The sequence below is a fragment of the Sphingopyxis sp. Root1497 genome, from assembly GCF_001427085.1.
Classification (GTDB): domain Bacteria; phylum Pseudomonadota; class Alphaproteobacteria; order Sphingomonadales; family Sphingomonadaceae; genus Sphingopyxis.
The window spans coordinates 536,202-591,137 of the sequence record NZ_LMGF01000003.1; the positions used below are offsets into that span (position 1 = coordinate 536,202).

Consider the following 54,936-nt stretch of genomic DNA (forward strand, 5'->3'; position numbering starts at 1 on the left):
CGCCAAGGCGTGGAGCGGCGCGACGACCGGACATACCGCGAGCGCCACGACCAGCGGCGGCACCGCCAATGCCAGCTTCGCGTCGACCGCGCCGACCGCGACCAATGGCAGCTATGTCAACGTCCGCGCCGGCGATGTCGTCACCCTGCCCGCCGAAAGCTACGGCGGCGGCGCGGTCGCCGCGCTCTACAACGCCAGCGTCGAATGCACCGGCGGCAGCCCGCTCGCCAGCGGCGCCGCCGGTCGCACGCTGACGATCCAGGGCAGCACGACCGCGACCACCTGCACCTACACCAACGCCTATGTCCTGCCGCTGACGCTCGCCAAGACGTCCGTCGCCTACAGCGATCCGCAGAACGGCACGACCAATGCCAAGCTCATCCCCGGCGGCTTCGCGACCTACAGCCTCACCGTCACCGCGCCCGCGGGGACGCAGGCGAGCAGCAACAGCGTCATCGTCACCGACGCGCTGCCCGCCAACCTCGCCTTGTTCGTCGGCATCTATGCCCCCGGCCCCGGCCCGATCGCCTTCGCTGCGGGATCGAGCGGCCTGACCTACAGCTTCACCAGCCTCGCCAGCACGTCCGACGACGTCAGCTTCTCGAACAACAATGGCGTCAGCTTCACCTACACGCCGGTCGCCGATGCCAATGGCGTCGACACCAATGTCACGCACATCCGCATCAATCCCAAGGGCGGCATGGCGCCCGGATCGAGCTTCACGATCAACCTCCGCGCGATGGTGAAATAGGGGGTCGCGCAGGGGCATTCAGCCCCGATTGCATTCTATACCGAATAGTCTAGATGGCGCGACATGAGCACGCGCACCGCCTCGGACAGCAACGATCCCATCGTCGAAAACCGCGACCAGCTCGCGGCCCCCATGATCAAGGGCGAGAAGCCCAGGGATCGCTGGCGCATCGGCACCGAGCACGAAAAATTCGTCTATCGCACCTCCGATCACCGCGCCCCCTCCTATGACGAGCCCGGCGGCATCCGTGACTTGCTGATGGCGCTCACCCGTTATGGCTGGGAACCGGTCTATGAGGGCGGAAACGTCATCGCCCTGTCGGGCAGCGACGGCGCGGTCAGCCTCGAACCCGCGGGCCAGCTCGAACTGTCGGGCGCGCCGCTCGAAAACCTCCACCAGACCTGCGCCGAAACCGGCCGCCACCTGAAGCAGGTGAAAGAGGTCGGCGCCGAACTCGGCCTCGGCTTCCTTGGGCTGGGCATGTGGCCCGACAAGACCCGCGCCGAACTGCCGATCATGCCCAAGGGCCGCTACAAGATCATGCTCGACCATATGCCGCGCGTCGGCACCATGGGGCTCGACATGATGCTGCGCACCTGCACCATCCAGACCAACCTCGATTATGCGAGCGAGGCCGACATGGTGCAGAAATTCCGGGTGAGCCTCGCGCTGCAACCGCTCGCGACCGCGCTCTTCGCCGCTTCGCCCTTCACCGAAGGCAAGCCCAACGGCTTTATGTCGTACCGCAGCCATATCTGGACCGACACCGACCCCGCGCGCACCGGCATGCTGCCCTTCGTGTTCGAGGACGGCTTCGGCTATGAGCGCTATGTCGACTATATGCTCGACGTGCCGATGTATTTCGTCTTCCGCGACGGCAAATATATCGACGCCGCGGGACTCAGCTTCCGCGACTTCATGAAGGGCGAGCTCGCGGTCCTCCCCGGCGAACTGCCGCGCCTTTCCGACTGGAACGACCATCTCTCGACCGCCTTCCCCGAGGTGCGGCTGAAAAGCTTCCTCGAAATGCGCGGCGCCGACGGCGGCCCGTGGAACCGCATCTGCGCGCTTCCCGCGCTGTGGGTCGGGCTGCTCTACGACCAGGGCGCACTCGACGCCGCGTGGGATCTCGTCAAAAACTGGAGCATCGCGGAGCAACAGGCGCTGCGCGACGCCGTCCCCAGCGAAGGCCTCGACGCCCCCGCGCCCGGCGGCGGCACCGTCGGCGAATTGGCGCACCGCGTCCTCGACATCGCCGCCGCCGGCCTCGCCGCACGCGGTGAGGTCAATTCGATGGGCGACAACGAGGTCGGCTTCCTCGAACCGCTGCGCCGCATCGCCAAGAGCGGCAAGTCGCCCGCGCACGATCTGCTCGACCGCTACGAAGGCTCCTGGGGCCACGACCTGTCGAAGATCTACGACGAACTCAGCTTTTAATGCCGCGCGGACAGCCATTTGGCGTCCGCCACCTTTCATGATAGCATCGCCCTCCGATCTCGATCGAAGGAGAGTGACGATGGTTCATGGTAAGCTTATCCTCGCGGCGGCGATCCTCGCCACCGGCACCACCGCCGCGTCGGCGACCGACATCAACTCGGCCGCCGCCATCGGCTCCAACGCCATGGCCGCACACGTCAGCGCCTTTCCCGCCAGCCGCAACTACGATCCCGATCAGGTGCTCAAACAGCTGAACCGCGTCTGCGCCAGCGACACCGCCTTTGATCGCAAGCGCTGCGCCAGGGCCTGGCGCATCATCGACGACGCCCACGCCAAGCTCCAGGCCAAACGCGCCGCCGAAGCCGCGGCGGCCGGCACGCCCGACTGATCCGCCGCGTCGCCGGGAGCGGCAAGCGCTCGCCGGCTTCGGGGGATTCAAGCCCCTCCTCTATTTCCGTTCGTGTCGAGCGAAGTCGAGACACCCATCGGCAGCGCATGCCTTCGGGGTGTCTCGACTTCGNGGGCTTTTGGTGTGCTTTCGTCCGTCACCGCCCGCAATCGGACGCCAACCTGCTTCCCACCCATTCTGCCTCGCCGACAAAATAGGATCGCCCCCTTGCAAAAAACGCTTTCCTAAATTGTACCAATATGGTTCGTTCAGTCAGTTTCACTGGCCAAAAGGACGAATCACATGACCGACGACAGCGAAAACGACATCCCCGCCCCCGCCAGCTACCACTGGACCCCGGCGCTCCAGCGCGCCTTCCTCGATCATCTCGCGGCCACCGGGTCGGTGCGCATCGCCGCGGGCCGCGTCGCGATGTCGCCCGGCGCCGCCTACCAGCTCAAGCAGCGCCCCGAGGGCGCGGCGTTCCGGCTCGGCTGGAGCGCGGCGCTGCTCATCGCGCGCGACCGCCTCGCCGACGAGCTGCTCGACCGCGCCATCTACGGCATAGAGGAAGTCACCGAGCGCTTCACCGAGGAGGAAAAGCTCAAGAGCCTGACCAAGCGCCGCCGCCACGTCCCCAGCCTCGGCCTCGCGATGCTCGCGCGACTCGACCGCGCGGTCGAAACCCGCGCCCGGGCCGGCGAGGCGATGCTGGCGCAGATCATCGCGGGCGACTGGGCGGGCTTCCTCGCGCTCTTCGACCTCGCGCTGCCCGATGGCGACGAAAGCCGCCGCGGCGCCGCGCTCGCCTGCTGGCTCGCGGGCCGCGACAACCGTACCAACCCGCTCGCGATGCTGTGGAAAGACACGGCGATCGCGAATGAAGTTGCGCAGTTTTCCGCCGATTCCGACCTCGAGCCCGAACCCGACCTGACCCCCGAGGAAGAGGCCGCCACGCTCTCGGTCTGGCACGACGACGGTGAATGGCGCACCAATTTCCCGCCGCCCGAAGACTTCCTCGGCATCGAGGAAGGGGTGTTCGGCGACGAGGAGTATGAACGCACCCTCGAACCCGACGAGGAAGCGGCCGCGGAGGCCGCCCACAACGCCACCATCGCCCCGCTACGCCGCGCCGCCGAAGCCGCGCGGCGCGCCTGGTTCGGTCTGCCAAATCCGGCGAACGACCCCGCCAGCGATGCAAAACCCCGCCACGCCAGCGGCTGACCGATCCTCCCTGTCGCGAAGCGATGGGGAGGGGGACCGCCCGAAGGGTGGTGGAGGGGCCGAAAGCTCGCACGACGCCTGACGGCGTCGGCCCCTCCGTCTGCCCGGAGGGCTGCCACCTCCCCATGCCTGCGGCACAGGGAGGATCGGAACCCGCCCACCCCCGTCCCGACTGTCACAAACTGCAGCAATTGCGCAACACTGCTGACACGAACGTCAGCGGCACGCGCTTCGGCGATTGATCGCGGGCGCATCGAAAGCCAAAGAGCGATGGTTTTCCGCCTCTCCCATCGTCACTCTGTTTCAGGAAGCTTGCCATGCGCCACTTTCCTTCCGCCACCGCTATAGCTCTCGTACTCGTTGCCGCCGCCGGCTTCGCCGCCCCCGCCGCCGCGCAGGACACGGCCCCCGTCGCCGACGAAGGCGGCCTCACCGACATCGTCGTCACCGCGCAGCGCCGCGAGGAAAGCCTGCAGGACGTGCCGGTTGCCGTCTCGGTGCTGTCGGGCGACACGCTCGGCGCGATCACCTCGACCGGTTCGGACGTCCGCGCGCTCGCCGGCCGCGTCCCCAGCCTCAACATCGAAAGCTCGTTCGGCCGCACCTTCCCGCGCTTCTACATCCGCGGCCTCGGCAACACCGACTTCGATCTCAACGCCTCGCAGCCGGTCAGCGTCGTCTACGACGACGTCGTCCTCGAAAACCCGATCCTCAAGGGCTTCCCGATCTTCGACCTCGACCGCGTCGAAGTGCTACGCGGGCCGCAGGGCACCTTGTTCGGCCGCAACACCCCGGCGGGCATCGTCAAGTTCGACACCGTCAAGCCGGGCAAGACCGGCGGCTATGCGCGCGTCAGCTATGGCCGCTATGGCACCAGCCAGGTCGAGGTCGCGGCGGGCGCCGCCGACGACAATGGCTTCTCGGTCCGCCTGTCGACTTTGTTCCAGCACCGCGACGACTGGGTCGACAATGTCGCCACCACCGCGAAGAAGGACCTCGGCGGCTACGACGACATCGCCGCGCGCCTCCAGCTGCAATATGAAAGCGGCCCGTTCACCGCGCGCGCGATCGGCCAGGTCCGCATCTATGACGGTTCGGCGATCATCTTCCGCGCCAACACCCAGCTTCCCGGCAGCAACAAGCTCGTCGGCCTCGGCGGCGCGGGCACCGAATTCGAGCGCGACAAGGTCTATCAGGACGGGCTGAACTTCCAGAAGCTCAACACCTATAATGCCGGGCTCAACCTCGAATATGATTTCGGGCCGGTGACGCTCTATTCGATCACCTCCTATTGGAACGCCAATTTCCGCAGCCGCGGCGACATCGACGGCGGCTTCGGCGCGGTGTTCCTGCCGGTGTCGGGTCCGGGCCTGATCCCCTTCCAGGCGCAGAGCCAGGACAATGTCCCCAGCCTCGACCAGTTCACCCAGGAAGTCCGCGTCGCGTCGAACAATTCGACCGGCCTCGGCTATCAGTTCGGTGCCTTCTACTTCGACGAAAAGCTCGACATCTCCAGCTTCGAATTCGGCGGCCCGACCGATGCGATGCCCTCGGCGATCGCGGTGCAGCGTCAGGACAGCGAGGCCTACGGCATCTTCGGCTCGGTCAACTACGCCTTCGACAACGGCCTGAAGCTTCAGGCCGGCGCGCGCTACAACCATGACACGCGCGATTTCGTCGCGTCGCGTCCGGTCGAGACGCGCCCGATCTTCGTCGTCAATCCCAACACCCCGGTTCCGCCGCAGGCGGCGAGCGTCAAGGGCAAGCTGCTGACCTGGGACGCCAGCGCGACCTATGAGGCGTCGGACGATATCACCGTCTATGCCCGCGTCGCGCGCGGCTATCGCGCCCCGTCGGTGCAGGGCCGCCTGACCTTCTCGCGCACCATCTCGACCGCCGACCAGGAAGAGACGATGTCCTATGAAGCGGGCATCAAGACCTCGTTCCTCGACAACCGCGTCCGCTTCAACCTGACCGGCTATTATTTCGATACCAAGGACCTCCAGCTCACCGCCGTCGGCGGCACCGCCAATGTCGCGAGCCTGCTCAACGTCGATGCCAAGGGTCACGGCATCGAGGCCGAGCTGCAGGCGGCGCCGGCGAAGGGCCTGACCTTCTCGGTCGGCGGCGCCTGGAACGTCGCCGAGATCGACGACGCCAACGCCTTCGTCGCCGGCTGCGGTTCGGCGACCCCGTGCACCGTCCTCGACCCGGTCCGTCCGGGCAGCCCGGGCATCTTCTCGATCGACGGCAACCAGCTGCCGCAGTCGCCGAAGTGGACCGCGAACTGGACCGCTGGGTATGAAATCCCGGTCGGCGACGGCGCCATCTATGCCTTCACCGACTGGTATTACCGCTCGAAGGTGCAGTTCTTCCTCTATCAGTCGGTCGAATTCTCGGACGACAAGATGCTCGAAGGGGGCCTGCGCGTCGGCTATCGCACAGACCGCTTCGACGTCGCGGGCTTCGTGCGCAACATCACCGGCGACAAGTCGGCGACCGGCGGCATCGATTTCAACAACCTCACCAGCTACGTCAACGAACCCCGCATCTGGGGCGTCGAGGCGGGCGTGAAGTTCTAGGACCGGTTCGATCCTCCCTGCGGCGACGCCGCGGGGAGGAGACCGGTTCGGGGTGGGAAGCGCGCCTTGCCAATCCTCCCTGTCGCGAAGCGATGGGGAGGGGGACCGCCGCCGCAGGCGGTGGTGGAGGGGCCGCACCGTCGCGCCATAGCCCCTCCGTCAGCCCTGCGGGCTGCCACCTCCCCATCGCTCCGCGACAGGGAGGATTTGAAGAAACCCGAAACCCGGCGCCCCCGCCGGCGAAACCATCGACCCGCCCGAAAAACCGCTTTCCTAATTTGTACCCATATGGCTCACTGTTCCCGAATCGACGATCCGGAACGGGAATCCGATGCCAGGCTTATGCCACCGGCCCGATACGCTCATCGGGCTCCAGCCGGATCAACGGACGCTTGCGCCCCGACAGCCGCGCGAACAGCCGCGGCACGACCGCATTCTCCTGCGCCCAGGTCCAATACGCCTGATACGCCGGGTCGGCGAGCAAATGCTTTTCCTCGGTCTTGGCGCGCCAGTAATAGACGCTGCTCACGAGACCCAGCAGGACCGTGTTGCGCAGCCCCTCGGTCCAGCCGCCATCGGTGACGAGGAAGGGCAGCGCACCGACCCACCAGCTGAGGTTCTTCGACAGATAGGCCGGGTGGCGCGTATATTTATACGGCCCGTGGGTCATCACGCCGCGATGCGTCAGGTTCGAAAAGCGGATGCCGAACGCCATCGTCGCCCAGCTGTAGATCGCGGTCAGCCCGACGAGCACGATCCCCCAGACGATCATCACATTGTCGTGACCCTCGAGCCAATAGCCCCAGTCGGATCCGTTCACCTGATAATCGAGCGGGCCGCCGTTCATCAGGATGAAGGGCGGGTAGCAGATCAGCGCCGCGACCCACGCCATGCCATAGGGGTTCGCGGTGCGGATATGCGAATCGAGCGGCCGCGCGGTCAGGATATAGCCGACCGTCGCGATATGGACGTCGACCAGATAGAGCAGGTTGATCGCCCACAGCCCGGTAATATACGGGTTGCGCAGAACCTCGCCCATGTCGACGGTGACGAGGCTCGAAAAATTGCCCGGCACGATCGACAGCATGAAGGCGGTGAAAAACCCCTTCACCCCCCATGCGCGGAAATGATGGCCGATCGCGCGGCCATCGACCGGTTGCCCCGGCGCAACCAACCAGCGGCCGAACTGGTAACAGCCGTCGCGCGGCTCGACCAGCCGGCGGTCGAGCCACAGCATGTACGGTACCGAAATCAGCAGCAGCCAGGGCGCGACCCGCTCGAGCAGCTCCATCGAGAATTCATACTGACCTTCCCAATAATAGCGCATCGTCGCATAGGTCAGCGCGATCAGGCCCCAGGTCGCCCACAGCCCGGCGAGCTTGGTCAGGCTGATGTCGACCGTCTCGCGCCAGGGGCGCCGCTGCGCCCAGTCGATCCCGGTCGACGGATTGCGGTGGACCTTGTCGACGAACACCGACCACAGCACCATCGGGATGGCGCAGGCGAGGACGCTGGCGATCGCCGAGTTCGGCCCGCTCATCGGCCCGCGATTGCCCCAGTCGATGCCAAGGAAGGCGGCGATCTCGGGCGTGTAGCGCGCGATCAGCAGATAGGACATCAGGCCGATCAGGCCGACGATTCCGACCCCCGCGCTGACCGCCGAACGCGGCCTTGCGGTACGCTTAGCGGCGGTTTCCGGCGCCGTGTCGGCGCCCGCGGGCAGGGTCATTTCGGGCAAATGGGTCACGCGCTCGGGCCTAGCCGAAAATGGTAAGCAAGCCGTCAATGATGGCCGACGATTCGGCGCTATTTCCTGCCAGAATGGCAGCGTTGCCGCCATTTGACACCGTTCACCGCATCCCGCTTTCGACTCGGCGCGAGTCGTCCCCGCCGGATTCGCGAGTCGCGACAACTGCTGTTAAGGCGCCCGTCATTCGGGGCGGAGGGCTCCACATAATAACAAGATGGGGTCGCCACTTGTCATCGAAATCGACGGGCCTGCGCCATTGGCGCCAGCGCTTCAACGCGCTGTTTCAGGACCATGAAATCTTCGTTCGAACGCACGGCCATGTGCGTTTTCTTCGGATCAGCGCCACCTGGCAAAAGCGAGTCGCGCTGATTGCCGCCGCCGTGCTGCTCGCCTGGGCCGGCGTCACGCTCGCCATCCTCGTCAACCAGCTGCTCGGCGCCGACGAGCGTGCCGCGATCGCCCAGCAACAGGCCGCCGCCAGCGCCGCCGAGCAACGCATCGCCCGCTACCGCGACCGCGTCGCCGAAACCGCCGCCGACCTCGAAGAGCGCCAGGTGCAGCTCGAGGAATGGTCGAAGGAAAGCTTCGGCGCCGAACCCGCCGCGGTCACCGACGAAGCCGGTGCCGAAGCCGCGCCCGCCGCCGCCGCGCCGCTCAAGACCAGCGCGATCGACCCGAACCTGCCCCCCGAGGCGCAGGCGCTGGCTCGGCTCGAAGCGCGGCAGGAGGCCTTTGCCAGCCGCCTGCTCGCCGCGGTCAACGACCGCGCCGCCAAGGCCGAAACCGCCGTCGCCGCGCTCGGGCTCGACCCCAGGGGCCTCGTCCGCAACGCCGCGGCCGGCCGTGGTGGTCCGTTCATCCCCTATCGCGGCAAGATGGGCAAAGCCAAGGCGCTCGGCGCGTCGTTCGCCGCCTTGGAAGGCGCGCTGTTCCGCATGGAAGTGCTCGAACGCACCCTCGTCGCGGTGCCGTCGGGCAACCCCGCCAATGTGCTGATGATGTCGTCGGGCTTCGGCTATCGCAGCGACCCCTTCACCGGCGGCGGCGCGATGCACGCGGGCCTCGATTTCCGCGGCCCCATCGGCACCCCGATCCTCGCCGCGGCCCCCGGCCGCGTCAGCTTCGTCGGTCAGAAGTCGGGTTATGGCAATGTCGTCGAGGTCGACCATGGTCAGGGTATCTTAACCCGCTATGCCCACTTGTCGGGCTTCACCGCGACGGTGGGCCAACAGGTCACGGCGGGGGAACAGATCGCCAGGATGGGTTCGACCGGCCGTTCGACCGGCAGCCACCTGCATTTTGAAGTTCGTTTGAACGGCGTGGCGGTCAACCCGCGCCGCTTCCTGGAGGCCAAAGCCGATGTTCTCGAAGTCAAAGCCGACGCCCGACAGCGCGTCGGTTCCGTCGCCCGCGGTGCCCGCTAAGATGGCGACCGGCGCCCGTCATACGACCTTCTCGATCCTCGGATCGGACGTCGTCGTCACCGGCAATGTCGCGGCCAGCGTCGACCTGCACGTCGACGGCAAGATCGACGGCGACCTCAAATGCGCCAACCTCGTCCAGGGCGAGGCGAGCGAGATCAAGGGCGCGGTCGTCGCCGAAACCGCGAAGATCGCGGGGCTGGTCGATGGCTCGATCGAGGCCAAGACGCTGATCGTCCACGCGACCGCGCGGATCACCGGGGACGTCGTCTACGAAACGATCACGATCGAGAATGGCGGCAAGGTCGACGGCAAGCTCAGCCACCGCCGCCACGGGGCGGCTGCAGCCAAGCCGCCGCTCGAGGTGGTCGAGAACAAGTCGGCGTCGCTCGGCATCTGACCGGAAAAGCGACAGCCTGCGGTCAGCGCGACAGCATCGCTTCGCGGCTCGATCGATCGTCGGAGGGACCGGCGCCGTCGCTGCGGCGCTGGACGACCACCCGGTCGCGTCCGCCGCGCTTCGCATCATAAAGCGCTTCGTCGGCGAGCCGGTAGAGTTGCTGGAAATCGCTCGCGGGGCGGACTTCGGCGACCCCGACGCTGGCGGTGACCGTTCGCGCGCCGATCGCCGCGCGGTGGTCGCACGCCGCGATCCCCAGCCGGACGCTTTCGGCGAAGCGGCTGAGAACGATGCCATCCATGCCCACCGTCAGCAGGCCGAACTCCTCGCCGCCAAGCCGCGCGACGGTACACATCGGCCCTTCCCAGCGCGCGATCCGCCGGGCGACTTCGCACAGGACCGCGTCGCCGGCATCATGACCGTGAACGTCGTTGATCGACTTGAACCGGTCGATATCGACGAGCAGCAATGCCGCCGGCAGGTCGTCGGCGCGGGCGCGTTCGAGCAGCGGCGTCACGCTGTCGACGAAGCCGCGCCGGTTGGGCAGCCCGGTCAGCGGATCGCGCCGCGCCAGTTGCTGGGCCAGCGCCTCCGACGCCCGCGCGCTGTCGCGCTCGATACGCAGTCGGGCGAGCCGGCGCGTCGCCGACGCCGACAGCCACAAAGCCTGCCAGGTCGCCGCCGCCAGCACGAGCAACTGCGAGCCGCCGCCCCACACACGGTCGTCGACATCAACGATATGAATGAAGGCGAGCACCGCCATCGGCAAGCACCAGGCGGCCAGGAAGTCGCGCGCCTCGACCGATCCCCGGCGCCACGCCCAGCCGAGATAGGCGGCGACCGCCAGCAGGTCGGCAACGATGACGAGCCCCAGCAGGTCGGCCCATTGCGTCAGGCTTCCGCTGCGGATCAGCGCCAGCGGAACCCCGACGACCCCGACGATGGTGCCGAGCGCCAGCGCGGTGCCGCGAAGCCGCGCCGACACGGCGCCGCGATCGACCGCCAGCACCGCGCTGAACGTCGCGATCGCGACCGCCAGGCAGGCGAGGAAGGTCGCGATCTGCGCCGACACGGTACCGGCCAGACCGGGGACTATCCCAAGATGAGCCTGCGACCAGATAAAGCCCCACAGCAGCATGGTCGCCGACCAGCCCGCCTGCCAGGCGAGATATTGGCGGCGCACTGCGAAGGCGAGCGACAGGCTGTAGATGCCGCTGACCAGCAGCAGCGTCAGCGCGGCGCCGATCGCCACCGCCATGCCGGTCGACTGCACCACCGCATCGGCTTTCGGCAACAGCCGCGCCCGGATCAGGCCGGCGCTCGCCAGCCGGTCGAAGCGCATCGTCACCGATGCCAGCGGCACCCCGCGCTCGGGCGCCTCGAACAAGATTTGCCCTCCCGCCCGCCAGTGCGATCCATAATCGCCCTGGCGCACCCGTTGCCAGCGGGTGACACCGTCGGCGTAAGTGAAGGCGACCGCGAGCCGGTCGAACCGGCTTTGGTGAACCATGAGCGCGAGGTCGCTGCGCGCGAGGTGTATCCGCGCGGGATCGGTCTGCAGCCAGAGACTGGCGCGATGATAGCCCGTCGGCAGTCCGCCGCACGAAAAGCGGCGCGCCGCAAGGGCGGCGTCGGACGTGTCCAACCCGCTCGCCGCGTGACAAAGCCCATGCTCGACCGTCAGCGCCTCGGCGCTTGCCGGCGTCGGCGAGAAGGTGAAAGCGAGCAGGGTCAGAGCCAGCGCGAGCCTGCCATACAGCTTCATCAAGGGGTTGCCCGCCGCCGTCATGACCGCCGTATCGCACCAATGTGTTCGAAAATCTTTACCATGACCTCAGCCCTGGCCGGGCCGCCCGACGCGCATTGCCACACGCACCCGGTCGCCAAGCCCGATCGCCTCGGCTCTTTGGACCGCAACCTTGACCGGCAGCAGATAGGTACCGGCGCGCGGAAACAGCGACGTCGCGAATTCGGTGGCGCCGATCTTTGCGACCACCGGCACGACTCCCCAGCCATAGCTTTCCGACAGCGCCGCATAACGTATGTCGCCGACAAGGGTCTCGGGAATGACCGCGAACAAATAGGGCGGCGGCCCGCGCCACTCGATGATCTCGGCGTCGAACCGCATATCCGGCATCAGCTGCGCGGCGCCTGCCGCCGATAGCTCAGCGCTTCGGCAAGGTGGATGCGGCCGATGCTTTCGGCTCCCCCCAGATCGGCGATCGTCCGCGCCACCCGCAAGATCCGCGTATAGCCGCGCGCCGACAGCCGCATCGCCTCGGCCGCCTGCGCGAGCAACTTGCGCCCCGGCTCGTCGGGAGTCGCGACCGCTTCGAGCAAGGTGCCGTCGATCTCGGCATTGGTGCGCGTCTTGTGGTCGGCATAGCGGCGCGTCTGCACCCCGCGCGCCGCGGCGACCCGCGCCGCGACCTCGGCGCTGCCTTCGGCCGGCGGCGGCAGCACGAGATCGGCGGCGCTCACCGCCTGCACCTCGACATGCAGGTCGATGCGGTCGAGCAGCGGCCCCGACACCTTCGCCTGATAGTCGGCGGCGCAGCGCGGCGCGCGGCTGCACGCCAGCGCCGGGTCGCCGAGATGGCCGCAGCGGCACGGGTTCATCGCCGCGACCATCTGCACCCGCGCCGGAAAGGTGACATGGGCGTTGGCGCGCGCGACACTGACCTCGCCGGTTTCGAGCGGCTGGCGCAGGCTGTCGAGGACCGTTCGCTGGAATTCGGGCAGTTCGTCGAGGAACAGCACGCCGAGATGCGCGAGGCTGACCTCGCCCGGACGGACGCGCAAGCCCCCGCCGACGAGCGCCGGCATCGATGCACTGTGGTGCGGGCTGCGGAACGGCCGCGCGCGGACGAGGCGCCCGCCTTCGAGCTGCCCGGCCACCGACGCGATCATCGACACTTCGAGCGCTTCGCCCGGATCGAGATCGGGAAGGATGCCGGGCAGGCACGCCGCCATCAGCGACTTGCCCGCCCCCGGCGGCCCGACCATCAGCAAATTATGGCCCCCCGCCGCCGCGATTTCGAGCGCGCGCTTGGCGACCTCCTGCCCCTTCACCTGCGCGAGGTCGGCCATGCGGCGCGGCTCCTCGACTTCGCCGGGGCGCGGCGGGGCGAGCAGCGCGCTGCCCCGGAAATGATTGAGCAGCGCGAGCAGATCGGGCGCCGCGAGCACCTCGACATTGCCCGCCCATGCCGCCTCGGGGCCCTGCGCCACGGGGCAGACGAGACCACGCTCCTGGCTGCCCGCATGGAGCGCCGCGAGCAGCACCCCCGGCGAAGCGGCGACGCGGCCGTCGAGGCCGAGTTCGCCGACGACGACATAGGCACTCAGCGTCTCGGCATCGATGACGCCCATCGCGCCGAGCAGCGCGAGTGCGATCGGCAGATCATAATGCGAGCCTTCCTTCGGCAGGTCGGCGGGCGACAGGTTGACGGTGATGACCTTGGGCGGGAGCGAGAGGCCAATCGCGGCGATCGCGGCGCGGACGCGCTCGCGGCTTTCGCCGACCGCCTTGTCGGGCAGGCCGACGACGACGAAGCGCGGGACACCGGGGGTGATCTGGCACTGCACCTCGACCCCGCGCGCTTCGAGCCCGAGATAGGCGACGGTGGATACGATCGCGACCATGGACGCCCCCCCCCCCCCAAACAATATGTGCTTGCTTTGTTCTCATATTCGTGGCAGGAAAGTGCCGCGCGGTCGAGTCTTTTCGAACAGGCGCGCCGCACACGAACGCCGCGGAAACTCCGCAGGGCGACCTTGTTTTTTACACAGGGCTGGCGGGGATATCGCACCCAGAGCCCACGCGGCGAATCCCACCATGACCGGGCGACAAGATCGAAGGGTCTTTTGGCGGCGCTTGACAACATACCAACTGGTCGGTATGTTGATTCGCATGACGAGCAACCAACCCCCTTCCGGCCCCGCCCCATCGCCGCGTGCACCGCGCGGCAGCGCCCGTGCGGCGCTGATCGCGGCAGCGCACAGCACGGTACGCAAGCAGGGCTATGCCGCGACCAGCGTCGACGAAATCTGCGCGGCGGCGGGGGTCACCAAAGGCGCCTTCTTCCACCATTTCGCGTCGAAGGAAGCGCTGGGGGTCGCCGCCGCCGAGGGCTGGACCGAGCGCGCGCGGCCGATGTTCGAGATGGCGCCGCACAACCGGCTGGACGACCCGCTCGACCGGCTGCTCGGCCATATCGATTTCCGGCTGGCGATGCTCGACGGTCCGACCGAGGATTATACCTGCTTCGTCGGCACGATGGTGCAGGAAGCCTATGCGACGAGCGACCGCATCCGCGCCGCGTGCGAGGCGAGCATCAACGCCTATTGCCAGGCGCTCGCCCCCGACATCCAGGCCGCGATCGACCTGTACGGCGCCCCCGACGACGTCACCGCGATCGGACTCGCCCAGCATGTCCAGTCGGTGCTGCAAGGCGCCTTCGTCCTGGCGAAAACCACGAACGACCCGGCGATTGCCCGCGGCACCGTCACCCATTTGAAGCGTTATGTCCGGATGCTGTTCGCTCCGGACTGAAGCGAGAGGAACCCCCGATGTCCGATGCACCGAAGATGATTTTCGTGAACCTGCCTGTCGCTGACCTCGCAAAGTCGAAAGCCTTTTACGAGGCGCTGGGCTTCACCAACGAACCGCGCTTCTCCGACGATACCGGCGCCGCGATGGTGTGGTCGGAAACGATTTTCGTGATGATCCTCTCCCACGAAAAATGGAAGGGCTTCACCGACCGGCCGATCGCCCCGGCGACCTCGAGCGAGGTGTCGCTGGCGCTGGCGCTCGGCAGCCGCGAGGCGGTCGATGCGATGGTCGAAGCGGCCGCCGCCGCGGGTGGTACCGCCGACATCAACCCGGTGCAGGATCATGGCTTCATGTACGGCCGCGACATCCTCGACCCCGACGGCCATGTCTGGGGTCCGTTCTGGATGGACCCCGCCGTCGCCAATGGCGAGGCGCCTGTCCCCGAAACCAGCCTCTGAAAATAGTCCCACATCCCCAAGGAGAGAGAAAATGCCCCAGATGATTTTTGTGAACCTGCCAGTCACCGACCTCGACAAGTCGAAGGCCTTTTACGAAGCGGTCGGCGCGACGAACAACCCCGCGTTCACCGACGACACCGCCGCGTGCATGGTGATCGAGGAAGGGGCGATCCACGTGATGCTGCTCACCCACGCAAAATGGGCGACCTTCACCGGGAAGACGATCCCCGACGCGCATACGACCGCGCAGGTCCTGCTCTGCGTCTCGGCCGACAGCCGCGAGGCGGTCGATGGACAGGTCGACAAGGCGGTCGGCGCGGGCGGCAAGGCCGATCCGACCCCGACGCAGGATTTCGGCTTCATGTACGGCCGCAGCTTCGAGGATCCCGACGGCCATATCTGGGAAGTGATGTGGATGGACCCCACCGCGATCCCCGCCGGCGAACCCGCCGAAGCATCGGCCTGACCAGCGTTTCGGGAGGAGGAAGTGATGACCGATGCAGTCCCCAAGGGTCAGTCGATCGCCGGCCGCGTTTTGAGCGGCTTGGTGATCCTCTTCCTCCTCTTCGACGCCGGCTTGAAGCTGGTCTCACCGGAGACCGCGATCAAATATAGCCCGCCCGACCTCGGCTGGCCGCTCGACGTCCCGACGATGACCATGCTCGGCACGCTGCTGCTGATCCCGACCCTGCTCTATATCTGGCCGCGCACCGCGATCCTCGGCGCGATCCTGATCACCGCTTATCTCGGCGGCGCGGTCGCCACCCATGTTCGGATCGGCAGCCCGTTGTTCAGCCACATATTGTTCGGCGTGTACCTCGGCGTGATGCTGTGGGGCGGCCTCTGGCTTCGCGATTCCCGCCTCCGCGCCATGATCCCCTTTCGGGCCGGAGCGAGCGCATGAGCTTTCAAGCCTATATCGACAATGTCGAGGCCAAGACCGGAAAGTCGGCCGACGCGTTGAAAGCCATCGCGATCGACAAGGGTCTTGCCGACGCAGACGGCCTCGCTCCGGGCGTCAAGGCCGGACAGATCATAGACTGGCTGAAAGCCGATTACGGCCTGGGCCACGGCCACGCGATGTCGATCGTCGCCTGGATCAAAGGCAAACGATCCTAGCCTCCGTCTTTGGAACAAGAGGAATAGTTCGATGACAAATTTATCCTCCCCCCGAAACCTCTTGTCCGCGTTCGCGCTGCTTGCTGCCGCGAGTGCCGCCGCATCCCTGCCGCAGCCTGCGCATGCCGCGCCGCCCGCAGCCGCCGAGGCTGCAACATCGGCAACAGCCAGGAATGGCGACGCCGATGTGAACGGCACGCGCATCCATTATCAGCTGTACGGCGATCCCGCGCCCGGCAAGGCCCCGCTGCTGATACTCCACGGCGCCTTCATGTCGGGCGACGCGATGAAGACGCTGATCGATCCCCTAGCGGCCACGCGCCAGGTGATCGCGATCGACGCGCGCGGCCACGGTCGCTCGGGCGGGGTCGACGGCAAGCTCAGCTATGATCTGATGGCCGACGATGCCGCCGCGGTGCTCGCGAAGCTGGGCGTGAAACGGGTCGATGTGCTCGGCTATTCGATGGGCGCGTCGACGGCGATTGCGCTGGCGGTCCGCCACCCCGGACAGGTCGGCAAACAGGTCATCCTGTCGGGGACGTCGCGGCTAGACGGCTGGTATCCCCAAGTGCTCGCCGGCATCGCGCAGTTGACCCCGGAGGTCTTCGCCGGAAGCCCCATCGAAACAGGATATAAAAGCCTGTCGCCGACGCCGGAGAAATTTCCGAAACTGGTCGAGAATATCAAGACGCTCGACGCCACGCCCTTTGCCTATTCCGACGAACAGGTCCGCGCGATCCCCGGCAAGACGATGGTGATCATTGGCGACGCCGACGGCGTCACGCTCGATCATGCGATCACGCTGTTCAAGCTGCGCGGCGGCGGCGATATCGCCGCGGCAACGCAGGGCTTCATGACCGAAGCGCCAAGGGCGCGGCTCGCGATCCTGCCCGCCACATCGCACATCGGCATCATGGGCGAGGTGCCGGCGATCGTCGCGATGGTCGTGCCCTTTCTCGACGACGCCAAGCCGCCGATGCCGACTTTTTAGACAAGCCCCATCATCGCCATCCCGGCGGCGACCGGAATCTCGACGGTGAAGAAAGAACGCGAGGATGAGGTCCCGGCTTTCGTCGGGATGACAAAAGAAACGGAGAGGAACCATCATGTCCGTCAACCAGAACGCGAAGCTCGAGATTACCGCCTTCGACTGGGTGCCCGATTTCGCCCGCGGTTACGTCCGCGACCTGCGCCCGCGCTGGGCGTGCGAGGAAATCGGACTCGACTATGCCGAGCATCTGATCAGCGCGATCAACCGCCCGACCGATCATTTCCTGTTCCAGCCGTGGGGGCAGGTGCCGGTGCTCAACGACGGCGGCATCCGCCTGTTCGAAAGCGGCGCGATCCTGCTCCACCTCGCCGAAAAGGATGCGCGGCTGATGCCTCGCGACGCGCAGGCTCGCGCCAATACGCTCGCCTGGCTGTTCGCCGCCTATAACAGTGTCGAGCCGATGCTGTTCGAACTCGGCAATGTCGATATTTTCTCGACCGACGAGGAATGGGCGAAGCTGCGCCGTCCAAGCCTGATCGAATTCATCCAGGGCCGGCTCGGGCGTCTCAACGACGCGATCGGCGACAAAGACTATCTGACCGGCGAATTCACCGTCGCCGACATCGCGATGGCGACGGTGCTGCGCGAAGCCGTCGAGGCCGGACTGATCGCCGAGCAGCCGCGGTTGCAGGCCTATCTCGACCGCTGCCTCGCCCGCCCCGCCTTCCAGCGCGCGATGGATGCGCAGCTGGCAGCATTCAGCGAAGAAGCGGGTCCACCCGCCGCCTGAAGCCCCCTCCCACCCCCAAGGAGAGACAAGATGACCTATGTAGAAGGATTTGTGGTCGCGGTGCCGACCGCCAACAAGGAAGCCTATCGCAAGCATGCCGCCGACGCCGCGCCCTTGTTCAAGGAGTTCGGCGTCGCGCGCATGGTCGAGTGCTGGGGCGACGATGTGCCCGACGGCAAGGTCAACGACTTCAAGGGCGCGGTCCAGGCGAAGGACGACGAAACCGTCGTGTTCAGCTGGTTCGAATATCCCGACAAGGCGACGCGCGACGCTGCGACCGAAAAGATGATGAACGACCCCCGCATGGCGGCGATGGGCGGCGACATGCCGTTCGACGGCAAGCGCATGATCGTCGCCGGCTTCGACTCGCTGCTCGACGACAGCGCCGAAGGCGGCTTCGGTTACGCCGACGGCTATATCGTTCCGGTCCCCGACGCGAACAAGGAAGCCTATCGCGCGATGGCAGAGAAGGCATCGTCCGTGTTCCGCGACCATGGCGCAACGCGCGTCGTCGAGGCGTGGGGCGACGATGTGTCCGACGGCAAGGTCACCGACTTCAACCGCGCCGCGCACAGGCAGGACGGCGAGAGCGTCGTATTCAGCTGGGTCGAATGGCCCGACAAGGCAACGCGCATGGCGGGCTGGGACAAGGTGATGAAGGATGAGCGGATGCAGCATGATCCGAACGACCAGACCTTCGACGGCAAGCGCATGATCTACGGCGGCTTCGCGCCGATCGTCGAGGCGTGATCGATTTCCTCCCTGTGGCGAAGCCATGGGGAGGTGGCAGCCCGAAGGGCTGACGGAGGGGCAAGGACGCACCGTTGCTGCCCCACCACCACCGCTTCGCGGCGGTCCCCCGCCCCATCGCTTCGCGACAGGGTGGATGAAGAGGAGACACCCGATGGCCGGCACGCAAGAGAAAGAAACGCGCATCGCGTCATGCCCCTGCGGCGCGGTGACACTGGAGCTGGCGGGCAAGCCGATCGTCGCGGCGACCTGCTATTGCCAGAGCTGCCAGCAAGCCGGGCAGGCATTCGGCGCCCTGCCCGGCGCACCCGGCGTGGTCGATGCCGATGGCGGCACCCCCTATCTGCTGGTGCGCAAGGACCGCATCGCGTGGATATCAGGAACCGGTCAACTCGACGCGCACCGACTGAAAGCCGATTCGCCGACCCGGCGCTTCGTCGCGCGATGCTGCAACGCGCCGATCGCGTTGGAATTCACCAAGGGCCATTGGCTGAGCGTCTATGCGGGGCGCATCGCCGGGGAGGAGCGGCCGCCGCCCGCGATGCGAACGATGACCAAGGACCGGCCCGACGGCGTCGAATTCACCGACGCCATACCGAGTTACGCGACGCATTCGGGTAAGTTCATGTGGAAACTGCTGTCGGCCTGGGCGGCGATGGGATTTCGCGCGCCGCCGGTCGAAAAGACGCGGGGCTGGGTCCGGTAGCAGGGGATGGAGGAGAGCGACATGCACCACATCAGCTATCCCAACGAGAGCGCCGATTACCGGACCGCGCGCAACGCGCTGCTCGATGCCGAGATCGCGCTGCGGCGGCAGATCGAGGCGGTCGCGGCCCAGCGGCGTGCGCTGCCGCCCGGCGGCGCAATCGCCGAGGACTATGTGTTCGAGCGGATCGGCGCCTATCAGCGGCCCGAGACGGTGAGGCTGTCCGAGCTGTTCGGCGATAAACCGACAATCATCCTCTACAGCTTCATGTGGAATGCCGAGCGCGACAAGCCCTGCCCCGGCTGCACCCATATGCTCGATTCGGTCGATGGCGGCGCGCGCTATATCGACGACCGCGCCCCGCTCTATATCGTCGCCAAGTCGCCGATCGCCCGGCTGACCCAATGGGCGCGCATGCGCGGCTGGCCGCACTTCACCTTCCTGTCCGACGTCACCACCCGCTATTCGGCCGATTATTTCGGCGACACCCGCAAATTCCCGGCCGCGATGCGCGACGAGCGAAAATTGAAGCCCGGCGAGGAATGGGACGAGACGATCTTCAACGTCTTTCGCAGGGACGGCGACACCGTCCGCCACCACTGGGGCAGCGAGATGGCGTTCGCACCGTCCGACCCCGGACAGCACCACCGCGCCGGCGACCTCGTCGATTCGCTGTGGGGCCTGCTCGACATGACCCCCGAAGGTCGCGGGGATTATTTTCCAACCGTCGAAGGAGCCAAAAGATGACCGATGCCTCCAACTTCATCTGGTACGAACTGATGACCCCCGATCCTGAAGCCGCGAAAGCCTTTTACGACCAGGTCGTCGGCTGGACGCTGTCGACCGGGCACGGCGACAACAGCGATTACGGCTTCATCACGCGCAGTGACGGCGGAATGAATGGCGGGGTGCTGCGGCTGTCGTCCGACATGGCGGCGCACGGCGCGCATCCCTGCTGGCTGGGCTATCTTCACGCCGCCGACGTCGATGCCGAAATCGAAGCGATCAAGGCGTCGGGCGGCACGCTGTTGATGCCCGCGCGCGACGTCGAGATGGCGGGCCGCATCGCCATGCTCGCCGATCCGCAAGGCGCACCCTTCTATATCATGGCGCCGACCCCGCCGCCGGGGATGGAGGGCATGGAGAGCGACGTTTTTTCGGTCACCGAGGCGCAGCATGTGCGGTGGAACGAACTGGCGACGAACGATCCCGACGGCGCGATCGCCTTTTACACCCGCCACTTCGGCTGGGGGCAGGAGGGCGAAATGGATATGGGCGAGATGGGGGCCTATCGCTTCATCCAGCGCCGCGACGTCGGGCTGGGCGCCGTGATGCCGCTGATGCCCGGCATGCCGGCACCGATGTGGACCTATTATATCGGGGTCGACGATATCGACCGGGCGCTGGCCGCGGTAAAAACCCATGGCGGCACGGTGACCAACGAACCGATGGAAATCCCGGGCGGCGAATATGCGATGAACGCAATCGACCCGCAGGGTGCCGCCTTTGGACTGGTCGGACCGCGCAAATCATAAACGGCCTCCCCTGAAGGGGAGCAAGCAAGAGGAAGAGGAGAGAGGTGATGACGAATCCCGACCAGAGCCCCACCAGCGGGCTGACCCCGCATATCGCGATCGCCGACAAGCGTGCGAGCGAAGCGATCGATTTCTATGCGAAGGCGTTCGGCGCGACCGAGCGGATGCGCATGCCGGCACAGGATGGCGTGCGATTGATGCACGCGCACCTGCTGGTCAACGGCGCGTCGCTGATGATGCACGACGATTTCCCCGAATATAGCGGCGGGCCGATGGCCCCGCCCACGGGGGTGACGATGCACCTGCACGTCGACGACACCGACACCTGGTACCATCGCGCGATCGCGGCGGGCGCGACGTCGCAACTCGAACCGCATGATGCTTTCTGGGGGGACCGTTATGCCCAGGTGAAGGATCCGTTCGGACACCTGTGGTCGATTGGGGCACCCATCAAAGGAGAGAAATGATGTCCAATAAAGCAACCCTGTGCCTGTGGTACGACAAGGATGCCGAGGAGGCGGCGACTTTCTATGCCGCGACCTTCCCCGACAGCAAGGTCGGCGGCGTCCACCGTGCGCCTACCGACAACCCGAGCAGCAAGGCAGGCGATGTGTTGACGGTCGACTTCACCGTGCTCGGTTTCCCGTGCATCGGGCTCAACGGCGGCTCCACCTTCAAGCATAGCGAGGCCTTTTCCTTCCAGGTCCATACCGACACGCAGGAGGAGACCGACCGGCTGTGGAACACGATCGTCGGCAATGGCGGCGCCGAAAGCATGTGCGGCTGGTGCAAGGACAAATGGGGGCTCAACTGGCAGATCACCCCGCGCGTTTTGACCGATGTGATGACGAGCGGCGACACCGCGGCCGCCAAGCGCGCGTTCGAGGCGATGATGACAATGAAGAAGATCGACGTCGCCACCATCGAAGCCGCGATAAAAGGCGAAGCGGTTGGCGCGGCGTAGCCCCGCGCTCTTCGCCTGGCTGCTCTGCGGGACGCTCGACATCGTCTATGCGGCGGCGTCGAGCGTGGTGCAGGGCGGCACCGTCTCGTCGATGCTGCACGCCGTCGCCAGCGGGCCGTTCGGTGACGGCGCGCGCGCATGGGGGATCGGCGGCGATATCGCGGGACTTGCGACCCATTACGCAATCATGGCGGCAATGGTCGCGACATGGTTCTTCGTCGCGCGGCGTTGGACGGCGCTGACGACATCGCCGTGGTGGCTCACCGGCACGATCTATGGCCTGATCCTCTACGTCATCATGAACGGAATCGTGCTGCCGCTGCGCTTCGGATCGCCCTTCCCGCCGAACGACCTCGTCAAGGGCGCGATCGCGCTCTTCCCGCATATTTTCTTCGTTGGCTGGCCGCTCGCCTGGCTGACCCGCCAGGATGCTCGCTGATGCTCATTTTCTATGGCCACCCTTTCTCCTCCTACAGCTGGAAGGCGCAGATCGCTCTGTATGAGAAGGGCATCGATTTCGACTATCGCTCGGTCGATCCCGAATTTCCCGAGCATGGCCCGGAACTGCGGGCCTATTGGCCGATCGGCAAATTCCCGCTGATCGTCCACGATGGCCGGCCCATATTCGAGGCGTCGATCATCATCGAATATCTCGACCATCTGGTGCCCGAACCCCGGCTGATCCCTGCGGATTTCGAAGCCGCGCTGAAGGTCCGGCTGCTCGACCGCATCTTCGACAACCATGTCATGGGCCAGATGCAGGAGGTGGTGAACGACGCGATCCGTGGCCCCGACGGCCATGTGCCATCGATCGTCGATGCCGCGAAGGCGAAACTCGACACCATCTATGCCTGGCTCGACAAGGAACTGGCGGGCGGCGGCTGGGCGACACCCGATGGCTTCACCCTCGCCGATTGCGCCGCGGCGCCGTCGCTCTTCTACGCCGACTGGGTGCATCCGATCCCCGCGGCCTATGAGAATCTGCGCGCCTATCGCGCCCGCCTGCTCGCGCACCCCTCGGTCGCGCGCGCGGTCGATGGCGGGCGGCCCTATCGTCATTATTTCCCGCTCGGCGCGCCCGACCGCGATTAACCTCTCGCGGCGTACCGTCCCGAAACGGTACGGCAAGGCCTATAGGGTTAACGGGGCGCTGACATTGCCGCTTTGCCTTTTGGCAAGCGCCCGCGCGCGAAAGCTGTGGCATGGTTTCGGCCTCCGCCCTGCTCCGCACGCTGATCGTCGCCTGCCTCGCGGCGGTGCTGGCGTTCGCGCCGGCGCAGGCCCAGCAGGTCGTGACCACCACGACGGTCACCTGGACCTATGCGACGAGCGACGATGACGGGGATGTCCTCGACGAGGATGCCGCACTGCTCGGCGACGAGGCCGTCGCGAGCGATGCGGATCTGGGCGCGACGCGGCGTTATGCCCCATCGAGCCAGCTCGCGACGCTCGGCCGGGCGAAGGCGGTCTATGGCCCCTTTTCGGTGATCGACGCGACCACCGTCCGCATGGCGGGCGATGTCGACGGCGCGACGCCGCGGCAGTTCGCAGCAATGCTTGCGGCCTATCCGATGCTCAAGCGGATCGAGATGGTCGATTGCCCCGGCAGCCTCGACGAGGCCGCGAACCTGATCCTCGCCCGCGCGATCCGCCGCGCCGGCATGGAGACGGTGGTGCCCGCGGGCGGATCGGTGCGATCGGGCGCGGTCGAATTGTGGATGGCGGGGGTCCGGCGCAGCGCCGCCCCCGATGCCGAATTCGGGGTGCACAGCTGGGCCGACGAATATGGCCGCGAGGCGCGCGACTATCCCGCCAGCGACCCGGTGCACGCCGAATATCTGGGTTATTATCGCGAAATGGGACTCGAAGACGCCAAGGCGCACGCCTTTTACGCGATGACCAACGCGACGCCGTTCGACGATGTGACCTACCTGACGCGCGACGACATGGCGCGCTACGTCACCCTCAACTGATCTAGCCTTGTAACACGCTGGCGGCTACCCCACATCGCGGGGCATGGCAAAGCGCAGCCTTTACCAGCGATTGCGGTCGACCGCGCAGGTGCGCCTCGCCCTGTTCCTGCTCGGCTGCCTGCTGATGCTGCTCGCGCCTTTGCTCGGCCCGCTGCCCGGGCCCGGCTTCATCATCCTCTTCCCGCTCGGCCTCGCGCTCGCGCTGCAGAACAGCGCCTGGGCGAAACGCCTCTATGTGCGGTTCAAGCGGCGGCACCCGCGCTATGCCGGCTGGACCGATCGCATCATGCGGCGGGCGAGCGCGGCGCGGCGGCGCGAGCGCGGGATGCTTTCGGGAAGCATCGACGCCAATGCTGCCGATCGCCGCTCCAATGGCGATTGATCGGCAAATGCGTTCGGGGACAATTGACTTTCGCCCGAATCCTGCTTATTCGCGCCCCCATCAGTGGCCGCCCACGTTTGGCGGCCCTTTTCTGTTAAAGCCTTTGACGAGAATTAGGGACAACCGCGATGAAGCGTACCTTTCAACCGAGCAACCTCGTGCGCGCCCGTCGCCACGGTTTCCGCGCCCGCAAGGCGACGGTTGGCGGCCGCAAGATTCTCGCCAACCGCCGTGCCCAGGGCCGCAAGAAGCTGTCGGCCTAATCGCCGACGCTGCGCCAGCTACGCTGGTGCGAACCTTAAGTAAACGCAGCGAATTCCTGGCCGCCAACCGCGGCCTTCGCTTTCCTATGCCCGGATTCGTCCTGCTCGTGCTTCCGCGCGGCGACGAAGATGCTGGCATCGGAATCGGCTATACCGTCAGCAAGAAGGTCGGCAACGCCGTCACCCGCAACCGGATGAAGCGCCGGCTGCGGGCGCTGTGCCGCGCCGCACTGCCCGAATCGGGAATCGCGGGGGCCAATCATGTGCTGATCGGCCGGCCCGGCGGCAACGACATCGTCTTTGCCGATCTGGACGAGCAACTGACGACCGCACTGGGCCGCGCCGCGAAGAAGCTGGCGAAATGAAGCCTTCGGCGTCCGTTCGTCCCTGTCGTGACCCCGGACTTGATCCGGGGTCCCGCTTTTCGACGCTGCTGAGCGGGGCCCCGGATCAAGTCCGGGGTCACGAAGAGGAAAAAGCGCGATTTGCGAATGAAGTTGCGCAGTTTTCCGGGCTTTCCGCATGATCGCCAAACTGCTCATCCTGATCGCGCGCGGCTGGCAACTCGGCCCGTCGCGAATCCTGCCCCCAACCTGCCGCTATGCCCCGTCGTGCAGCGCCTATGCGATCGATGCGCTGCAGAAATATGGCGCGATCAAGGGTGGCTGGATCGCGACAAAGCGGCTATTGCGCTGCCATCCTTGGGGCGGCCACGGCTATGACCCCGTACCATAATCCCTGATTAGACACGAAGAGAGACCAACCGGCGTGGACGACAAGCGTAACTGGATCACGGCATTGTTGCTGTCGGCAGCCATCCTGCTGGGGTGGAACTTCGTCTCCGAGAAATTCTTTCCGACCCCCGACAAGCCCGATGTGACCAAGACGGTCGCCGGGACGACGGCCGCAGTCGGCCCCGCGACGGCGGACCCCGCGCTGCCGGGCCAGCCTGCTACCGCTCCGGGCGTCCCGGCCGCGCCCGCGATGCAGGTGCTGCGCCCGATCGAAACGGTGCTGGCCGAAGGTCAACGCATTCCGATCGAAACGCCGAAGCTGGCGGGGTCGATCAACCTGGTCGGCGCGCGCATCGACGACATCACGCTGACCAAATATCGCCAGACGATCAAGAAGGATTCGCCGCCGGTCCGCCTGTTTGCGCCCGGCGGCACCAAGGCCGCCTATTTCGCCAGCATCGGCTGGTCAGCGCAAGGCGTCGCGGTTCCGGGTCCGACCACTGTCTGGACCGCGAGCGGTACCAGATTGACCCCGACGACGCCCGTCACACTGAGCTGGAACAACGGCGCCGGGCAGAATTTCCGTATCGAATACAGCGTCGACAAAGATTATCTGATCACCGCCAAACAGACCATCGCAAACACCGGCGCGGCGCCGGTGACGGCCAGCAGCTTTGCGCTGATCGATCGCCTCGGCAAGCCGACCGACCCGCATGAGCAGACGAGCTGGACCAATCACATCGGCCCGACTGGTTTCGTCGACGACAAGTCGGAATTCGACGTCGACTACAAGGATATCGATAAGGGCGAAGCGTTTAAATATGGGTCGGCCGCGTGGCTGGGCTTTACCGACAAATATTGGCTCGCCGCAGTCATTCCAGCCAAGGGCGAACGTGTCACCGCGTCACTTGCCGCGACCGCCGCGGACAATTACCGGGCCCTTTTTGCACGCCCCTATACGCAGATCGCTCCCGGCAAGCAGAGCAGCACGACCAGCCGGATCTTCGCCGGTGCGAAGGAAGTGAGCGTGCTCGAGAATTACACCGACAACGAGGGGATTACCCGCCTGTCGCATGCGATCGACTGGGGCTGGTTCGACTTCTTCGAAATCCCGATCTTCAAACTGCTCGACTGGCTGTTCAAGCAGGTTGGCAATTTCGGCGTCGCGATCATGGCGCTGACGCTGATCATCCGCTTGCTGATGTTCCCGATCGCACAGCGGCAATTCCATTCGATGGCGCAGATGCGCCTCGTCCAGCCGAAGATGAAGGCGCTGCAAGAAAAACATAAGGACGACAAGCAGAAGCAGCAGCAGGAGCTGATGAAGCTCTATAAGGACGAAAAGATCAATCCGCTCGCGGGCTGCCTGCCGATCGTCATCCAGATCCCGATCTTCTACGCACTGTACAAGGTGCTGATGCTGACGATCGAAATGCGTCACCAGCCCTTTGTGCTGTGGATCAAGGATCTGTCGGCCCCCGATCCAGCGCATATCCTGAACCTGTTCGGCCTGTTGCCCTTCACCCCGCCGTCGCTGCTGAGCATCGGCGTGCTGGCGGTGATCCTGGGCATCACAATGTGGCTGCAGTTCCGCCTGAACCCCGCCCCGGCCGACCCGGTACAGGCGCAGGTGTTCAAGATCATGCCGTGGATGTTCATGTTCATCATGGCGCCCTTCGCGGCGGGCCTGTTGGTCTACTGGATCACCAACAACATCCTGTCGATCGCGCAGCAGCAATATATGTACAGCAAGTTCCCGGCGCTGAGGACGGCGGTCGCGAAGTGAGCGACGAGCAACCCGCACCCGGGACGGATCCCGAACGCCCCGAACGCGCGCGCAAGCTGTTTTCGGGGCCGATCGCCTTTTTGAAATCGGCGCCGGCGCTCGAACATCTGCCCGCGCCGTCGATGCCCGAGATCGCCTTTGCCGGCCGCTCGAACGTCGGCAAATCGTCGCTGCTCAACGCGCTGACCAACCGCAACAATCTGGCGCGCACCTCGGTAACGCCGGGGCGGACGCAGGAGCTCAATTATTTCGACGTCGGCGAGCCGCTGATTTTCCGGCTGGTCGATATGCCCGGCTATGGCTTTGCCAAGGCGCCGAAGGATGTCGTCAGGAAATGGCGCTTCCTGATCAACGACTATCTTCGCGGGCGCGCAGTGCTGAAACGCACGCTGGTGCTGATCGACAGCCGCCACGGGATTAAGGAGGTCGACCGCGACGTGCTCGAGATGCTCGACACCGCAGCGGTGAGCTACCGGATCGTGCTGACCAAGGCCGACAAGGTGAAGGCGACCGAACTCGCTGCGGTGCTGGCGGCGACCGAGGTTGAAGCGCGCAAGCACCCGGCGGCGCACCCGCAAGTGATCGTGACGAGCAGCGAAAAGGGCATGGGCATCGCCGAGCTGCGCACCGCGGTGCTGGAGGCGGTGGAGGTTTGACTTTCGCTCCGCTCCCCTTGAGGGAGAGGAAAAGAGGGAGACCCCATGAAACTGTTCATCGGCAATAAGGCCTATTCGAGCTGGAGCCTTCGCGGCTGGCTGGCGGCCAAGCATAGCGGGCTGCCGTTCGAAGAAGTCACCGTCCCGCTGTACGACGAGGACTGGTCGAACCGGCGCGAGGGCGACGAGTTCGCGCCGTCGGGAGGCAAGGTGCCGATCCTGTGGGACGGCGAGGATATCGTCGTCTGGGACAGCCTGGCGATCGTCGATTATCTCGACGAAAAGACCGGCGGCGAACGCGGCTATTGGCCGACCGATATCGCGGCGCGCGCGATGGCGCGGTCGATGGCGGCCGAGATGCATTCGAGCTTCGCCGCGCTGCGCCGCAACCACAGCATGAATATCCGCCGTATCTATCCGGCGGGTGACCTGCTGCCCGAGGTGCAGGCCGACGTGGTCCGCATCATCCAGATCTGGGCTGAAGCGCGCGCGCGTTTCGGCGGCGAAGGGGACTTTCTTTTCGGCGGCTGGTCGGCGGCGGACATGATGTTCGCGCCGGTGGTGACGCGCTTCATCACTTATTCGATTCCCTTGCCACGCTTTGCCCTCCCCTATTGCCAGGCAGTGATCAGCCATCCGCACATGCAGGAATGGATCGGCGGCGCGCAGGCCGAGGATTGGGTGATCGAGAAGTTCGAAGGGCCGGCGGAGGGCTGAGGTTTCAACACGATGAACGCGAGGTTCAGCGCAGGGTGCCGGACATACGCTAGAACTCTGTCCATGAAACGCACGCTTATCGCTTCCGTCCTTGCGCTCAGCGCGGCCGTTGTCACCGCCGCCGCCCCCACTGCATCGGAGTGGGAAATCGGCCCGATCATTCGCGGGAAAAACTATTCGGTTGGCATGCCCCTGGCGCCGAAACCCGAGCGCGACGGCTGGTCGTTCGACTTCCCCGTCGGGAGCAAGGCGGCCGGGCATGTCCATTATGTGACCTTCCGCCCCGGATCGCTGGTGGGCAAATCGCGGATCGTCGTGCGTTACCGCATCGACGCGAAGCCCGGCACGCGCTTCGTACCGCAGGCGAACCCCGACCGCGTGGGGACGGTGTCGCTCTATCTCCAGCGGCGGGGCGACAATTGGAACGCCAAGGGGCATTATCAATATTATCGCTGGTACGCGCCATCGGCGACGGTGCGCGAGCTGACGCCGGGGGTGGGTGAAATCAGCGTAGCGCTCGACGATCCGCAATGGATTTCGGTGCTGGGGCAGCCGTCGGCGAACAATCCGGGCGCGATGCAGGACGCGCTCGCCGACATCGAGCGGATCGGGCTGGTGTTCGGGTCGTCGAATGCGCGCGGACACGGCGTTTATGCGACCGCGCCGTCGACCTTCGTGATGACGGGGTTCCGGGTCGACTAGGGAATCCGCTTGGCCGGATAGGGCGTGCCGTCCTTGTGGAAATAACCGTCGGGACCGAACAGCATGTCGATATCCGAATAGCCCCCGCCGGTATCATATTTCTTGCCGCCGCCGAGCGCGACGAGGATGCAGTCGCTTTCGCTCTCGTTGACGAGATGATGGCCGTTGGTGCTGCCCTTGGGCCAGACCGCGATGTCGCCGGGGCGCATCGGCCAGCGGCCGTCGTCCTCGACGAGTATCGCTTCGCCCGCGATCATGATGACCATCTCGTCCTCGCCGTCGTGCCAGTGGCGCTGCGACGACATCGCGCCGGGCTTGAGCACGACATGGCTGGCGGCGAAATCGTCGATTCCGGTGACGGGCGCGAGGCGGCGGTACCAGCGGCCCTGCACCGCCGCATCATAGGGCGCGGGATAGCCGGTCGCGTTGGTTTGCGGGATGGCGTCGAGATCAAGCTTGGGCATGGGTCCTCCGCTTCCCTTCTGCCGTTGGCATCGAGCGAAGTCGAGATGCGCCCGCGCCAACGTGTCTCGACTTCGCTCGACACGAACGGGTAAGGGAGCGCCATGACCCATAGCATCGACCCCGTGGACCTCGCCCAGGCGCTGATCGCCGCCCCTTCCGTCACCCCGGCCACTGGCACGGTGTTCGATGTGCTCGAGGCGGCGCTCACCCCGCTGGGGTTCGCGGTCGAGCGCTTCATCGACGGGATCGAGCCCGACGGGCCGGTCGAGAATCTGCTGGCGGTGCGCAAAGGCAAGGGGCCGCGGCATTTCGGCTTTGCCGGGCATCTCGACGTCGTGCCGCCGGGGGTGGGCTGGACCGGCGATGCGTTCGCGCCCGAGGTGCGCGGCGAACTGCTCTACGGGCGCGGCGCGGTCGACATGAAGGGATCGATCGCGGCCTTCGTAGCAGCGGCGGCGGCGACGCCGGTCGAGGCGGGGACGATCAGCCTGATCATCACCGGCGACGAGGAAGGCCCCGCGATCTTCGGCACCCGCGCGCTGATGGAGCATATGGCGGGACGCGGGGTGACGCCCGACATGATCGTCGTCGGCGAGCCGACCTCGGTCAACAAGCTGGGCGACATGGTGAAGATCGGGCGGCGCGGGTCGGTCAATATCTGGATCGACGTGCCGGGGACGCAGGGGCACGTCGCTTACCCGCACCTCGCCGACAATCCGATCCCCAAGCTGGTCCGGATCATGGCGGCGATCGACGCCGTGGTGCTCGACGAGGGCAATGACTGGTTCCAGCCGTCGAACATCGAGTTCACCGACGTCGAGGTCGGCAATGGCGCCACCAATGTCATCCCGGCGTCGGCGCGGGCGCGGCTGTCGATCCGCTTCAACGACGCGCACAAGGGCGCCGAACTGATCGCGATGATCGAGCGGATCGCACGGGGCGTCGAACCGAAGGCGAAGGTGCTGGGGAAGGTGTCGGGCGAGGCGTTCCTGACCCCGCCGGGCGATTTGTCGGGGCTGGTCGCCGAAGCGATCCATGCCGAGACCGACATCGTGCCCGAAATGTCGACGACGGGGGGCACGTCCGACGCGCGCTTCCTGCACGCGCTGTGCCCGGTGGTCGAATTCGGGCTGACCAATGCGACGATGCATAAACTCGACGAGGCGGTCGCGGTGGCGGACCTGCATGCACTCACCGCCATCTATCGCGGGATATTGATGCGCGCCTTTGCCTAGTCGTCGCGGCTGCGGCGCAGGATGACATAGACCGCGCCCGCCCCGCCGTGGCTGATATGCGCGGGACGCAGCGCTACGATCTGGTCGGCATGAGACGAGTAGGCGAGCCAGTCGGGGAGCGAGGCGCGGATCGCACCGCGCGGGCGCGGGTCGCCGTGCATCTGCGGCAGGCGGTCGGCGCCGGGGCGGAGGCGGCCCGCGACGACGAGCAGCACGCGCGCGCCGCGAATCAGCGCGCGGTGGATGCTGTCGTCGAGCAGCGCCTGCGCCGACGCCAGCGTATGCCCGTGGAGGTCGATGCTGATGTCGGGCCGGACAAGCCCCTTGCGCAGGCGCCGGTCCCAATGGCCGTCTAGCGTGGCGGCGCTGTGGGTGCGATGCGGCGGTGGGAGCGGCGCGGGTGGACGCGCGGCGGGGGGTGCGACGGTGCGTGGCGGCGTCTTGGGCGGCTTGACCGTCGGCGGGGCGGCGGCGGCAAGCGGGACGGACTGTCTGGCAATCGGCGTGACCGTCGCTGCCACCCTTTTCCAGAGCGCCGACTCGTCGGGGGCGAGCCGGCGAGCCATCGTCAGCGCCGGATGAGGCGCGCGATGCTGGTGCGCGGCAGGAGGAGCAGCGCCGAGCCTCGTCCCGCCATGCCGCCGGCGATCGCACGCGCGTCGTTGCCGGCGCCCCAGAAGCTGTCGAAACGGTTCGCGCCCCTGATCGCGCCGCCGGTGTCCTGTGCGATCCACAGGCCGTTCGGTTCGGCGCGGTCGAGCGACAGGAAGACAGGGGCGCCGAGCGGCGTATATTTGGGATCGGCGGCGACACTGCTGCGTCCCGTTACCGGCACGCCGAGCGCACCGAGGGGCCCGGGACCGACGATCTCGCGGAAAAAGACCCAGCTGGGATTCTCGTTCATTACCGCGGCGCCGCGCACCGGGTCGGCGCGCAGATAGTCGAGGATGCCCTGCATCGAGGTCTGGCCCGACTTGAGTTCACCGCGATCGGCGAGTAGCTTGCCGATGCCAACATAGTCGCGGCCGTTCTGCGTGTCGTAGCCGATGCGCATGACCTCGCCGTCAGGAAGGCGCAGGCGGCCCGAGCCCTGGATCTGCAGGAAGAAAAATTCGGCGGCGTCCGCAGCCCAGGCGATTTCGAGTCCGCGGCCTTCGAGGGCGCCGCGCTCGATCGCCCCGCGGTCGTAATAGCGCACGAAATTGCTGCCCTCGACCCGGCCGCGAATCTTCTTGCCCTTGAGGTCGTCCGAGAATTGGCCGAGATCGACATCGATCAGGTCGGCGGGGCGGCGATAGATGGGGATGTCGTAGCCCGCGCGCTTGGTGCGCGATCCGGCGATTTCGGGCTCGTAATAGCCGGTGACGAAGGCGGTGCCGGCGCCGACCTGCACGGTGCCGAAATAGCGGGTGAAAAAGGCCGCAGCGTCGCTGTCGCGCCAGTCTTTCGCGGCGTTACAGCTGTCATTCCAGTCGGCGTTCTGAGTCAGGCCGCTGACGTCGGCGCGGCGCATGACCGAGGGGCAACTGAGGCGGAAAGCCGCGAGCGCCGCACTCGCCTGCGCCGCCGAGATGCCGAGATCGGCATATTCGGGACCGGCGATCACCCCGGCTTCGGCGGCGGTGGTCGCGCTCGCGGGCACGGGCGGCGCGGCAAGCGTGGCCCGGGGCGTCGCGGGAATCGGTTTCGCCGCGACCGTGCCGCTTTCCGAAGGGCGCGGGGTGTAGGGGCGTGTGGAACCCGTCGGCGTGGGCGCAGGCGACGGGATTGGCGCAGGCGCGGGGCGCGGCGTGGTTTCGACGCGGCCGCCGCCCGCATCGGGAATCACCGACGAACAGGCCGACAGAGCGGGCGCGATGGCGAGAAGGGCGAATCCCAGCGCCCGGATGGTGACGGGGCCGGGCATCGCGATCAGACGGTTTCGGCTTCGTCGAGCAGCCAGTTGGGATCGTTGCTGCCGATCGCGCGGCGGAAGGTCCAATGGTCGTTGGTCTCGCGCGCATCGATCATCGAGCCGGCGATCATATTGCCCTCGGCATCGCGGGTGATCGCGCTGATGTCGGCGCGATAGTGGACGGTGACGCGCGCTTCGCCGCCCGACAGTTCGACCGCCGTGATCTTTGCCGAATCGATACCGACGAGGCGGTTGTCGAGCCGTTCGCCGCGCGCCTCGCGCGCCGCGATCGCCTCGACGAAGCCTTCGTAGCTGTCCTGATCGCACAGGTCACGCAGCGTGTCGCGATCGCCGGTCCAGAAAGCCTCGAGGATCATGCGATAGGCCGCCTCGGCTCCCTCCATGAAACGGCCGGCGTCGAAGCTGCGGTCGGTCGCGAGCAAGGCACGCAGCCCGGCTTCGGCGGCAGGTTCGTAGACAAGGCCAGCGGTGTCGGCGGCGCCCTGCGGCGCCGGGGGCGCATCGGGATCGTCGAGGCGCACCGGTGCGGGAGCGGCACGGTCGTCGCGGCGCGGCAGCACGGGTTCCTGTTCGTGGCCCGTACGCTTGCCGAGCACCGAATAGAGCCGCATGCCGAGAAAGGCGGCAATCATGGCGAGCAGGACGATCGAAATGGCTGTCACGGGCTGAAGTCCAATATGAATATCAAAAAGTCGAACCGTTACATAGGCTATCGGCGGCCATGTTTCAAATGTCCATGGCCGCCGCCATGCGGGAGGTCAACGCCTGCCACGCCGAAGCGGTTGCGGGGCACGCCCCCCGGGGCTCCCCCTATGGGCGCCCATTGTGCTGGCGGTCCGCCACTGCTAAGCGGCGCCGCAATCGCCCGTGCCGCCGGATCGACCGATTATGGCGCCGCGGGAGCCAGATGAAGACGACAGGGAAAGCAAGACCGACATGGCCGACGACACCACGCCCGAATTCACCCCCGAAACCCTTTCGAACGGCGAAGACAATTTGCCGGCGATCGGCCTGATCTCGCAATATGTGAAGGATCTGTCGTTCGAGAATCCGAATGCGCCCGCGATCTATCAGGTGCAGGACGCGCCTCAGGTCGACGTCCAGTTCAACATCGGTGCCGACAATGTCGGCGACAATCTGTTCGAAGTGTCGCTGAAGATCGATATCACCTCGAAGAATGCCGAGCTGGTCGGCTTCGTCGTCGAGCTGAAATATGCGGGGCTGTTCGGCGTGCGCAACGTGCCCGACGACCAACTCCAGCCTTTCTTCCTTGCCGAAGCGCCGCGCATCCTGTTCCCCTTCGCACGCCGGGTCGTCGCGGACGTCGTGCGCGACGGCGGCTTCCCCCCGCTGCTTCTCGAACCCATCGATTTCCACGGCCTGTTCCAGCAGCAGGCGCAGCAGATCGCGGCCGAACAGGCCGGCGAAGCGCCGGTCGGGCAGGCCTGATCGCGCTGAACAACCATCGTCATTGCGAGGGCCGACGGCCCGCGGCAATCCAGTGCGGCCCAAAACCGCTCTGGATTGCTTCGCTTCGCTCGCAATGACGCAGTCTATGGATCGCAGATCCACGCTCGCCGGGCGCGCCGCATGAGCAGCCTGGTCAAGAGCGTCGGGACGATCGGCGGGCTGACGATGGTCAGCCGGTTGTTCGGCTTCGCGCGCGACATGCTGCTCGCGCGGGTGCTCGGGGCTGGACTCGCGGCCGACGCCTTCCAGCTCGCCTTCACCCTGCCCAATACCTTTCGCCGGCTGTTCGCCGAGGGCGCCTTTTCGGTCGCCTTCGTGCCGATGTACAGCCGCGCGCTGCACGGAGAGGGCGGCGAGGAAGCGGCGGCGAAATTTGCCGACGATGTGCTCGCGCTGTTCCTGTGGGTGCTGCTGATCTTCTCCGCCGTCGCGATGATCGTGATGCCGGGGATCGTCTGGCTGCTCGCGCGCGAATATCAGACGGTGCCCGGCAAGTTCGAACTCGCCGTCTTCCTGAGCCGCATCACGTTTCCCTATCTCGGGCTGATCAGCCTCGTCGCGATGCTATCGGGGCTGCTCAACGCGCGTTCACGCTTCGCACCCGGCGCGGCGGCGCCGGTGCTGCTCAACATCGTCTTGATCGCAGGGATTTTGATCGGTGCCGAGTTCCGCGGACCGGGCGGCGACGACCGTATCGTCGCGCTCGCGCTCGCGATATCGGTCGCACTCGCGGGGATCGCCCAGCTCGCCTATCTCTGGTGGTCGGTGCGGCGCGCGGGGTTGAAACTCCACATCCGCCTGCCCAGGGTCACCCCTGAGGTAAAGAAGCTGGGCATGCTGATCCTACCCGCGACCTTTGGCGCCGGAATCTACCAGATCAGTCAGTTCGTCGACACCTTCTTCGCGACCAGCCTGCCGCAGGGGTCGCTGACCCTGCTCAAGCTCGCCGACCGGCTGAACCAGCTGCCGCTCGGCATCGTCGGCATCGCGCTGGGCACCGCCATCCTGCCGATGCTCGCGCGCCATATCCACAGCGACGACGGCGCCGAGGCGCAGCGGTTGCAGGCCAATGCGTTCGAGATCGCGACGCTGCTGACCCTGCCCGCCGCCGCCGCGCTCGCGATCTGCGCCCCCGCCTTTACCGCCGCCTTTTTCGTCGGGGGGAAGTTCACCGCCGCCGATGGCGCGCTGATGGCGAATATCGTCGTCGCGCTGGTCGCGGGCCTGCCCGCCTATGTCATCGTCAAGATTCTGAACCCCGGCTTCTTCGCGCGCGAGGATACGCGCACCCCGGTTTGGACGGCCCTCGCCTCGCTGATCGTCAATATCGCGATCAACCTCTATGTCGTCGAACGCTATGGGATCGTCGGCCTCGCCGGGGCGACCGCGGTGTCGGCCTCCATCAACTGCCTGTTACTCTATATCATCCTGCACCGACGCGGCTGGTTCCACTTCACCGCACGGCTGGGCGGGCGCATCCTGCGCCAGCTGGTCGCGGTCGCGGGGATGGCGGCGGCGCTGTGGTGGCTGATGCCGCAGCTTCAGGCCTATTATGCCGGGTCGGTAATCGAGCGGATCGGGTCGCTCGGTGCGCTGTGCGCGGTCGGTGGCGTGACCTTCTTTGCCGCCGCTTTCCTGGTCGGCGCGCTTGACAAGGATCTGATCGCCATGCTGACGCGGCGGCGCGCCAAACCGGCGCTTACAGAGGAATAGATCATGCGGACCTTGTCGGGCATCCAGCCCACCGGAAATTTGCACCTGGGCAATTATCTGGGTGCGATCCGCAACTGGGTGCGCATGCAGGACGAGATGGAAGGCGAGAAGCTCTATTTCCTCGCCGACCTGCACGCGATCACCGTCTATAACGACCCCGCAGCGCTGACCGCGAACACGCGCGAGATGGCAGCGGCGCTGATCGCGGCGGGGATCGACCCCGCCAAGGCCATCCTGTTCAACCAGGCGCGCGTGCCCGCGCATGCCGAGCTCGGCTGGCTGCTGTTCTGCACCGCGCGGATCGGCTGGCTGAACCGGATGACCCAGTTCAAGGAAAAGTCGGGCAAGAACCGCGAGGGCGCGAGCGTCGGCCTTTACGCCTATCCGGTGCTGCAGGCCGCCGACGTGCTGCTGTACCAGACCACGCACGTCCCCGTCGGCGACGACCAGAAGCAGCATCTGGAACTCGCGCGCGACGTCGCGACCAAGTTCAACCTCGACACCGGGACCGAGACCTTCACCTTGCCCGATGCGACGATCCCGCCAGCGGCAGCGCGGATCATGAGCCTGCGCGACGGGTCGGCGAAGATGTCGAAGTCGGATCCGAGCGACGCGAGCCGGATCAACCTGGTCGACGATGCCGAGACGATCATGGCGAAGATCCGCAAGGCGAAAACCGATGCCGAGCCGCTGCCGTCAGAGGCGGCGGGGCTGGACGGACGACCCGAGGCGAAAAACCTCGTGTCGATCTATGCCGCAATGGCCGACGAGAGCGTCGATTCGGTGCTGGCGCGTTTTGGCGGGCAGGGTTTCGGCGCGTTCAAGCCGGCGCTCGGCGAGCTGCTGGTCGAAACGCTGACCCCGATCGCGACGCGGCTGAACGCGCTGAAAGCCGACACGGCGGCGATCGATGCGGCGCTGGAGGATGGCGCGACAAGGGCGAAAGCGCTGGCACAGCCGACGCTCGACGCGGCCTATGCCGCACTGGGGCTGTGCCGCTGAGCTTTGATGCCCGGTCCCGCTTGACGTCCGCGATGTGCCTGCCAATAGGGAGGGCGGGAGCGACAGGGGGACGGGGTTTGCAATCATATTATTGGGCAAGGCGATCAATGGCGGCCGGCGTGTTGCTGCTCGCCGCCATACCGGGATCGGCCGCGGCGCAAGCCTGGATCGGATTGATGGTCGGCGACATGATGTCGCGCCAGCAGGCGGCGTTGCAGGAACGGGCGTGCATGTCGGGCACGCCGATGCCCGAAGCCGAAATCGCCGAGGCGCGGCAACCGGCAACCCGGGTGATGCAAGCCTATTGGGCCACCGTGGCGGCGGGGGAACCCGCCAATGTCGGCGTGCAGTTTCATCTCGACAAGAAGAGCCGCTGGACCGCCGCCGGCCAAGCCCCGCGCGGAATGGCCGAGCTGTCCGCTCTTCGCGACCCGTTCGCGGGGCCAGACCGCCGCCTCGAAGACATATCGTTCGTTCGCGCTGGCGACGGCAGTTCGGCGCGTGGCCAATGGCGGCTCCGCGACATCGGCGGTCGGCTGGTCGGAACCTATGTCGCGACCTTCGGCCGCAAATTGGGCGAATGGCGCCTGTCCGAACTGACGCTGGTCCCGCGCGAGACGTTCGTCGAACCGCTGGCACAATATTGCCATAAGCTGGGCGACGTGATGCCTTATCGCCTGTCGTCGACCGAGGCGATCCGGGCCGGATTGGAAAAGCGGGCGGTCAAGGCCGATGCAAAGGCGAAAAGCGCCGAAACCGCGGCAGCGAAGGATAGCAGCTCCAAAGCCAGGGACAAGGCGTCGAAGGCGGCCGAAGCCGCCGCGCTGCGCCGCGAGGAACTGGCCCAGGCCGTTTCGGAGGCGGAGAGGGCCAAGGCGGATGCCGAAAGCGCGCGCGAAGCCGAAGCCGCCGCCCGCGCCGCGCACCAGGCGATGCTCGACGCCGAAAAGACGGGTTGAGGGCATGGGTCGCGGGACCGAGCGCCGCCCATGCCGCGCCGGAACTGTCCCACTGAATCTTTGCGCGAGCGGCCTGTTCGGGCGGCAAAATCCTTGTTTTCGATAGAACTGGCCCCATATCGAGAATTGAACCGTCGTGCGATGAAGCGAGTTCAATCAAGGTTAAGCCGCCTCCGCATAGTCATGGTATAAAGAGCGGCCTTTGCGTGCACCGACTCACGGAGCCAAGACGATGATGAACAAGATGAATTTCCGCCGATTGAGCCTCGCAGCGCTGACCGCGGCGACGCTGGCGATCGCCGGCTGCGCGACGCCCTTCAAGGCCGACGTCGCGCGCTTCCAGACCCAGCTTCCCGCGCCGCAGGGTCAGAGCTTCATCGTTGAGGCGGGCAACCCCGCGCTCGCTGGCGGGATCGAGTTCGGCCAGTACGCCAACCTCGTCGCGGGCGAGCTGACGCGCTTCGGCTATCGCCCCGCCGCGCCGGGCGAACGCCCCGACATGGTCGTGCGCATGGGTTACGACATCGACAAGGGTCGCGAGCGGGTACGCAGCACGCCGGGGTTCGGCGACCCTTGGTATGGCGGCGGCTATGGCCGCGGCTTCTATCGTCCGGTGGTGGTTACCGGCCGCGGCGGGCGCCGTTTCGTCTATGGCTATCGCGACCCGTTCCTGTGGGGCGGCTTCGGGCCGGGCTTCGGCTATAACGACGTCGAGAGCTTCACCGTCTATACCAGCGGGCTCGACCTGCAGATCAGCCGCGCGTCAGACGGCTATCGCCTGTTCGAGGGCCGCGCCGAAGCGCAGTCGCGCGATAATAATCTGCAGGCGATCGTCCCGAACCTGGTCGAGGCGATGTTCACCGGCTTTCCCGGCAATTCGGGTGAGAAGGTGCGGATCACGGTGGCACCACCCGAAAAGAGCTGAGCCCGTCGGTCAACGGTCAAAAACGGCCCGCCTTCCATCCGGACGGCGGGCCTTTTGTTTTGTGGGCAATCCCGGGGACAAGTCCGGGATATGTCTGTGGATCAGCTGTTGAGGCTGCGCCGGATCGCGGCGATTTCGGCGTCGAGTTCGCTGTCGCTGACGCGCAGCGCCTCGACCGTGCGGACCGCGTGAATCACCGTGCTATGGTCGCGCCCGCCGAAGCGGCGCCCGATCTCGGGATAGGAGCGCGGCGTCAGTTCCTTGGCCAGATACATGGCAACCTGCCGCGGGCGGGCGATCGCGCGAACACGGCGCTTCGATGACATTTCGGATTTGTCGAGCCGGTAGTGGGCACAGACCGCGCGCTGGATCTCGTCGATCGTGATGCGCGGGCGCGCGCTGCGGACATTTTCCGCCAGCCGGTCCTCGGCGAGCGCGAGGTCGAGCCGTGCGCCGGTGAGCGCGGCATAAGCGAGCAATTTGTTGAGCGCGCCTTCGAGTTCGCGGATGTTGCGCGTGAAATGCTTGACCAGATAGGCGACGACGTCGTCGGGCACCTCGACCATCGGCATCGCGGCGAGCCGCTGACGGATGATGCGGTCGCGCAGGTCGTCCTCGGGCGCCTCGATATCGGCGACGAGCCCGCCCGACAACCGCGACAACAGCCGCGCTTCGACCCCGTCGAGCATAGCCGGCGGGCGATCGGCGGTGACCACCAGGCGTTTGCCCGCAGTCATCAGATCGTCGATCGTGTGGAGCAGTTCCTCCTGCGTCGAATTCTTGCCGATCACGAACTGCAGGTCGTCGAGCAGCAGCAAGTCGGCAGCGCGCAGCCGCGCCTTGAACGCCATCATGTCGCCGCCGCGCATCGCGCCGACGAATTCAAGCATGAACTTCTCGGCCGACATCAGGATGATGGTCGCGGTCGGGTGCGCCGCGGCATAATCCTGCGCGATCGCCTGGATCAGGTGGGTCTTGCCTTGGCCGGTGCCCGAGCAGAGGTAGAGCGGGTTGAACTGCGGCGCCTCGACCATCGCCATGCGGCGCGCGGCGTTGGCGGCGAGGATGTTCGAGCGCGCGACGACGAAGCGGTCGAACGACAGGCGCGGGTCGAAACCGAGCAGCGCCGGATTCGCGGCCGGGGCGGGATTCTCGAACGTCGGGAGCGGCGGCTGGGCAAGGATCGCGGCGCGCTCGGCGCCCGCGCTGGCGCCGCGCACAGTAACGCTGCGTACGACAGGCAGATGCTGGCGCCACGCGAGTTCGAGCCGGTCGCCGAAACGTTCGTTGATCCAGTTGGCCGAGAAGCGGCTCGCCGCCTCAAGCGTCACGACGCCCGACAGGGCGCAATAGTCGGCAAAACGCACCGGCTTCAGCCAATGGTCGAAGGTGCGCACGCCGAGGTCGCGGCGGAGCCCTTCGGCCACGCGCGGCCACAGCGTCGCGGCATCGCCGCTCATCGCCGTTTGTCCGCCGCCTTGGCCATAGCTCTCCCCGTCTGAAATCACACCTGTCCCCCAATCGCATCGCGCCATCGCCGTGCCCCCCGGCAGCCACGCCGCGACCGCGCGCACCGATCCCAAGCACCCGTACGCAGGGCGCAGACTTCCTATCCGCGCGAGCAGCGAAGGAAGGCGAATCATGTGATGTGGCGGCCAGCGGCGAAGGCCGATGACGTCCCTGTCTAGGCAGGCGAGGCGGAGTCTATCAAGAGCGCGGCATGTAAAAATACTGAAATAAAAATCTTGACTCGCCCGAGGTCGCGGAATCGCGCGAAACACCAATTTTATTGTTTATTTTCAATTTCTTAATTGTGACATTTGTGTCAACAGAGAACGAATCGCGGTAAATCCGCCACTTACCGCATTGCAACACTAATGCCATCGCCCTGTCACAAAGTGGCGACAATGGACCGTCCCGAAACGGACACAAAAAAGGACCCGCGGGCTTACGCCGGCGGGTCCTTTTTTCAACCTGGTCCGGCACGGGGCCGAATCACGCGCCCATTCAGGCGATGGCGTTGACGCTCTTGGTCAGGCGCGAATATTTGCGCGCGACGGTGTTCTTGTGGAGCACGCCCTTGGCGACGCCGCGCGCCATTTCGGGCTGCGCAGCCTTGAGAGCCGCAGCGGCGCCATCCTTGTCACCGGCGGCGACGGCGTTCTCGACCTTCTTCACCAAAGTGCGAATGCGCGAAACACGATTCTTGTTCACGATGGTGCGCGCGGTGTTGCGACGGATGCGCTTTTTTGCCTGGGGCGTATTGGCCATAAATTCCTCAGTTTTCAAACGGTCTAGTACGGTCGGAGCACAGCGTCACCGGAGCAGCCGAATCGCGCGAAACGTGCGAATCAATGTCCGGATACGGCCGGTTCCGGACGACCGGACCCTGCTCGAAGGGTGCGCCCATAGCCAGCGAGGGGCCTTTGGTCAATGGTCTTGCGGGAAAAATCCCGCATCAGCGCTGGCATTTCGGGCAGTAAAAGGTCGAGCGGCCCGACTGGACGATGCGGACGATCGTGCCGCCGCATTCGCAGGCCTCGCCCTCGCGGCCATAGACGCGCCACTCCTTCGCGAAGTAGCCGAGGTCACCCTCGGGACTCAGAAAATCGCGCAAGGTCGAGCCGCCCGCGGCGATGGCGGCGGTGAGCACGTCCTTGATCGCGGGGACGAGCAGCGCGAGCTTGGCCTTCGACACGTCGGCGGCGGCCTTGGCGGGGTGGATGCGCGCCATGTTGAGCGCCTCGCACACATAGATGTTGCCGAGCCCAGCGACGATCGTCTGGTCGAGCAGCATCGCCTTGATCGGCGCGCGGCGCCCGGCGAACGCCCGCGTGAGACAGGCCGGGTCGAAGGCGTCCGATAAAGGCTCGGGGCCGAGGGTGACGAAAGCGGGAAAGCCGGTGAGCGGGTCGCCCGCGATCAGGTCGACCGAGCCGAAGCGGCGCGGGTCGTGGAGGAACAGCCGGTGCCCCGCCCCGGTTTCGAGCAGCAGATGGTCGTGCTTGCCCGCCTCGCCGCCCTCGGTCCGCCAGCGCCCCGACATGCCGAGGTGAAAGATCATATGATCGTCGCGGTCGGTCGACACGATGCCATATTTGGCGCGGCGCGACAGGCTGGTGACGGTGGCGCCGGTGAGCCGCTGCGCGAGGTCGGCGGGGAAGGCGCGGCGCAGGTCTGGACGAAAGGTGATGACCGACGCCAGACGCTGCCCCTCGAGAAAGGGCGCGAGGCCGCGGACAGTGGTTTCGACTTCGGGAAGTTCGGGCATATCGCTGCTTGGGCTACGCGCCATTTGCCTGCACGACAAGGCCCCGCTAAAGGCCGGTTCGACTTCGTTTCTCCCCGCAAAGGCGCTTTTCCCATGACGACCCCCGACACCGTCAGCTTCGGCTATGAACAGGTCCCCGCGGGCGAGAAGACCGCGATGGTGGGCGAAGTGTTCAGCCGCGTCGCGCGCAAATACGACATCATGAACGACGCGATGTCGGGCGGCATGCACCGGCTGTGGAAGGACCGCTTCGTGCGCCGCGTGAAGCCGCGCGAAGGCGAGGCGATCCTCGACATGGCGGGGGGCACCGGTGACATCGCCTTTCGCATGGAGCCGTTGGGCGCAAGCATCACCGTTGCCGACATCAACACCGACATGTTGGGCGTCGGGGTCGAGCGCGCCGCCGAACGCGGCATCGACAGCCTGGTATGGAGCGAACAGAATGCCGAGAAACTATCATTTCCCGACCAGTTTTTCGATGCCTATACGATCGCCTTCGGCATCCGCAACGTCACCGACATCCCCGCTGCGCTGAAAGAAGCGCACCGTGTGCTGCGTTATGGTGGGCGCTTCTTCTGCCTCGAATTTTCGACCAACGAATGGCCGGGCTTTGCGCAAGCCTATGATGTTTACTCGCATCGCGTGGTTCCCAAGCTCGGCAAGCTGATCGCGCAGGACGAGGACAGCTATCGCTACCTGATCGAATCGATCCGCCGCTTCCCGCCGATGCCCGCGTTCGCGCAATTGATCCGCGAGGCGGGCTTCACATCGGTCAAGGTCGAACCGATCATGGGCGGGCTGGTCGCGATCCACAGCGGGTGGAAAGCTTGACCCGTCCCGCCACGCATATCCTGCGCCTGCTGAAATGGGGCCGCATCCTGGCGCGCCACGGGGCGCTGCGCGGGATCGAAAGCGCGCCGACGACCCCGCCGGGTGTGAAGCGCCTGTGCCGGATCGCCCGTTTCGGCACGGTGCAGCCGAAAATTCCCGATTATGCCGCGGCGTTCCAGGCGATCGGTCCCGCCGCGGTCAAGCTCGGCCAGACGCTCGCGACGCGCCCCGACATCGTCGGCGAGGAGGCGGCGCGCAATTTGCTGACGCTGCAGGACGCGCTGGCGCCCGTCGCATTCGAAAAGATCCGCGAAGAGATCGAGCGCGCGTTCGAAGCTCCGCTCGACACGCTCTACGCCGAATTCGACCCCGTCCCCGTCGGGTCGGCGTCGATCGCCCAGGTCCACCGCGCGGTCACCACCGAAGGCCGCCGGGTCGCGGTCAAGGTCCGCCGGCCGGGCATCGACAAGCAGTTCGCGCGCGACATCGACACCTATGAATGGGCGGCGGCGCATCTCGAAGCGCTCGGCGGCGAAGCGACACGGCTTCGCCCGCGCGAGGTGATCGCCAACTTCCGCCGCTGGACGCTGCGCGAACTCGACCTCAGGCGCGAGGCCGCATCGGCTTCGGAGCTCGCCAACGCGATGGTCGGGGTGCCGACCTATGAGGTGCCGGCAATCGACTGGGACCGCACGACGAGCCGCGTGATGACGCTCGACTGGATCGACGGCATCAAGATCTCGCATCGCGACGCGCTAATCGCCGCCGGGCACGACATGGAGAAACTGTCGGCGAACCTGGTCAACGCCTTCCTGCGCCAGGCGATCGCCGAAGGTTTCTTCCACGCCGACATGCACCAGGGCAATTTGTTCGTGAAGGCCGACGGCACGATCGCCGCCGTGGACTTTGGCATCATGGGGCGGATCAACCGGCAGGCGCGCTACTGGCTCGCCGAAATCCTCTACGGCCTGACCACAGGCAATTACCGCCGCGTCGCCGAAATCCATTTCGAGGCGCAGTACGTCCCCGACTATCATAATGTCGAGGAGTTCGCGACGGCGCTCCGCGCGGTGGGCGAGCCGATGCGCGGCAAGCCAGTGAGCGATCTCAGCGTCGGCCAGATGCTCGATGGACTGTTCGCGATTACCCGCGACTTCGACATGCAGACCCAGCCGCACCTGCTGCTGCTGCAAAAGACGATGGTGATGGTCGAGGGTGTCGCGACGATGCTCAACCCCAGGATCAACATGTGGGACGTGTCGGGGCCGTTCGTGCAGGAATGGATTCGCGACGAGCTCGGCCCCGAAGCCGCGCTCGCCGACGGCATCCGCGAACAGGGCAAGACGCTGGCGCTGATCCCCGACATCATCCGGCGGCTCGATGCGCAATTGCCGCGCAAGGGTGCCGCCCCGCCAGCCCCGCCCTTGCCGGAAGTGCCATTGATGTGGGCGAAAGGCGAGAAACGGCGCTGGTGGCGCTATGCGCTGACCGCGCTGGTCGGGGCAGCGGCAGGCGCCGGATTGCAGAACTGGATCGGCTGAGCCTCTCGCCCCGCGCGCTTTGCGGCGTTAGTTACCGATCATTTACCCTGTTTCCCTAGAGCAGACCTCGACCAACCCCGGGCCACCTTTTCGGGCAAAATCGAGACTTCATGCGCTACGACACGATCACCGCCGACCCGATTCTGCCCGTGGATACGCTGCCGCTCGAGGTCGCGGTTGTCGTCCCGACGCTCAATGAAGCCGCCAATGTCGAACGGCTGATCGAAAAACTGTCGATCGTGCTGGCCGGGCGCGGCTGGGAAATACTCTTCGTCGACGACAATTCGTCCGACGGGACAAGCGATCTGGTGCGCCGGATCGGCCGCACGGCGCGCCATGTTCGCATCGTCCAGCGTGTCGGACGGCGCGGACTGTCATCGGCGGTCATCGAAGGCATGCTTGCCACCGCCGCGCCGGTAATCGCGGTGATGGACGGCGACCTTCAGCACGATGAAAGCACATTGCCTCGGCTGATCGATGCGTTGATGACGGGCGACACCGATATCGCCGTTGGCACCCGCTATGTCGCGGGCGGTGGAACGGGCGATTGGGACAAGGGTCGGGTCCGCATGAGCCGGCTGGCCACGCGCGCCGGGCAGATCGCGCTCGGCACCGACGTCAGCGATCCGATGAGCGGATTTTTCGCGGTCCGCCGTGACGCCTTCGAACGCGCGCTGCCGCGATTGTCGGGCATCGGTTTCAAGATATTGATCGATATTCTCGCCTCGTCGCCGACGGCGCTGCGCGTTGCCGAAATACCGTACCATTTCCGCACTCGCGAAGCGGGCGAAAGCAAGATCGGCATGCGCGTCATCGCCGAATATGCCGAACTGATCGCCGACAAGACGGTCGGGCGTTTCGTGCCGGTGCGCCTGATCAAATTCCTGATGGTCGGCGGGCTGGGCGTGTTCGTCCACCTTGCGATCCTCGGCGCGCTGCTCAGCGCGGGCGATGCCTTTATCACAGCGCAGACGGGCGCGGTGATGACCGCGATCGCCTTCAACTTCTTCCTCAACAACAGCTTCACCTATGCCGACCGCAAGCTCAAGGGCTGGGCGATGCTGGGCGGACTCGCCAGCTTTTACGCGATTTCGGCGCTTGGCGCCGTCGCCAATATCGGCATCGGCACCTGGATGGCGGGGCAGGACGAGCGTTGGTGGATCGCCGGGGTCGCGGGGGTGCTGGTCGGCGCGATCTGGAACTTCGCCATGTCGTCGGCGCTGACGTGGCGCAAATGACGGTCGCAGCGCCGCCCTCGCGGGATTGGAACCGATTTTCCGGCGCCTCGCGGCCGCTGGCGGCGGCGGTGCTCGCGCTTCTCGCCTTCCTGATGCTGTACGGCGTGGCGAGCGGGGCGGGCGATGACCGGATCGAGCCCGCGGGTAAGAACGCGATGCAAGCCGACGGGCTGGTCGGCGACCATGCGCTTTATTCACGCATCTTCGAGCGCGTCGCCGATGGTGAGTCCTATTATGCCGCCGCCGCGGCGGAGCATCGCGCCAATCATTATCCAACCAAGCCTTTCTTCACCGTGCGCCTGCCCACGCTGGCGTGGATTTTTGCCGCCCTGGGCGGACAGGGCGGGGTGATCTTCGTCTCGGCGATTGGCTTCGCGGCGGTGATCGCGTGGCGAAAACGGCTGATCGCCGAACCCGACCTGCCCGGTTATGCACGCATCGCTCCCATTTTCATCCTCGCCAATATTTCCTATCTCGTCGTGCTGGAATGGACGCTGATCCACGAGGCCGCCGCTGGCGTGCTGATCGCGCTGACCCTCGCGCTGTACCAACCCGCGCGCCCATGGGCAGCGATGGCGGTTCTCGCAGTCGCGGTCGCGATTCGCGAAACCGCGCTGCCGGTGGCGATATTGTTCGGATGCTTTGCCCTGTTCGACCGCGACTGGCGTGCGGTCGCGGCGTGGCTGGCGGCCGGCCTGGTCTTCCTTCTCATTCTGGTGTTGCACATGTTTGCGGTGAGTGCCGTCGCGAATCCGGGCGACATCGCCAGCCCGGGCTGGAACGGCTTCGGTGGCTGGGCGTCCTATCTGTCCTTCGTCCACCTCATGTCCGGCTTTCGCTTTTTTCCGGCGTGGACCACCGCATTGCTGGTGCCGCTCGCGCTGCTCGGCTGGGCGGCTTGGCGTTCGCGGCTCGCGCTGGCGGTGCTCGGCGTACAGCTGATCTACGCGCTGCTGCTCATGCTGTTCGCGCGCTCGAACAATTTCTATTGGGCGATGCTGGTGGTGCCGACGATCTATATCGGGCTGGTCTTTGCACCCGCCGCGCTCGCCGCGCTGGGGCGCTCCCTGCTGCGATCCGGACTTTCCGCGCCGCGCGCCATGACCTAGGGCGGTTCCGGAGGCTCGCTTGAACTGACGGGCCGATGGGCATATCTGGGGACAATGGAAAAAGCGATGACGGCTTCCCGTATTCTCCTGATCATCGGCGGCGGCATCGCAGCCTATAAATCGATCGAACTCGTCCGCCTGCTCCGCAAGGCCCGCTTGACCGTACGCTGCGTCATCACGCGCGCGGGCGAGCAGTTCGTGACGCCGCTGACGCTCGCGGCACTCAGCGAGAACAAGGTCTATACCAGCCTCTTCGACCTGAAGGACGAGGTCGAGATGGGGCATATCCAGCTGAGCCGCGAGGCCGATCTGGTCGTCGTCGCCCCCGCCACCGCCGATTTGATGGCGAAGATGGCCAATGGGATCGCCGACGACCTGGCAACAACCCTGCTGCTGGCGACGGACAAGCGGGTGCTGGCGGCGCCCGCGATGAATGTGCGCATGTGGCGGCACGCCGCGACGCAGCGTAACGTCGAGACGCTGCGCGGCGACGGCGTCACGGTGATGGAGCCCGACGAGGGCGCGATGGCGTGCGGCGAATATGGGCCGGGGCGGCTGCCCGAACCGGCGGCGATCTTTGCAGCGATCGAGACCGCGCTAGCCAATGCGCCTGCGGTGGCCTCGCTCACCGGCCAACCCGATTTCGCGCCCGCCAATCACCGCCCGCTCTACGGGCGCCGCATCCTGATCACCGCCGGGCCGACGCACGAACCGATCGATCCCGTCCGCTATATCGCCAACCGGTCGAGCGGGAAGCAGGGTTTTGCGATCGCCGCCGCCGCCGCCGAGGCCGGCGCCGACGTGTTGCTGATCGCCGGACCGGTCGAATTGCCGACCCCGCCCGGGGTGGTCCGCGTCGATGTCGAGACCGCGCGCGAGATGGCGGCCGAGGTCGAGGCAGGCCTGCCCGTCGAAGCCGCGATCATGGTCGCCGCGGTCGCCGACTGGCGCGCCGCCGACACGTCCGCGCAGAAGATCAAGAAAGACGGCAGCGGCGCGGTGCCGCCGCTCGCGCTCGCCGAGAATCCGGACATATTGGCGGGGGTCGCGAAGAGCGCGCAGCGCCCGCCCTTGCTCGTCGGTTTCGCCGCCGAGACCAACGACGTGCTGGCGCATGCGCAGGCCAAGCTGGCGCGCAAGGGGTGCGACTGGATCGTCGCCAACGATGTCGCCGCCGACCCGATGGGGGGCGAGACGAATCGCGTGCATATCGTTAGCAAATCGGGCGTAGACAGCTGGGACCGGCTTCCCAAGGACGCCGTCGCCCGCAAATTGATGGAAAAGATCGCCGATGAGCTCGATGCGCGTGTCCCCCGCCAGCCCGATTGAAATCCGGATCCAGCGCCTGCCCAATGGCGGCGGCCTGCCCCTGCCCGCCTATGCGTCCGACGGCGCGGCCGGCATGGACGTCGTCGCGGCCGAATCGCTGACGATCCGCCCCGGCACGCGCCATGCCGTCGCGACGGGTTTCGCGATGGCGATCCCCGCAGGCTATGAGGTGCAGGTGCGGCCGCGTTCGGGGCTGGCGCTCAAGCATGGCATCACCTGCCTCAACACGCCCGGCACGATCGACAGCGACTATCGCGGCGAGGTGAAGGTGATCCTGGCGAACCTCGGCGACGAGAATTTCGACGTGAAACGCGGCGACCGCATCGCGCAGCTGGTGCCCGCGCCGGTGCAGCGCGCGAGCTTTGCCGAGGTCGAGAGCCTCGACGAGACCGCGCGCGGCGCGGGCGGGTTTGGATCGACCGGCGTGGCGAGCGAGAACGCCGCGAGCGACGACGAGCCGGTCGACGACAATATCCCCGACAATGTCGGATCGCTGTCGGGAATCAAGCTGCGGCGGCCGGGGGAGTAATTGCTCTCCGACGCCGAACTCGATCGCTATGCCCGCCAGATCATCCTGCCGCAGTTCGGCGGGGCGGGTCAGGCGAAGCTGAAGGCTGCCCATGTCGCGGTGATTGGCGCGGGCGGGATCGGCTGTCCGGCAATCACCTATCTGGCGGCGGCGGGGGTCGGCAGGCTGACGATCATCGATCATGATATCGTCGAGCTGTCGAATTTGCAGCGGCAGCCTTTGTTTACCGACGCCGATATCGGTTCGTCCAAGGCCGAGGTCGCCGTGGCGGCCGCGCGGCGGATCAATCCGCATGTCAAAGCGGTGCCGGCCGTGCTGAGGCTCGAGGACGGCAATGCCGAAGCGCTGCTCGCGGGGGCGAGCCTGATCCTCGACGGTTGCGACAATTTCGACACGCGGCTCGCGGTCAATCGCGCAGCCGTGACGCTGCAGGTCCCGTTGCTGTCGGCGGCGATCGGGGCGTTCGAGGGGCAGGTCGCGCTCTACGAGGGGTGGCGTGCGGATGCGCCCTGCTACCAATGCCTCGTCGGCGCCGACCCCGACCGCGAGGGGATCAATTGCGCCGAGACCGGGGTGATGGGCGGGCTTGCAGGCATGGTCGGGACGATGGCCGCTCTGGAGGCGGTGCGCGCGCTGACCGGCTGGGGGTCGAGCCTGACGGGAAGGCTGGCGATCCTCGACATGCTCGAGCGGCGCTGGCGCGAGGTCGGCGTTGCGAAGGATCCAGGGTGCCCGACATGCCGGGGCTGAGCATCATCGTCGCGGGGGGTGACGATCAGCGGTTTTATGGTGCGCTCGAGACCGCGATGGCAGCGGCCGCGCTGGGATCGCCCGCCCGCATCTTCCTGCAGGGCGAAGCCGTGACCTTGCTGCGCGAGCCGGTGTCCGTGGCTGGCGACCCCGCGCGCAAGGCAGCGGGCCTGCCGGAGCTCGCGTGGATGATCGGCGAGGCGGCGGCGATGGAGGTCAGACTGTTCGTGTGCCAGTCGGGGATGGCGCTGGTCGGACTGACCGCGGAGGAGATGGTGTCGCAGGCCAAGGCGGCGGGGCTTGTCAGCTTTCTGCGCGACATCGGCGAAGGCGACCGATTGCTCGTCTATTAGAGATTCTCGCACACCTTGATATCTTCGGGCGCCGGCCGCCTGCCGTCGGGGACGAAGCGGGCGAGATAGCCACCCGCATGCTGCTTGTCGTCGTAGGACAGCAGCTTGTAACCCACCGCCTCGAATTCGCAGACGAGCAGGCGGAACGGCGTACCATGGTCGGCGATCGGGCGGTCGCCATCGACGACGAGCACCTGTCCGCCCGCGCGCAGCGCCGGGCGGAGCCGCCACAGGAAGGCGTAGGGCTCGCCGATCTCGTGATACATATGGACCATGAAGACGCGGTCGAAGCTGGCGGCGGGGAGGCGCGGATCGTCGACCGCGCCGAGCTTGATCGAGACATTTTCGAGCCGTTCGCGCGCGATACGATCGGCGAGGCGCTCGATCACCTCGGGCATGATGTCCTGCGCCAGCACGCGCCCGCCGGCACCGACGCGCTGGGCGAGGCGGACGGTGTAATAGCCGTCGCCGGCGCCGATGTCAGCGACGGTCATGCCGGGACGAACGTCGGCCGAATCCATCACATCCTCAGCCTCGTTGAGCCGGTCGCGTGCCTCTTCGGTCGACCATTTGGTCGAAACGGTCGGCGCGACCGGGCGGTCGGCGGGCGGGAAGTCGCGGGCGGTCTCGGTGCGGTCGCTATCGCCCTCCCACGGCGCGTCGCAGCTGCCGAGCAGCGGCAGCACCACCAGCGCGGCGAGCAGGGCGGCGCCGCGGATCATCAATCGATATCCTCGACCTCGACCTTTTCGCCGGTCACCTTCTGCGACAGGGCGGCGGCCATGAACGGGTCGAGCGCGCCGTCGAGCACGTCGCCGGGGGCGGTCGATGTGACGCCGGTGCGGAGGTCCTTCACCAGCTGATAGGGCTGGAGGACGTAGGAGCGGATCTGGTGGCCCCAGCCGATTTCGGTCTTGGCTTGATATTCGCCCGACGCCGCGGCTTCGCGCTTCTGCAGTTCCGCCTCGTACATGCGCGCCTTGAGCATGCCCATCGCGGTCGCGCGGTTCTTGTGCTGCGAACGGTCGTTCTGCGACGCGACGACGATGCCGGTCGGGATGTGGGTGATGCGCACCGCCGAATCGGTGGTGTTGACGTGCTGGCCGCCCGCCCCCGAAGCGCGATAGGTATCGATCTTGAGGTCGCCCTCGTTGATCTCGATGTCGATATTGTCGTCGATCACCGGATAGACCCACACCGACGAAAAGCTAGTGTGGCGCCGCGCCGAGCTGTCGTAGGGCGAGATGCGGACGAGGCGGTGGACGCCGCTTTCGGTCTTCGAATAGCCATAGGCATTCTCGCCCTTGACCAGCATCGTCGCCGATTTGATGCCGGCCTGTTCGCCCGCCTGATATTCGACGAGTTCGACCTTGAACCCGCGCTTTTCGGCCCAGCGGCTGTACATGCGCTGGAGCATTTCGGCCCAGTCCTGGCTCTCGGTGCCGCCGGCGCCGGCGTGAACCTCGATATAGGCGTCGTTGGCGTCGGCTTCGCCCGCGAGTAGTGCCCGAATCTTGTCTTCCTCGGCGCGCGCGGCGAGCGTCGCAAGGCTCGCGACCGCCTCGTCGACCATCGCCTCATCGCCCTCCATTTCGGCGAGTTCGATCAGTTCGGCGGTGTCGGCGCATTCGGTCTCGATCGCGCGCGTCGCGGTGATCGCCTCGTCGAGGCGGCGGCGTTCGCGCATCACGTCCTGCGCGGCACGCGGATCGTTCCACAGGGTCGGGTCCTCGACCTTGGCGTTGAGCTCGTCGAGCCGCCGCACCGCGCGATCCCAGTCGAGAAAGCGGCGCAGCAACGCCAAGGCGGCGCCGATCTTGTCGATATGATCCTGCGCTTCGGCGCGCATGTCCTTGCTCCTGAAAATATGTTGGTCACGCCCTTACGGCCTGTCGAGCCGAAGGGGAAGAAGGCGTGGCGCGTCAGATGATGCCGCCGCGATCCTCCAGGAAGTCACTGTCGCTGCGCCCGCCCCTGCCCTCGCTGACCGGCGCATCCTGCCGCTTGGCGGCCTTGGCAGGCTTGATTTCCTCTTCGCGGATCGTCCGCCGCGGTTCGCTTTCAGGCTTGAAAGCCTCCCAGATGATCGACGCCTTGGGGTCAGTGCCCGGCCAGCTGCCATATACGCGGCGGCCCGACTGGCGGTCGATGCGCACCATGCGGATGCCCCTGGGCGCGGTGAAGGGGATCGGTTGGCGGTCGTCGAGCGCGACGAGCGCGAAATCCTTGAAGATCGGCGCGGCGAGGCTGCCGCCCTGAGCATAGCCGCCCATGTCGCGCGGCTGGTCGTAGCCGATGTAGACGCCGGCGATGACGTCGGGCGACCCGCCGACGAACCAGACGTCCTTGGGCCCCGAAGTGGTGCCGGTCTTGCCGAACAGGGGCACGCCGAGGTCGCGCAGGCGCACCGCGGTGCCGCGCTGGACGACGCCTTCGAGCATATGGACGACCTGATAGGCGGTAAGCGGATCCATCAGCTGCTTGCCCGACTTGGCGAAGCGCGGCATCGGACGGCCGTCCCAGTCCTTTTTGTTGCAGCCCTCGCACGCCTTCCAATTGGTGGGGAAGATCACCTTGCCGCGGCGGTCCTGGACATAGTCGATCACGCGCGGCTTGAGTTCGCGACCGTGGTTGGCGAGCATCGCATAGGCGTTGGTGATCTTTTCGACCGTCGTCGAGCCGGCACCGAGCGCGGTCGAAAGATAGGGTTCGTGCTTGCCGATACCCATCGTCTGAATCGTTTCGACGATCGGTTCCATACCGACCTGGCTCGCGGTGCGCACTGTCATCAGGTTGCGCGACTGTTCGAGTCCCCAGCGCATCGTATGCTCGCCCGAACCACCCGCGCCGCCGAAGTTGCGGAAGCATTTGTTACCGAAGCGCGCGCCCTGATAGACACAGAAAGACCCGTCGACGATCATCGTCGCGGGGGTCATGCCATTGTCGAGCGCGGCGGCATAGACGAAGGGCTTGATCGTCGATCCCGGCTGGCGTTCGGCCTGCGTCGCGCGGTTAAACGGCGAAAGGCGGACGTCGAAGCCGCCCTGCATCGCATAGATGCGGCCCGAATGCGGGCTTTCGACGATCATCCCGCCCGATACTTCGGGAATGTTGCGCAGGCCATAGACGCCATTGCCCGTTGCCTTGACCGCGATCATGTCGCCCGGGCGCATCGCCGAGAAGGCGCTGCCGCCGGTCTTGCGATAACCGAGGGCCGCAGCGCCCGCCGGCAGGGTGCCCGTCGTGCCGTCGGCGAAACCGATGCGTGCTGCGGCAGCGCTTTTCGAGAGCACCGCGGCGATCCGCCAGCCGTCATAATCGATGCCGATGAAGCTGGAGGCGAGGCGGCTTTGCCACTGGTCGTCGGCCTCGATCGTCGCGATCGGTCCCGACCAGCCCTTGCCCGCGTCGTAACGAATCAGGCCCTTGCGCAGCGCGCTGGTCGCCGCCGCCTGCATCTTGCCGTTATAGGCGGTGCGCACCCAGAGGCCGCCGGCATAGACGCTGTGCGGCCCATCCTCGGCGGTCTCGCCGAATTGGGCCATCAGCTGGCGCCGGGTTTCTTCCATATAATAGCCGCCGACCTGCGCGATCGCACGATTGCCCGTTTCGCTGAGACCCAGCGGCATCGCGCGCGCGGCATCGCGCTGCGCGGCGGTGATCCATTCGTTGCGGAACATTTCGCCGAGCACAAAATTGCGCCGTGCCAGCCCCTCAGCGGCGAAGCGCGACCGGCCGTATTTTTCGGGCGCCTTGGGCAGGATCGCGAGGAAAGCCATTTCGTGGAGCGCGAGTTGGTCGACATCCTTGTCGAAATAGGCGCGCGCCGCCGCCTGGACACCGAAGCTGCGACGGCCGAGTGGGATTTCGTTGAGGTATAGTTCGAGGATCTGTTCCTTGCTCAGCGCGCCCTCGATGCGGCGCGCGAGGATCAGTTCGCGAATCTTGCGCCGATAGCTGAGCTCGTTGCTCAAGAGCAGGTTCTTGGCGACCTGCTGGGTGATCGTCGAGGCGCCGACCGGCCGACCGCTGTTCGTCATGTTGGTGACGATCGCGGTAGCGATGCCCGGATAGTCGATGCCGCCATGGCTGAAGAAGGTCCGGTCCTCGGCGGCAAGAAAGGCACGGACGAGAAGCTGCGGATATTCGCTATAGTCGAGCTGGACGCGGCGTTCGCGGGCGTAGCTGTGCACCGGCGTGCCCTCGGCATCGCGAACCATCGTCGGCAGCGGGGGTTCGTAATCGCGCAACTGGTCGACCGACGGCAGGTCCCGCGCGAAAATCAGCCAGACGAGGAAGAGGCCGAGCAGGCCGACAAACGCCAGATAGCCGAGCCAGCGGAACCAGCGGCGCGCCCACATGGTACGAAACCAGCCGAAAACGGCATTGCTGTCGCGGCGCAGGCGCAAGCGGAAATTGGGCGGACTGTCGGCGACCATCGTGAGCAGCCTCTAAAGCGTGCGCGGGCGAAAGGGAAGTATGGTTGCGGTGGGGTGCGTGTTCCCCCTCCTGCCCGCGGGAGGGCCCATCATGTCACCGCGCCCTGCCCCTTGCGCTGACCGGCCAGATCGCGACCAGGGTCTCGTCCGCGACGACATGATAGTGGTCGTAGAGGTTCACCGTCGGGTCGCAGTGCGGCACGGTGAGCGTGACCGGATCGCCGGGCGCAAGCGTTTCGCCGATGCCGGGTGCGATCAGCGCGGCATGTTCGTCGCCCATGAAGGCGAAAAAAGCGGTTTCCGGCGCGCCGCGCCGGACGACCGCGACACCGCCGTCCGTGGACAAGGCTTTATAACCGGCGTCGATGGTGACGAGTCCCGAATGATTGGCGCTGACGACGCGGGCGTCGACACCCAGCGACGTTTCGAAAGGGACGGTGCCGTCGCCGGTGAGGTCGCAGTCGAGATATTGCTTGTCCATGAAGACATAGCTGCCCGCCTGCAATTCGGTGAAGATCGCAAGATCGAGGTCGATGCGATGGGTCCCGGTGCCCGATCCGGTGACGATTTCGGGCGGGAAGCCAGCGTGGGCCAGCGCGGCGATGACGGTTCGCAGGTAAGCGGTGCGATCCTCAATCGCGGCGCGGCGGTCGGCAAAGCCTTCGATATGCTGCTGCGACCCGCAGTAATATTGGACGCCGCGGTAGCGCAGGTTCGGGAGGGCCGCGATCGCTTCGGCGAGCGCCACCGCAGCCTCGGGCGAAGCGACGCCGGTGCGTGCGATGCCGGGGTCGATGTCGATGACGACATCGAGGCTGGTAGCGAGCG

Annotated in this window: 58 protein-coding genes and 2 pseudogenes (1 of these 60 cut by a window edge); 45 read left to right on the forward strand and 15 right to left on the reverse strand. The window is 66.3% G+C overall.

Translation table 11 applies throughout. The annotated features are described in order from the left end of the window. The 5 genes and pseudogenes from ASD67_RS23320 to ASD67_RS06025 form a co-directional block, all read left to right on the forward strand. Positions 1-751, forward strand: a pseudogene (locus ASD67_RS23320) (hypothetical protein); the annotation flags it as partial. Between the two features lie 63 nt (positions 752-814). Further along, positions 815-2,188 carry a glutamate--cysteine ligase gene (locus ASD67_RS06010; RefSeq protein ID WP_056344731.1) on the forward strand — a complete coding sequence of 458 codons (1,374 nt, stop codon included), beginning with the start codon at positions 815-817 and terminating at the stop codon, positions 2,186-2,188. Between the two features lie 79 nt (positions 2,189-2,267). Continuing rightward, complete coding sequence (locus ASD67_RS06015) at positions 2,268-2,576, forward strand: hypothetical protein (RefSeq protein WP_056344732.1); 309 nt, start codon at positions 2,268-2,270, stop codon at positions 2,574-2,576. 303 nt (positions 2,577-2,879) lie between these two features. Further along, positions 2,880-3,800, forward strand: a complete 921-nt coding sequence (locus ASD67_RS06020) for a hypothetical protein (RefSeq protein WP_056344736.1) — start codon at positions 2,880-2,882, stop codon at positions 3,798-3,800. A 317-nt stretch (positions 3,801-4,117) separates the two neighbouring features. After that, positions 4,118-6,382 carry a TonB-dependent receptor gene (locus ASD67_RS06025; protein ID WP_056344738.1) on the forward strand — a complete coding sequence of 755 codons (2,265 nt, stop codon included), beginning with the start codon at positions 4,118-4,120 and terminating at the stop codon, positions 6,380-6,382. 340 nt (positions 6,383-6,722) lie between these two features. Here ASD67_RS06025 and ASD67_RS06030 read toward each other — a convergent pair whose 3' ends face one another. Then, positions 6,723-8,111 carry a methyltransferase family protein gene (locus ASD67_RS06030; protein WP_056347072.1) on the reverse strand — a complete coding sequence of 463 codons (1,389 nt, stop codon included), beginning with the start codon at positions 8,109-8,111 and terminating at the stop codon, positions 6,723-6,725. Positions 8,112-8,359: 248 nt separating this feature from the next. On the opposite strand from ASD67_RS06030, the gene ASD67_RS06035 reads away from it, so the two are divergent. After that, the gene (locus ASD67_RS06035) at positions 8,360-9,556 is read left to right on the forward strand and encodes a M23 family metallopeptidase (RefSeq protein ID WP_056344742.1); all 1,197 of its coding nucleotides are present in this window, start codon (positions 8,360-8,362) and stop codon (positions 9,554-9,556) included. Position 9,557: 1 nt separating this feature from the next. Beyond that, on the forward strand, positions 9,558-9,953 hold the full coding sequence (locus tag ASD67_RS06040) for a bactofilin family protein (RefSeq protein ID WP_156377591.1): 396 nt from the start codon (positions 9,558-9,560) through the stop codon (positions 9,951-9,953). A gap of 22 nt (positions 9,954-9,975) precedes the next feature. Here the strand turns inward: ASD67_RS06040 and ASD67_RS06045 are convergent, their stop codons facing one another. The 3 genes from ASD67_RS06045 to ASD67_RS06055 are packed head-to-tail and all read right to left on the reverse strand — an operon-like array spanning position 9,976 to position 13,598. Then, a complete protein-coding gene (locus ASD67_RS06045; protein WP_056344747.1) occupies positions 9,976-11,742 on the reverse strand; it encodes a sensor domain-containing diguanylate cyclase in 1,767 nt (588 codons plus the stop codon). Between the two features lie 45 nt (positions 11,743-11,787). Continuing rightward, on the reverse strand, positions 11,788-12,090 hold the full coding sequence (locus ASD67_RS06050) for a DUF1905 domain-containing protein (RefSeq protein ID WP_056344749.1): 303 nt from the start codon (positions 12,088-12,090) through the stop codon (positions 11,788-11,790). Further along, positions 12,090-13,598 (reverse strand): YifB family Mg chelatase-like AAA ATPase, encoded by a 1,509-nt coding sequence (locus tag ASD67_RS06055; protein ID WP_056344752.1) that lies wholly within the window; start codon positions 13,596-13,598, stop codon positions 12,090-12,092. Before ASD67_RS06055 ends, ASD67_RS06050 begins: the two co-directional genes overlap by 1 nt. A 268-nt stretch (positions 13,599-13,866) precedes the next feature. Between ASD67_RS06055 and ASD67_RS06060 the strand changes: the two genes are divergently transcribed. The 24 genes from ASD67_RS06060 (at position 13,867) to ASD67_RS06175 (ending at position 29,034) form a co-directional block, all read left to right on the forward strand. After that, the gene (locus ASD67_RS06060) at positions 13,867-14,508 is read left to right on the forward strand and encodes a TetR/AcrR family transcriptional regulator (RefSeq protein ID WP_056347073.1); all 642 of its coding nucleotides are present in this window, start codon (positions 13,867-13,869) and stop codon (positions 14,506-14,508) included. 17 nt (positions 14,509-14,525) lie between these two features. Continuing rightward, the gene (locus tag ASD67_RS06065) at positions 14,526-14,966 is read left to right on the forward strand and encodes a VOC family protein (RefSeq protein WP_082544877.1); all 441 of its coding nucleotides are present in this window, start codon (positions 14,526-14,528) and stop codon (positions 14,964-14,966) included. A 31-nt stretch (positions 14,967-14,997) separates the two neighbouring features. Further along, the gene (locus ASD67_RS06070; protein WP_056344755.1) at positions 14,998-15,432 is read left to right on the forward strand and encodes a VOC family protein; all 435 of its coding nucleotides are present in this window, start codon (positions 14,998-15,000) and stop codon (positions 15,430-15,432) included. A gap of 24 nt (positions 15,433-15,456) precedes the next feature. Further along, positions 15,457-15,870, forward strand: a complete 414-nt coding sequence (locus ASD67_RS06075; protein WP_056344758.1) for a DoxX family protein — start codon at positions 15,457-15,459, stop codon at positions 15,868-15,870. Continuing rightward, entirely contained in the window at positions 15,867-16,085 is a 219-nt protein-coding gene (locus ASD67_RS06080; RefSeq protein WP_056344761.1) for a DUF4287 domain-containing protein, read from the forward strand. Before ASD67_RS06075 ends, ASD67_RS06080 begins: the two co-directional genes overlap by 4 nt. A 61-nt stretch (positions 16,086-16,146) precedes the next feature. Beyond that, entirely contained in the window at positions 16,147-17,076 is a 930-nt protein-coding gene (locus ASD67_RS06085; protein ID WP_162248548.1) for an alpha/beta fold hydrolase, read from the forward strand. Between the two features lie 115 nt (positions 17,077-17,191). Next, positions 17,192-17,866, forward strand: coding sequence for a glutathione S-transferase family protein (locus tag ASD67_RS06090; RefSeq protein WP_056344767.1), 675 nt, complete (start codon positions 17,192-17,194; stop codon positions 17,864-17,866). 30 nt (positions 17,867-17,896) lie between these two features. Further along, on the forward strand, positions 17,897-18,616 hold the full coding sequence (locus tag ASD67_RS23980) for a DUF1428 domain-containing protein (protein WP_056344770.1): 720 nt from the start codon (positions 17,897-17,899) through the stop codon (positions 18,614-18,616). A gap of 154 nt (positions 18,617-18,770) precedes the next feature. After that, on the forward strand, positions 18,771-19,322 hold the full coding sequence (locus ASD67_RS06100) for a GFA family protein (RefSeq protein WP_056344772.1): 552 nt from the start codon (positions 18,771-18,773) through the stop codon (positions 19,320-19,322). A 21-nt stretch (positions 19,323-19,343) separates the two neighbouring features. Beyond that, on the forward strand, positions 19,344-20,069 hold the full coding sequence (locus ASD67_RS06105) for a DUF899 family protein (protein ID WP_056347076.1): 726 nt from the start codon (positions 19,344-19,346) through the stop codon (positions 20,067-20,069). Next, positions 20,066-20,857, forward strand: coding sequence for a VOC family protein (locus tag ASD67_RS06110; protein ID WP_056344776.1), 792 nt, complete (start codon positions 20,066-20,068; stop codon positions 20,855-20,857). The genes ASD67_RS06105 and ASD67_RS06110 overlap by 4 nt, the downstream gene beginning before the upstream one ends. A gap of 47 nt (positions 20,858-20,904) precedes the next feature. Continuing rightward, on the forward strand, positions 20,905-21,324 hold the full coding sequence (locus tag ASD67_RS06115) for a VOC family protein (RefSeq protein ID WP_056344778.1): 420 nt from the start codon (positions 20,905-20,907) through the stop codon (positions 21,322-21,324). Next, positions 21,324-21,821 carry a VOC family protein gene (locus ASD67_RS06120; protein ID WP_056347081.1) on the forward strand — a complete coding sequence of 166 codons (498 nt, stop codon included), beginning with the start codon at positions 21,324-21,326 and terminating at the stop codon, positions 21,819-21,821. The genes ASD67_RS06115 and ASD67_RS06120 overlap by 1 nt, the downstream gene beginning before the upstream one ends. Next, entirely contained in the window at positions 21,808-22,260 is a 453-nt protein-coding gene (locus ASD67_RS06125) for a hypothetical protein (protein WP_056344781.1), read from the forward strand. The genes ASD67_RS06120 and ASD67_RS06125 overlap by 14 nt, the downstream gene beginning before the upstream one ends. After that, complete coding sequence (locus ASD67_RS06130) at positions 22,260-22,913, forward strand: glutathione S-transferase family protein (RefSeq protein ID WP_056344785.1); 654 nt, start codon at positions 22,260-22,262, stop codon at positions 22,911-22,913. The genes ASD67_RS06125 and ASD67_RS06130 overlap by 1 nt, the downstream gene beginning before the upstream one ends. Before the next feature lie 110 nt (positions 22,914-23,023). Then, positions 23,024-23,794 carry a hypothetical protein gene (locus ASD67_RS06135; RefSeq protein ID WP_056344787.1) on the forward strand — a complete coding sequence of 257 codons (771 nt, stop codon included), beginning with the start codon at positions 23,024-23,026 and terminating at the stop codon, positions 23,792-23,794. 43 nt (positions 23,795-23,837) lie between these two features. Then, on the forward strand, positions 23,838-24,176 hold the full coding sequence (locus ASD67_RS06140; RefSeq protein ID WP_056344789.1) for a hypothetical protein: 339 nt from the start codon (positions 23,838-23,840) through the stop codon (positions 24,174-24,176). Between the two features lie 128 nt (positions 24,177-24,304). Next, positions 24,305-24,439, forward strand: a complete 135-nt coding sequence (gene rpmH, locus ASD67_RS06145; protein WP_039570342.1) for a 50S ribosomal protein L34 — start codon at positions 24,305-24,307, stop codon at positions 24,437-24,439. A 26-nt stretch (positions 24,440-24,465) separates the two neighbouring features. Continuing rightward, positions 24,466-24,804 (forward strand): ribonuclease P protein component, encoded by a 339-nt coding sequence (gene rnpA / locus ASD67_RS06150; protein ID WP_056344791.1) that lies wholly within the window; start codon positions 24,466-24,468, stop codon positions 24,802-24,804. 157 nt (positions 24,805-24,961) lie between these two features. Continuing rightward, positions 24,962-25,174, forward strand: a complete 213-nt coding sequence (gene yidD, locus ASD67_RS06155; RefSeq protein WP_056344795.1) for a membrane protein insertion efficiency factor YidD — start codon at positions 24,962-24,964, stop codon at positions 25,172-25,174. Positions 25,175-25,207: 33 nt separating this feature from the next. Then, on the forward strand, positions 25,208-26,959 hold the full coding sequence (gene yidC / locus ASD67_RS06160) for a membrane protein insertase YidC (RefSeq protein WP_056344799.1): 1,752 nt from the start codon (positions 25,208-25,210) through the stop codon (positions 26,957-26,959). Continuing rightward, positions 26,956-27,615 (forward strand): ribosome biogenesis GTP-binding protein YihA/YsxC, encoded by a 660-nt coding sequence (yihA, locus tag ASD67_RS06165; protein WP_056344802.1) that lies wholly within the window; start codon positions 26,956-26,958, stop codon positions 27,613-27,615. Before yidC ends, yihA begins: the two co-directional genes overlap by 4 nt. A 45-nt stretch (positions 27,616-27,660) precedes the next feature. Further along, on the forward strand, positions 27,661-28,332 hold the full coding sequence (locus ASD67_RS06170) for a glutathione S-transferase family protein (RefSeq protein ID WP_056344806.1): 672 nt from the start codon (positions 27,661-27,663) through the stop codon (positions 28,330-28,332). A gap of 63 nt (positions 28,333-28,395) precedes the next feature. Beyond that, positions 28,396-29,034 carry a hypothetical protein gene (locus ASD67_RS06175; RefSeq protein WP_056344810.1) on the forward strand — a complete coding sequence of 213 codons (639 nt, stop codon included), beginning with the start codon at positions 28,396-28,398 and terminating at the stop codon, positions 29,032-29,034. On the opposite strand, the gene ASD67_RS06180 is transcribed toward ASD67_RS06175, so the two are convergent. Then, entirely contained in the window at positions 29,031-29,498 is a 468-nt protein-coding gene (locus tag ASD67_RS06180; protein WP_056344812.1) for a cupin domain-containing protein, read from the reverse strand. The genes ASD67_RS06175 and ASD67_RS06180 overlap by 4 nt on opposite strands. Positions 29,499-29,600: 102 nt before the next feature. Between ASD67_RS06180 and dapE the strand changes: the two genes are divergently transcribed. Next, positions 29,601-30,734: a succinyl-diaminopimelate desuccinylase gene (dapE, locus tag ASD67_RS06185; protein WP_056344816.1), complete on the forward strand. Its 1,134-nt coding sequence runs from the start codon at positions 29,601-29,603 to the stop codon at positions 30,732-30,734. On the opposite strand, the gene ASD67_RS06190 is transcribed toward dapE, so the two are convergent. From ASD67_RS06190 to ASD67_RS06200, 3 genes are read right to left on the reverse strand one after another with little or no spacing between them, the layout of a single operon-like run. Continuing rightward, positions 30,731-31,300: a Smr/MutS family protein gene (locus tag ASD67_RS06190; RefSeq protein ID WP_056344819.1), complete on the reverse strand. Its 570-nt coding sequence runs from the start codon at positions 31,298-31,300 to the stop codon at positions 30,731-30,733. The genes dapE and ASD67_RS06190 overlap by 4 nt on opposite strands. A gap of 2 nt (positions 31,301-31,302) precedes the next feature. Continuing rightward, positions 31,303-32,640 (reverse strand): murein transglycosylase A, encoded by a 1,338-nt coding sequence (gene mltA / locus ASD67_RS06195; RefSeq protein WP_056344822.1) that lies wholly within the window; start codon positions 32,638-32,640, stop codon positions 31,303-31,305. Between the two features lie 5 nt (positions 32,641-32,645). Continuing rightward, on the reverse strand, positions 32,646-33,311 hold the full coding sequence (locus tag ASD67_RS06200; protein ID WP_156377593.1) for a Tim44/TimA family putative adaptor protein: 666 nt from the start codon (positions 33,309-33,311) through the stop codon (positions 32,646-32,648). A gap of 274 nt (positions 33,312-33,585) precedes the next feature. Here ASD67_RS06200 and secB point away from each other — a divergent pair, with 274 nt between their 5' ends. The 5 genes from secB to ASD67_RS06225 all read left to right on the forward strand — a co-directional run bounded on the left by secB (position 33,586) and on the right by ASD67_RS06225 (position 38,718). Beyond that, the gene (gene secB / locus ASD67_RS06205) at positions 33,586-34,098 is read left to right on the forward strand and encodes a protein-export chaperone SecB (RefSeq protein WP_056347085.1); all 513 of its coding nucleotides are present in this window, start codon (positions 33,586-33,588) and stop codon (positions 34,096-34,098) included. Positions 34,099-34,239: 141 nt separating this feature from the next. Then, the gene (murJ, locus tag ASD67_RS06210) at positions 34,240-35,832 is read left to right on the forward strand and encodes a murein biosynthesis integral membrane protein MurJ (protein WP_056344824.1); all 1,593 of its coding nucleotides are present in this window, start codon (positions 34,240-34,242) and stop codon (positions 35,830-35,832) included. A gap of 3 nt (positions 35,833-35,835) precedes the next feature. Further along, a complete protein-coding gene (gene trpS, locus ASD67_RS06215) occupies positions 35,836-36,834 on the forward strand; it encodes a tryptophan--tRNA ligase (protein WP_056344826.1) in 999 nt (332 codons plus the stop codon). Positions 36,835-36,941: 107 nt separating this feature from the next. Continuing rightward, on the forward strand, positions 36,942-37,793 hold the full coding sequence (locus tag ASD67_RS06220) for a hypothetical protein (RefSeq protein ID WP_056344829.1): 852 nt from the start codon (positions 36,942-36,944) through the stop codon (positions 37,791-37,793). A 235-nt stretch (positions 37,794-38,028) separates the two neighbouring features. After that, entirely contained in the window at positions 38,029-38,718 is a 690-nt protein-coding gene (locus tag ASD67_RS06225; protein ID WP_082544988.1) for a DUF4136 domain-containing protein, read from the forward strand. A 101-nt stretch (positions 38,719-38,819) separates the two neighbouring features. Here ASD67_RS06225 and dnaA read toward each other — a convergent pair whose 3' ends face one another. The 3 genes from dnaA to mutM all read right to left on the reverse strand — a co-directional run bounded on the left by dnaA (position 38,820) and on the right by mutM (position 41,989). Then, positions 38,820-40,178, reverse strand: a complete 1,359-nt coding sequence (gene dnaA, locus ASD67_RS06230; RefSeq protein WP_056344831.1) for a chromosomal replication initiator protein DnaA — start codon at positions 40,176-40,178, stop codon at positions 38,820-38,822. 547 nt (positions 40,179-40,725) lie between these two features. Beyond that, positions 40,726-40,989: a 30S ribosomal protein S20 gene (rpsT, locus tag ASD67_RS06235; protein WP_056344834.1), complete on the reverse strand. Its 264-nt coding sequence runs from the start codon at positions 40,987-40,989 to the stop codon at positions 40,726-40,728. A 187-nt stretch (positions 40,990-41,176) separates the two neighbouring features. After that, positions 41,177-41,989 carry a bifunctional DNA-formamidopyrimidine glycosylase/DNA-(apurinic or apyrimidinic site) lyase gene (gene mutM / locus ASD67_RS06240; RefSeq protein ID WP_056344837.1) on the reverse strand — a complete coding sequence of 271 codons (813 nt, stop codon included), beginning with the start codon at positions 41,987-41,989 and terminating at the stop codon, positions 41,177-41,179. 93 nt (positions 41,990-42,082) lie between these two features. Between mutM and ASD67_RS06245 the strand changes: the two genes are divergently transcribed. From ASD67_RS06245 to ASD67_RS06280, 8 genes and pseudogenes are all read left to right on the forward strand, one after another. Then, positions 42,083-42,820: a class I SAM-dependent methyltransferase gene (locus ASD67_RS06245; RefSeq protein WP_056344840.1), complete on the forward strand. Its 738-nt coding sequence runs from the start codon at positions 42,083-42,085 to the stop codon at positions 42,818-42,820. Then, the gene (gene ubiB / locus ASD67_RS06250; RefSeq protein ID WP_056347089.1) at positions 42,817-44,361 is read left to right on the forward strand and encodes a 2-polyprenylphenol 6-hydroxylase; all 1,545 of its coding nucleotides are present in this window, start codon (positions 42,817-42,819) and stop codon (positions 44,359-44,361) included. The genes ASD67_RS06245 and ubiB overlap by 4 nt, the downstream gene beginning before the upstream one ends. Before the next feature lie 110 nt (positions 44,362-44,471). Then, a complete protein-coding gene (locus ASD67_RS06255; protein WP_056344842.1) occupies positions 44,472-45,599 on the forward strand; it encodes a glycosyltransferase in 1,128 nt (375 codons plus the stop codon). Further along, positions 45,596-46,708: a hypothetical protein gene (locus ASD67_RS06260; RefSeq protein WP_056344845.1), complete on the forward strand. Its 1,113-nt coding sequence runs from the start codon at positions 45,596-45,598 to the stop codon at positions 46,706-46,708. Before ASD67_RS06255 ends, ASD67_RS06260 begins: the two co-directional genes overlap by 4 nt. A gap of 66 nt (positions 46,709-46,774) precedes the next feature. Continuing rightward, the gene (coaBC, locus tag ASD67_RS06265) at positions 46,775-48,037 is read left to right on the forward strand and encodes a bifunctional phosphopantothenoylcysteine decarboxylase/phosphopantothenate--cysteine ligase CoaBC (protein ID WP_056344848.1); all 1,263 of its coding nucleotides are present in this window, start codon (positions 46,775-46,777) and stop codon (positions 48,035-48,037) included. Continuing rightward, positions 48,009-48,464: pseudogene (dut, locus tag ASD67_RS06270) on the forward strand (dUTP diphosphatase); the annotation flags it as partial. The gene coaBC and the pseudogene dut, both read left to right, overlap by 29 nt. A 102-nt stretch (positions 48,465-48,566) precedes the next feature. Then, a complete protein-coding gene (locus tag ASD67_RS06275; RefSeq protein ID WP_056344850.1) occupies positions 48,567-49,316 on the forward strand; it encodes a HesA/MoeB/ThiF family protein in 750 nt (249 codons plus the stop codon). Beyond that, positions 49,304-49,669 (forward strand): DsrE family protein, encoded by a 366-nt coding sequence (locus tag ASD67_RS06280; RefSeq protein ID WP_056347093.1) that lies wholly within the window; start codon positions 49,304-49,306, stop codon positions 49,667-49,669. The genes ASD67_RS06275 and ASD67_RS06280 overlap by 13 nt, the downstream gene beginning before the upstream one ends. Here ASD67_RS06280 and ASD67_RS06285 read toward each other — a convergent pair. From ASD67_RS06285 to ASD67_RS06300, 4 genes are all read right to left on the reverse strand, one after another. Continuing rightward, positions 49,666-50,391, reverse strand: coding sequence for a class I SAM-dependent methyltransferase (locus ASD67_RS06285; RefSeq protein WP_056344853.1), 726 nt, complete (start codon positions 50,389-50,391; stop codon positions 49,666-49,668). The genes ASD67_RS06280 and ASD67_RS06285 overlap by 4 nt on opposite strands. Next, on the reverse strand, positions 50,391-51,518 hold the full coding sequence (prfB, locus tag ASD67_RS06290; RefSeq protein ID WP_056344856.1) for a peptide chain release factor 2: 1,128 nt from the start codon (positions 51,516-51,518) through the stop codon (positions 50,391-50,393). The genes ASD67_RS06285 and prfB overlap by 1 nt, the downstream gene beginning before the upstream one ends. Positions 51,519-51,591: 73 nt before the next feature. Beyond that, positions 51,592-54,108, reverse strand: coding sequence for a penicillin-binding protein 1A (locus tag ASD67_RS06295; protein WP_056344859.1), 2,517 nt, complete (start codon positions 54,106-54,108; stop codon positions 51,592-51,594). Between the two features lie 94 nt (positions 54,109-54,202). After that, a protein-coding gene (locus ASD67_RS06300) for a DSD1 family PLP-dependent enzyme (protein WP_056344862.1) crosses the window boundary here: on the reverse strand, positions 54,203-54,936 show its 3' portion. 403 nt of this gene lie beyond the right edge of the window; only the last 734 of its 1,137 coding nucleotides appear in the window; its start codon lies off the right edge, out of view — the gene reads right to left on this strand; the stop codon is at positions 54,203-54,205.

What these genes read in the sequence shown, in the direction of transcription:
- ASD67_RS06010 (WP_056344731.1), top strand. Translation starts at nt 815, where the DNA reads ATGAGCACGCGCACCGCCTCGGACAGCAACGATCCCATCGTCGAAAAC.
- ASD67_RS06015 (WP_056344732.1), top strand. Translation starts at nt 2,268, where the DNA reads ATGGTTCATGGTAAGCTTATCCTCGCGGCGGCGATCCTCGCCACCGGC.
- ASD67_RS06020 (WP_056344736.1), top strand. Translation starts at nt 2,880, where the DNA reads ATGACCGACGACAGCGAAAACGACATCCCCGCCCCCGCCAGCTACCAC.
- ASD67_RS06025 (WP_056344738.1), top strand. Translation starts at nt 4,118, where the DNA reads ATGCGCCACTTTCCTTCCGCCACCGCTATAGCTCTCGTACTCGTTGCC.
- ASD67_RS06030 (WP_056347072.1), bottom strand. Translation starts at nt 8,111, where the DNA reads ATGACCCTGCCCGCGGGCGCCGACACGGCGCCGGAAACCGCCGCTAAG.
- ASD67_RS06040 (WP_156377591.1), top strand. Translation starts at nt 9,558, where the DNA reads ATGGCGACCGGCGCCCGTCATACGACCTTCTCGATCCTCGGATCGGAC.
- ASD67_RS06045 (WP_056344747.1), bottom strand. Translation starts at nt 11,742, where the DNA reads ATGACGGCGGCGGGCAACCCCTTGATGAAGCTGTATGGCAGGCTCGCG.
- ASD67_RS06050 (WP_056344749.1), bottom strand. Translation starts at nt 12,090, where the DNA reads ATGCCGGATATGCGGTTCGACGCCGAGATCATCGAGTGGCGCGGGCCG.
- ASD67_RS06055 (WP_056344752.1), bottom strand. Translation starts at nt 13,598, where the DNA reads ATGGTCGCGATCGTATCCACCGTCGCCTATCTCGGGCTCGAAGCGCGC.
- ASD67_RS06060 (WP_056347073.1), top strand. Translation starts at nt 13,867, where the DNA reads ATGACGAGCAACCAACCCCCTTCCGGCCCCGCCCCATCGCCGCGTGCA.
- ASD67_RS06065 (WP_082544877.1), top strand. Translation starts at nt 14,526, where the DNA reads ATGTCCGATGCACCGAAGATGATTTTCGTGAACCTGCCTGTCGCTGAC.
- ASD67_RS06070 (WP_056344755.1), top strand. Translation starts at nt 14,998, where the DNA reads ATGCCCCAGATGATTTTTGTGAACCTGCCAGTCACCGACCTCGACAAG.
- ASD67_RS06075 (WP_056344758.1), top strand. Translation starts at nt 15,457, where the DNA reads ATGACCGATGCAGTCCCCAAGGGTCAGTCGATCGCCGGCCGCGTTTTG.
- ASD67_RS06080 (WP_056344761.1), top strand. Translation starts at nt 15,867, where the DNA reads ATGAGCTTTCAAGCCTATATCGACAATGTCGAGGCCAAGACCGGAAAG.
- ASD67_RS06090 (WP_056344767.1), top strand. Translation starts at nt 17,192, where the DNA reads ATGTCCGTCAACCAGAACGCGAAGCTCGAGATTACCGCCTTCGACTGG.
- ASD67_RS23980 (WP_056344770.1), top strand. Translation starts at nt 17,897, where the DNA reads ATGACCTATGTAGAAGGATTTGTGGTCGCGGTGCCGACCGCCAACAAG.
- ASD67_RS06100 (WP_056344772.1), top strand. Translation starts at nt 18,771, where the DNA reads ATGGCCGGCACGCAAGAGAAAGAAACGCGCATCGCGTCATGCCCCTGC.
- ASD67_RS06105 (WP_056347076.1), top strand. Translation starts at nt 19,344, where the DNA reads ATGCACCACATCAGCTATCCCAACGAGAGCGCCGATTACCGGACCGCG.
- ASD67_RS06110 (WP_056344776.1), top strand. Translation starts at nt 20,066, where the DNA reads ATGACCGATGCCTCCAACTTCATCTGGTACGAACTGATGACCCCCGAT.
- ASD67_RS06115 (WP_056344778.1), top strand. Translation starts at nt 20,905, where the DNA reads ATGACGAATCCCGACCAGAGCCCCACCAGCGGGCTGACCCCGCATATC.
- ASD67_RS06120 (WP_056347081.1), top strand. Translation starts at nt 21,324, where the DNA reads ATGTCCAATAAAGCAACCCTGTGCCTGTGGTACGACAAGGATGCCGAG.
- ASD67_RS06130 (WP_056344785.1), top strand. Translation starts at nt 22,260, where the DNA reads ATGCTCATTTTCTATGGCCACCCTTTCTCCTCCTACAGCTGGAAGGCG.
- ASD67_RS06135 (WP_056344787.1), top strand. Translation starts at nt 23,024, where the DNA reads ATGGTTTCGGCCTCCGCCCTGCTCCGCACGCTGATCGTCGCCTGCCTC.
- ASD67_RS06140 (WP_056344789.1), top strand. Translation starts at nt 23,838, where the DNA reads ATGGCAAAGCGCAGCCTTTACCAGCGATTGCGGTCGACCGCGCAGGTG.
- rpmH (WP_039570342.1), top strand. Translation starts at nt 24,305, where the DNA reads ATGAAGCGTACCTTTCAACCGAGCAACCTCGTGCGCGCCCGTCGCCAC.
- yidD (WP_056344795.1), top strand. Translation starts at nt 24,962, where the DNA reads ATGATCGCCAAACTGCTCATCCTGATCGCGCGCGGCTGGCAACTCGGC.
- ASD67_RS06170 (WP_056344806.1), top strand. Translation starts at nt 27,661, where the DNA reads ATGAAACTGTTCATCGGCAATAAGGCCTATTCGAGCTGGAGCCTTCGC.
- ASD67_RS06175 (WP_056344810.1), top strand. Translation starts at nt 28,396, where the DNA reads ATGAAACGCACGCTTATCGCTTCCGTCCTTGCGCTCAGCGCGGCCGTT.
- ASD67_RS06180 (WP_056344812.1), bottom strand. Translation starts at nt 29,498, where the DNA reads ATGCCCAAGCTTGATCTCGACGCCATCCCGCAAACCAACGCGACCGGC.
- dapE (WP_056344816.1), top strand. Translation starts at nt 29,601, where the DNA reads ATGACCCATAGCATCGACCCCGTGGACCTCGCCCAGGCGCTGATCGCC.
- ASD67_RS06190 (WP_056344819.1), bottom strand. Translation starts at nt 31,300, where the DNA reads ATGGCTCGCCGGCTCGCCCCCGACGAGTCGGCGCTCTGGAAAAGGGTG.
- mltA (WP_056344822.1), bottom strand. Translation starts at nt 32,640, where the DNA reads ATGCCCGGCCCCGTCACCATCCGGGCGCTGGGATTCGCCCTTCTCGCC.
- secB (WP_056347085.1), top strand. Translation starts at nt 33,586, where the DNA reads ATGGCCGACGACACCACGCCCGAATTCACCCCCGAAACCCTTTCGAAC.
- murJ (WP_056344824.1), top strand. Translation starts at nt 34,240, where the DNA reads ATGAGCAGCCTGGTCAAGAGCGTCGGGACGATCGGCGGGCTGACGATG.
- trpS (WP_056344826.1), top strand. Translation starts at nt 35,836, where the DNA reads ATGCGGACCTTGTCGGGCATCCAGCCCACCGGAAATTTGCACCTGGGC.
- ASD67_RS06220 (WP_056344829.1), top strand. Translation starts at nt 36,942, where the DNA reads ATGGCGGCCGGCGTGTTGCTGCTCGCCGCCATACCGGGATCGGCCGCG.
- ASD67_RS06225 (WP_082544988.1), top strand. Translation starts at nt 38,029, where the DNA reads ATGAACAAGATGAATTTCCGCCGATTGAGCCTCGCAGCGCTGACCGCG.
- dnaA (WP_056344831.1), bottom strand. Translation starts at nt 40,178, where the DNA reads ATGAGCGGCGATGCCGCGACGCTGTGGCCGCGCGTGGCCGAAGGGCTC.
- rpsT (WP_056344834.1), bottom strand. Translation starts at nt 40,989, where the DNA reads ATGGCCAATACGCCCCAGGCAAAAAAGCGCATCCGTCGCAACACCGCG.
- mutM (WP_056344837.1), bottom strand. Translation starts at nt 41,989, where the DNA reads ATGCCCGAACTTCCCGAAGTCGAAACCACTGTCCGCGGCCTCGCGCCC.
- ASD67_RS06245 (WP_056344840.1), top strand. Translation starts at nt 42,083, where the DNA reads ATGACGACCCCCGACACCGTCAGCTTCGGCTATGAACAGGTCCCCGCG.
- ASD67_RS06255 (WP_056344842.1), top strand. Translation starts at nt 44,472, where the DNA reads ATGCGCTACGACACGATCACCGCCGACCCGATTCTGCCCGTGGATACG.
- ASD67_RS06260 (WP_056344845.1), top strand. Translation starts at nt 45,596, where the DNA reads ATGACGGTCGCAGCGCCGCCCTCGCGGGATTGGAACCGATTTTCCGGC.
- coaBC (WP_056344848.1), top strand. Translation starts at nt 46,775, where the DNA reads ATGACGGCTTCCCGTATTCTCCTGATCATCGGCGGCGGCATCGCAGCC.
- ASD67_RS06280 (WP_056347093.1), top strand. Translation starts at nt 49,304, where the DNA reads ATGCCGGGGCTGAGCATCATCGTCGCGGGGGGTGACGATCAGCGGTTT.
- ASD67_RS06285 (WP_056344853.1), bottom strand. Translation starts at nt 50,391, where the DNA reads ATGATCCGCGGCGCCGCCCTGCTCGCCGCGCTGGTGGTGCTGCCGCTG.
- prfB (WP_056344856.1), bottom strand. Translation starts at nt 51,518, where the DNA reads ATGCGCGCCGAAGCGCAGGATCATATCGACAAGATCGGCGCCGCCTTG.
- ASD67_RS06295 (WP_056344859.1), bottom strand. Translation starts at nt 54,108, where the DNA reads ATGGTCGCCGACAGTCCGCCCAATTTCCGCTTGCGCCTGCGCCGCGAC.